The organism is Dyella silvae (assembly GCF_026421305.1).
Lineage (GTDB): Bacteria > Pseudomonadota > Gammaproteobacteria > Xanthomonadales > Rhodanobacteraceae > Dyella > Dyella silvae.
This window is the reverse complement of sequence record NZ_JAPJBQ010000012.1, coordinates 1-57,671: the sequence shown is the minus strand read 5'-3', so window position 1 is coordinate 57,671 and position 57,671 is coordinate 1. Positions and strand designations below refer to the sequence as shown.

Genomic DNA, 57,671 nt, shown 5'->3' with positions numbered 1-57,671 from the left:
TGGTGGAAGACGATCTGGAGCTTGGCGCGGCGATCCAGCGTGCGCTCGATCGTCTGTCGTACACAGTGACGTGGCTCACCGATGGCACGGATGCGGTAGCCGCCATGCGCGAAGAAAACGCGGATCTGGTGCTGCTGGATCTGGGCCTGCCCGGCAAGGACGGACTCGACGTGCTGACGGAAGCACGCCGCGACAACATTCGCACACCTGTTCTCATCCTCACCGCTCGCGACGCTGTACAGGCGCGCGTGCATGGCCTGGATGCGGGCGCCGACGACTACCTCACCAAACCCTTCCATCTCGATGAACTTGGCGCGCGCATTCGCTCGCTGACGCGTCGCATGCAAGGCCTTGCCGCCAACCGTATCGAAGCCGGCGCACTATGTCTGGATCTGGCCACGCTGGAGGTCACCTTCCACGGCAACAAGGTGGACCTCACCCGGCGCGAACTCACACTGCTGCAGACACTGATGGAACGCGCGGGCCGCCTGGTCCGTCGCGACACCCTGGAAAGCTCGCTCTACGGCAGTGAAAAAGTCGTCACCGACGGCGCGCTGGACGTACTGGTGCATTCGCTGCGCCGCAAGCTGAGCTTCGACACCATTCAAAACGTGCGCGCTTTCGGCTACATGATCCCGCGAGATCCGCGGTGAAACTCAACAGCCTGCGCGGCCGGCTGCGTTGGATGATCATCGCGCTGCTGGTGCTGTTCCTGCTTCCGCTGGCGATCTACAGCTTTATCCGCACCAGCGCCCAGATGGCGGTGGTGTCTGACGCCCGGCTGGCTGAAGCGGCGCACACTATCGCCACGCTGATCCAGCATGCAGGCATCCAGACATTCGAAGAGCACAAGGGCATGCTCGTGCCCGTGCAAAAGAAAAGTGTCCTGGAGGCCTTGGGCGAAGTCGCCACGCATGAGTCGGAAGTGGGCTTTCAGGTGTTCGATCGCCACGGCAAGCTGGTGATCGGCACGGTCAACCTGGTCACGCTTCCGGCCACGCCGGACGATCGATCGGCCTACCACGACCTGAAGAAGCAGCACCACGTGTGGCGCACCTTCAATTACGTGGACCCCAACAGCGGTTACATCATCCGCGTTGCCGATCGCTATGACAGCCGCGAGGAAATCGTCAATACACTGTGGCTCGATCACGGTCTGCCTTTCATGCTCGGTCTGCCCGTGCTCGCGTTATTGGTGGGCTGGGCCGTAGCGCGCGGACTGCGCCCGTTGGCAGACCTGACCACGGCCTTGTCGGTGCGTGAACCCGGCAGCCGCGAGCGCATCACGCTTCCCGATGCACCGAAGGAACTCCGCCCGGTGCTCTCCGCACTCAACGATCAGCTGGTTCGTCAGGAGGATGCGCTGGAGCGCGAACGCCGCTTCAGCGCTGATGTAGCGCACGAGCTGCGCACGCCACTGGCGTCGATCATGCTCAACCTCGAAAGCGCCATGGCCACCGCTGATCTCGACGAGATTCAGGACAGCCTCGCCGGCGCACAAAACAGCGTCGGCACGCTGGCCAGGCGCATCGAACAACTGCTTTCGCTGGCCAAGCTCGAGGCGGGCGCCGCATCGAGCCGGCCAGCCAGTGTCGATCTGGTGACGCTGGCCGATGGCGTCGTGCACGAACTGACGCCCGCCATCCAACGACGTGGCGTGGATCTCGCATTTACCCGAGAGCACGCCTCCGTCTTGGTAAAGGGCTACGAACCGGCGCTGGCTGCACTGCTGCGCAATCTGCTGGAAAACTCGCTGCGCTATGTACCCGCGGGCGGCGCCATTCAACTGTCGATCGCCCAGAGCACGCAGGAGGCCACGCTGGAAGTGATTGATGATGGCCCCGGTATTCCGGCGGAAAGACGCCAGGCCGTGTTTGCCCGCTTCCATCGCGAAGCGGGCACGCGCGGTGAAGGCTATGGCCTGGGTCTTTCCATCGTGGCACGCGCCGCCGGCCTGCACCGCGCATCGATCGAACTGCTCGATGCGCCGTCAGGTCGCGGCTTGCGGGTGCGCGTTTCCATACCGCTGCTTTGTCTTTAGCGGTGCCAACCGATCCCATGACCGCTTGAAAATCGCCGCATCACTTCAGCGCTTGATCTCGTTCTTGTCCACCTCGCCACCCTTCATCACAAAGGCGACGTGCTGAAGCTGAGTGATATCGCTCAGCGGATTGTCATTCACCGCGACGAGATCGGCGTAGTAGCCCGGAGCAACCGCGCCGATTTTGCCTTTCATATCGAGCAGATCAGCCGCGTTGACAGTAGCGGCCTGAATGGCCTGCATCGGGGTCATGCCCCATTGCGTCATGGTGGCAAACTGCTTGCCGTTCCAGCCATGCGGATAAACACCCGCGTCGGTGCCGAAGGCCATCTTTTCGCCGGCCTTGACTGCGCGCTGGAAGTTCTCGCGCTGCAGCCGGCCCACCAACTTCTCCTTCTCGACGGTGCTCGCCGGGAAACCCTTTTTGGCGTACTCGCTGAGAATGTAATCGTCGTTGTAAACGTCGAAGTCGAGATAGGTGCCGCGCTGCTTGGCGAGCTTGAGGCCTTCATCATCGATCAGGCTGCTGTGCTCGACCGAGTCGACACCCGCACGAATAGCCATCTTGATGGCTTCCGCACCGTGTGCGTGCGCGGCCACTTTCTTGCCCCAGCGATGCGCTTCATCGACGAGCGCGTTCATTTCTTCCTGCGAGTACTGCGGTGCGCCCACCGAGGTCTCTGCGCTGAGCACGCCCGCACTCGCCATGAACTTGATCACGTCAGCGCCGTTCTTCACGTTCTCGCGCACACGATGCCTAATGGCATCCACGCCGTCGGCGACGCCCGTGGTGCCGTGAAACTCGATCAGGGGCGAGAAGCCCGTGGTGCCGTCGGCGTGGCCGCCGGTCGCGCCCAGCGGCGGCCCCGACACGAACATGCGCGGACCGGGCACATCGCCGCGATTGATCGCGTCGCGCAATGACACGTCAACGTAATCGTCAGCGCCGAGGTTGCGCACGGTGGTAAAGCCTGCGTCCAATGTACGCTTCGCATACACGGGCGAAACGATTGCGGCATCGATGGAACCGCGCTTGAGCACGGCTTCGTAGTAATCACCCTTTACCGCACTCGGGTCACCCGTCAGATGCACGTGGCAATCGATCAGGCCAGGCAGCAGCGTGGCGCCGCCCAGGTCGATCACGTTCGCACCGGCCGGCACTTGTCCGTCGTACCGCACCTCGGTGATCCGTTCGCCATCGATGATCACCAGCGGGTTGTCGCGCACCGTGCCCGTCTGCACATCGACCAGATGGGCCGCGCGGACAGCGACGCGCGCAGGCGCGGGAGCATCGTCAGCCAAGGCAGCAGCAACGGAACCGGATGACAAAGCCATGGCGGCAAAAAGAGGCAGCAAACGCATGCAGCGGGATCTCCGTGGGCAGTAAGCGGGCGGAACGACGGGGGAGCGCCCGTCGTCGCGCCCTGCGCCACGATCCTGCGATATCCCCCGTTGTTCACCCTACAGTAAACAACGGGGTATCGCTCGTCAGGATGCCTTAGCGGCCTTGACACGCTTGCGGCGGCGAAGCATCCAGCGCACCGCCAGCACCAACATGATCAACAGAACCACGGCAGCCGCTGCCATACCCTGCAGTACGCGCGTCTGGCTGTACATGACGAACATGCCACTCTGGCCGTAGAAGCCGTTGTAGTTGGCAAGCTCCGCCGGCAAGTTCATCAGGTCGTCCTTGCTGAGCGGAAGCGGCCGCTCATCGGGATGCACGCTGGAACCCATCTCCTGCAGATCATTGTGACGATTGAGCTCCACGTGGCCGCCCAGCACGTACGTGACCGGGCGCGTACGCAGAAAGTCCGCGAGGCGCTTGGCGCTGGCGCGATCCGCATTGGCGTCATCAATGATCAGCCGGCCCGGCAGGAAGAAGTCGCCGGTGAAGGCAAGCCCGGTGTTGCGGTCGTAGTAAGACACGTGCGAAGGGTAATGGCCGGGCGTGGGAATGACGTCCACGATGCGGCCACCGAGATCCACCTCGGCTACACCATCGGGCCACTGTTGGAATCCGAAGTACGCCTTCACGTGATCCAGATCGGCTCCCACGATCTGCACGTTGGGCATCGACGCAAACTGGGCGTCGCCTTCGCGGTGATCCAGATGCCCATGCGTATGCACAATGATCAGCGGCATCTTTGCGCCCTGCACGTTCGGCAGCAGCGACATGACCGTCGAAGCCAGCGGCACCTTCTGCGCTTGCGCAACGTCACCGGTATCGATCAGCAAAGCTTTCGCCTCGCCGATCAGCAAGTACATGAAAGGCGCTTCGTAGGTGGTGCAGAGATTCTCGCGAAGCACATAGGTACTGTCGTTGTAACGATGCACCTGCAACGGGCGAGGCGCTTCGTTGCTGCAGTCCGCTTTGCCGGCATCCCATTGCACATCCATGGTGCCGGTAGCCGTCTGAGCGAAGACAGGTAGCGCAAGCATGGCGCTGAAAGCCAACAACACGCATAGAACGCGTTTCATCACTGCCCCTCAATGATTGGGATTGGCTGGCCAGAGATCGGCGCAGGACAGGCCTGTGAAAACTTGCGAAGGCACCGCAGACGGACCCGATCACGGGATGATGGAGTCCGTAGCTTACGATCAGGTTGCGGACGTATGGATGGCCGCTACGTTCTGGCCACCCATGCGTTCACGAACCCGGGTGATAGACCCGCTCGGTATGCCCCTTGAGATCGTCCGGCCAGAAGTACACGGCCCGCAGGTTGCCGGTGGTGTAGCGCTCGGCTTCGTCGTTGAAGTGTGGCGAGTCGGTGTGGCCGCTTTCGCCACCGGCGGTGATGGCGCGTGCACGCACCTTGTCGCCGAACTCCACCACAGCGACAAAGCTGTTGCCACTGGTGCCGTAGTAACGCCGGGTGCCGGGCCAGCGATGCGCGCCAAACGATGCCAGCGAACCCCAGCGCGATGAGGTGAACGGCACGGGGATACTCGGCTTGGCATCATCGAATGGCTGCACGATGGCGGCATTGATGCGCTGATAGCGATTCACTTCACCCCATGGCACGCCCCAGCTGCCGAAATCCTTCTCCAGCCGGTCGGATGCTTCGGCCAATGCTTCGAGCCGGGCTTTCGGGCCAGCCCGCTCAGCCATGATGTCGTAGACGGAAAGGCTTTCGGAGACATCCGACTTGTCCACCTTGTCCCACAGAATGTCGCCCCAGAACACGGCAAGCGACGTGGGCATGGAGGCTATGCCCCAGCGATAGTCCCAGCTGCGCAAAAGGGCAATCTGTCCCGCGAGTTTCTTCTTCAGCGGGTCATGCGCCGGCAGCGCATCGTAATCCGCAACCAGTATCGGTATCTGCCGCGCAAACGCCGGCAGGTACGAATCAAAGGCTGCCGTGATCAACGATGCAAGGGTGAAGTCGTGCTTGTCGCTGAGCACCATCGTGGCGTGGAGTCCACGTGGATTCTCGCCCACGCTATCCATGTAACGCGGATAGTTTTCACGCTTGGGGCTGGATGCACCAGCGGCGGAGTACGGCCAGTTGTTGGTGTTCATGATCCAGCCGTTGGCCGGATTCAGCAGATGGGGCGCCGCATCCAGCGGCAGCAGACCATGCCAATCGGTGGCCGGATCGCTGCCATCGACGGGCTTGGTGTAATCGAAGCGGTTGTCGCGCGCGGGGATGAATTGCGGATGCAGATAGGCGATCTCGCCCTTGTCGTCCGCGAAGATGGTGTTGTTCGAGGAGTTGGCCTTGAGCTCGGCGATCTTCATGAAGCTGGCGAAGTCCGTAGCCTTGGTGCGCAGCCAGCTTTGCTCCAGCGCTTCCATGGGCTTGTTCATCAGCGCAGTCGCAATCCACTTGCCGCTTTCCTCGCGCACGATGGGACCGTGATGGGTGGCGTAGGTGGTGAACGCGCGCTCGCCCATCGAGCCATCCGTCTTCCGATAGGCGATGGTGATCGGCCTGACGGTGACCGGACGAACGTCCTTGCCGTAGCGATAACCGAGCTTGCCGCCATCGCGCACGGTAGTTTCGGCAAACTCATCCACTACGTCGGCCGTGGTGGAGGTGTGCATGAACCCGATGTGCTTGTTGAAGCCCTGATAGACAAAGAACTGGCCCCAGGTCACCGCGCCATACACATCCAGCCCGGCATCGCTGCTCATCTGCAGTTCGGAACGGAAGAAGAACGAAGTATGTGGATTGATCAGCAACAACGCGTGGCCGTCAGCCGAGAGCTTCGGCGCAATGGCCATGCCGTTGGAACCGGTGGGTTCCACCCAGCTCGACGGCGTGTCGACGAAAGCCACCGTATCGGCGGGCTTGCCATAGAACGCCTGCAACGCCTTCAGCGATACGCGCTCGATGTCGCCACCGATGCTGCCCTCGCTGAAACTCAACGCCATCCACGGCTCGAAGTGCGTAATGACGCGCGGATGCACGTCCGGATGCATCGCGAGGTAATAGTTGAGGCCATCCGCCCACGCGTCCATCAGATCGCGCAGCCAGGACGGGCTCTTGGCGTAGATGCGCTTCAGCTCAACCGGATCGATCCACAACTGCTGGCGAAGGTCGGACCAGATCGCCTTCTCGCCTTCGGCTTTGGCCAGCCAGCCCAGCGAATTGAGGTAGTTGGTCTCGACGCGATTGAAGTCGTCTTCGGCCTGCGTATAAGCCATGCCGAACACTGCGTCGGCATCGGTCTTGCCGTGCACGTGGGCGATGCCCCAGTCGTCGCGGGTGATGGTGACGGCCTTGGCTTCGGCATGCCAGCGCGCAAGGCCCGCATGGGCGTCATCGGCGCGGGCTTGCACGCACCATGCGCCGGCCACAAGCACGGCCATGCCACAGGCCAGGACAGTTTTCCGCATGCAGGCTTTCCTTCCTCTCCCCAGATACAAGGCCAGACTATAGGAACCTGCGCGCCCAGCTGAACCGGGTCAGTGGTCATGGTTTGCCCTTCGCAGCTTCCTGCGATGGCGCAAAGCGGGGGGCGGTACAATAGAGCGATGAGTACTCCCGAACATTCCCCCCTCGGCAAGACCACGGCCTACGCCGACCGCTACGACCCCAGCTTGCTGTTTCCGATACCGCGCACGGCCAAGCGCGAAGAGATCGGCGTATCCCAGCCGCTGCCGTTCCACGGCGTGGATATCTGGAATGCCTACGAGCTTTCCTGGCTGGATGCGCGTGGCAAGCCGGTGGTAGCACTGGCGGAATTCCGCGTGCCGGCCACGTCGCCGAACATCATCGAGTCGAAGTCGTTCAAGCTTTACCTCAACGGCTTCTCGCAGGAGCGCATGGCCGACGCGGCGACGCTCATAGCCACGCTCGAGCGCGATCTCTCCGCTGCCGCCGGCGCACCGGTGGACGTGCTGCTGAGCGATGCCCGCGCCCAGGGACATGCCGTGGTGGACCTCGGAGGTCTGCTGATCGACGACCAGGCGCTGGATATCGACGATTACGGCCCGCCACGCGCGGATTACCTGCATGCGGACACCGCGCAACCCGTCATCGAACAAGCGCTGGTGTCGAACCTGCTGCGCTCCAACTGCCCGGTGACAGGGCAACCCGACTGGGGCAGCGTGCAGATCCAGTATCGCGGCGCTCCCATCGATCAGGCCGGGCTGCTGCGTTATCTGGTGTCGTTCCGCAATCACAATGAATTTCACGAGCAGTGTGTGGAACGCATTTTTGTGGATGTCATGCAGCGCTGCCGCCCCGAACATCTCAGCGTCTACGCGCGCTACACCCGGCGCGGCGGCCTGGACATCAACCCCTACCGCAGCACGGGCACCGGCGCGCCGGACAATCCGCGCGGGGCACGCCAGTAAAAACGCCCCTTTTGCCTGTGTGAAGGCGGTGTTGAAGAAAGCCGCTGGTAATCAGCGCTTCAGTCCAGAAGGACTAGCCTGTATGGGTTGGGGCACCCGGCTGCAGCGGTATCGCCGGGTGCATGTTCCGCCACCAGCCACGGGGTCAGTCATGAACATTCAGGCACGCAACACCGCTTTGTACTGCGCGACCCTCGCCGGCCTGCTGATGCTCACCGCGTGCGGCAAGCAAGAACCGGCGTCCAGCACGACGCCGGCCACGCCTGCCGCCAGTGCACCGGCTCCGGCCGCGCCAGCGCCCGCCGCGACGGCTCCTGCCAAGAGCGAGCCGGCGCCTGCCACAACGGCACCGGCGCCTGCCAGCACATCGGGCAAGTCGACCAGCCTCACGCCCGCCAGCACCATCCGCGTCGCGACAGTCACCATCGGCAGTCAGGTCGACAGCGCCAATGCCATCAGCAAGGAACAGCGCCACTTTGCACCTGAGGACAAGGCCATCTACGCCAGCGTCGCCACCACCGGCAACACTGACAACGCCACGTTGAACGCCAAGTGGACGTATGTAGACGGCAAGGAGGAGACCTTCAGCAGCACCAGCGAGTCGATCGCCACCAATGGGCCGGCCATCACAACGTTCAGCGTGCAGAACCCGAACCCGTGGCCCAAGGGCAAGTACAAGGTCGTCATTACCCTCAACGGCCAGACGGTTGCCACTGAAGGTTTCGATGTGCGTAGCTGAAGCCGCACGCTGAATCCCGTTGACGAAAAAGGCGCCTCGCGGCGCCTTTTTCGTATCGGATGATCGGCTATTCGTTTACAGCGCGCGCTTCCAGCGGTACATGCGTACACCGGCAACCAACTGCAGCACACCGTAAACCAATGCCGCCGCGCCGATCCAGATCGCCACGGTCAACAGCCCCGCTGCGGGGTACGCCGCAAACAACACGCCCAACAGAATCGCCAACACGCCACTCAGCGCAATCATCCACTCGCCCGTGATTTCCTTGCGCACGCGTATCGCAAACACGATGCGGTACACACCCGCCACCATCAGCCAGGCGGCAAGGAAGATCAGCAACACATTGAGCACCGCTACCGGATGCATGATGGCGAGCACGCCAAACACGATGGATGCGAGCGCATACAGCACCAGCCAGCCGCGGGACACCGCCACCTGACGCTGAAACAAGGCAAACAGGCTGATGACCCCTTCAGCCACGGCCATCAGCCCGAACGCCCAGGCCAAAGCCACGATCGTACTGCCCGGCCAGAACAATGCGCTGATGCCGAACAGTATCGAGATGATGCCGTAGAACATCAGCAGCCAACCCGTACGACTGACCCCGCGTTGCAGAATAGAACTCATGTCGCGCCCCTCCGTCATGTTGAGTAATGGGCCGGCATCGGCCCTTGGCCAGTAGACCGTCTCGAGAAAGACACTGCTGTCCGCCGCTTACCTCGGGCCACGTCAGCCTGTCGCTCTCCCCTTCGAGACGCCATCGACGCATCTTCCATGTCGACGAAATGCGAACGCCGTATCAGGCGCTGCCATACGGCGATGAACCGCTTCCACCACAGTCAACGTCATGGGCACACGCACTTAACTCGTGCATTGTTCGAATCGGTCCCTGCAATGCGCATTGCATACCGCCCATATGCGAGGACACATCATGAATCAAGACACTATCCAAGGTCAGTGGAAGCAGCTCAGCGGTCAGATCAAACAGCACTGGGGCAAACTCACCGACGACGATCTGAGAGTGGCTCAGGGCAACTCCGAGTACCTCTCGGGCAAACTACAAGAGCGTTATGGCATGGCGCGTGACGAGGCCGATAAGCAAGTCAAAGCCTTTGAGAAAGAGATTCGTCACCACTAATCCGCATCAACCAACGTTTGCGCCCTCCCCCTCTTTGGGGGAGGGCCTGTGTCAATCATCTGCGCAGTAGAGTTCAAACAGCTTGGCCATGAGCGCATGCACTCGCTCGTCGGCAATGCCGTAGTAGATCGACTGCCCCTCGCGGCGGCCGGCCACCAACCCATCGCGGCGTAGCAAGGACAGATGCTGGGATACCACGCTCTGCGCCAGCTCCAGCGCCTCAGCCAGCTCGTTCACCGAGCGCTCGCCGTCCAGCAACTGACACAACAGCATCAGGCGGTTGGGGCTGCCGAGGGCCTTGAGCGCAGATACCGCCTCGTCGGCATGGCGTTGCATGGCCTCCATGCTGATGGCGGGTTTGCGGCTGCGCGACGGGACGGATTTGGCGGAACGATTCATGGCGCCGGCGCCCTCAGAAAGCGTCGAGTGGAATCTTGAGATAGCGCACGCCGTTATCCTCTGCCGGCGGCAGACCGCCACGCATGTTGACCTGCACCGAGGGAAGCAGCAGGCGTGGTACCGACAACGTCGCATCGCGCGCCGTGCGCATGTTTACAAACGCATCTTCGTCGACACCGTCATGCACATGAATGTTCGCGCGGCGCTCCTCACCCACCGTGGTTTCGTGAGCGTAGGTATCGCGACCTGCCGTCTTGTAATCGTGACAGAGGAAGATGCGCGTTGACTCTGGCAAGGCAAAGATGCGGTGGATGGAGCGATAAAGCGCACGTGCATCGCCGCCAGGGAAATCGCAGCGTGCGGTGCCGTAGTCGGGCATGAACAGGGTATCGCCGACAAAAGCGGCATCACCGATGACATGGGTCATGCAGGCCGGCGTATGTCCCGGCGTGTGCATCGCCACGGCTTCGATAGAGCCCAGGACGTAGCGCTCGCCATCCTTGAACAGATGATCGAACTGGCTGCCATCGACGCTGAATCCGTCGTTGGCGTTGAACAACTTGCCAAAGGTTTCCTGCACCGCGCGAATGTGCTCGCCAATGGCGAGCTTGCCGCCCAGACGCGATTGCACATAAGGCGACGCCGAGAGGTGATCGGCATGCACGTGCGTATCGATCACCCACTCCACCGTCAGGCCTTTCGCCTCGACGAAATTGACGATGTCATCAGCCGATGCATGATTTGTGCGGCCTGACGCGGCATCGTAGTCGAGCACGCTATCGATCACCGCCGCCTTCTGCGTGACCGGATCCCACACGACATAGCTGAACGTGTTGGTCGGCTCGTCGAAAAAGGTTTGTACGTCAGGACGATTCATCGTTCACATCTCACGTCGTGGGTTTGGCGGGCGCTGGCAACCTGGCGGCAAGCCACCAACCCAGCACCATCGTGGCGACCAGCGTTGCGACCGGCACCAGCCCGCTACCGAGCGATGCCAGAGCCGGGCCCGGGCAGTAACCCGCGATACCCCAGCCGATACCGAACAAGGCTGCGCCCAGCACGAGGCGGCTGTCGATCTGCCGTGTGGCCGGTAGCCTGAACTCCGATTCGAACCAGGGGCGCGCCCGGCCCCACACCCAGCGGTACCCGATCGCCGTGGTGAGGACGGCGCCCGCCATCACGAACAGCAAGCGTGGATTCCAGTTCCCGAAGATATCGAGAAAGCCGAGGACCACCGCCGGCTGCGTCATACCGCCAAGACTCAGGCCAAGGCCGAACAACAGGCCCGCAAGACATGCCATACCGAGTTTCATACGCCCGAACCTCCCAGCAGATGACGCATCACGAATACCGTGGCGACACCCACCACCATGAACACCATCGTCGCCGTCAACGAACGCGGTGAAAGCCGCGCCATGCCGCAGACACCATGACCGCTGGTGCAACCACCGCCCAGGCGCGTGCCAAAGCCCACCAGCAAGCCCGCTGCAGCCATCCACGGCAGGGACACCTGCGGCGCCCCGATACCGCTTTCGCCGCGCAACAGCAGCAACAGCAGCGGCCCGGCAATCAACCCCACCATAAATGCCACGCGCCAGCCGCGATCGCTCGCGCCGGCTACCAGCCCGCTGGCGATACCGCTGATGCCGGCGATGCGGCCCAGCGTGCCCATCAGCAGCACGGCCGACAGGCCGATCAACACACCGCCGATGGCGGAGAGTACCCACGGGTGCATACGGTTACTCCGTTATATGCATATATTCGATATTTCTAATATATGTCGCCAACGGCTGGATTTCAAATCCGGCCATGCAGACCGGATGTCGCGCCTTCAGGGTCAAGCGCCTGGCACGGCCCCGCCTGCCGCTGCGGGCATGTTAGCCAACCGGGCGTGGAGGAAAGGCGATACGAAAGCGGCCCGGGAACGGGCTGGAAACGTCGCAGGGAGATGGCGCGCCCGGAGGGATTCGAACCCCCGACCAATGGCTTCGGAAGCCACTACTCTATCCGGCTGAGCTACGGGCGCATGGACGTTGGCGCGTGTGATGAACCGGGGTTCGGCACACGGCGGACGCGCAGTATAGCGGAGTTGGGGGCGGGAGCCCATGCGCCCCGTGAACCCCACTTCTCCCTCTCCCCTCCGGGGAGAGGGCTGGGGTGAGGGGTCAATCTTGCGATACGGCTTGATCAGGCCAGGCCCTGTAGAGGCACCTCCGCGAGCACCCGCCCCTCACCCTACCCTCTCCCCAGAGGGGAGAGGGAATGAGTCGCGCGCTACCTATCAACGCGCCTTGAGCAACTCCGACAGCCGATCCGGCTTGCCCGCCACACGCTCCAGGTGCGGATACTTCAGGCCATCGTGGTAATCGATGCGCAGCGTCTTGTACTCATCGAAGTTCTTTACCAGCAATTCAACCGGCTGGCTCTTGTCCTTCGCCGCCGCAGTCACGGCGTCCTTGATGGCATCGCTGGAGTACTCCTTGCCATTCACCGCAATCACCTTCATGCCCGGTGACAGGCCGGCCTTGAACGCCGGGCCATCCCACAGCACGTCGGCGATGTCGCCGCCCTTGCCCATCGACAGGCCCAGCGAATAGGTGAGGTTGGCGCCGCCGTAACGCGTTTCCACCGCCTTGCTGACTTCCGACGGCTTGTCGTTGTAGACCAGCTTCCAGCCGTTAGCCTCGAAGCCGCCGATGAGCGGACCATGACCATCGAGGCGCTCGCGCAGGTACGGCGCCCAGTCGAACGGCGCGATGTCGTTGAGCGCCTTCACCACATCTTCGAAGGTGTAGGGATTGACGTCCCACTTGCCGTTCTCCATACCGAAAAACGACCTGGCGAAGTCGTCGATGGAGCGCTTGTTGCCGCTGAGATCGCGCAGCTTGCTGTCCACTTCCAGCCAGATCATCTGACCGCCGGAGTAGTAGTCCTCGCTCAGCTGGTAGTTGCGATACGGCAACGGGCGGCGCATCGCGATGATTGGATCGTTGGTGGTGTCCTGGATGTTGCGCCACTGCGCCAGGCCCGGACGGCCCTTGTCGTACGTGGCCGCCACGTTGGCCAGCATGTCGAGCGCCTGATCCTGCTTCCACAGGCCCGAACGCGCCGCCATCACATAACCCCAGAACTGGGTCTGGCCCTCGTACACCCACAGCAGGCTGTTCTGCATGGGCACATTGAAGTTCGGCGTGGCCAGATCCGCGCCACGGCGATATTTGCCATCCCACGAGTGGTTGAACTCGTGCGACAACAAGTCGCGCACGATTACGTTCTTATCCCACTCGGTGAAATAGCCGGTACCCACGCCATTCTCGCTGGAACGGTGATGCTCCAGGCCGTTACCCGACATCTTTTCGCTCAGCGAGAACAGGAAGTCGTAGTGATCGTAGTGATGCGCGCCGTACAGCTTGTACATCTGCTGCACCAGGTTTTGATGCACCTTCAGCTGCTCTGGCTTGATCTCCAGGTACTTCGCATCATCCGCCACGATATTGAGGAACACGGGCGCCTTCGCACCCGGATCGAGATCCACGCGCTTGAAGTACTTGCCGGCGTAGATCGGCGAATCAACCAGATTGGCGTAGTCGATCGGCTTGAAGCGCACCGTGTCGCCGTCGCGCGAAACCATCTCAAGTGCGCTGCCGTACTGCCAGCCAGCCGGCAGGGTCACGCTGGTTTCGGCCTTGATTTGACGGGCGAAATAGCCCGCCGGGTACAGCGACACCAGATTCCACTGCAGGTTGAGCATTTCCGGCGTCATCACCACGCGGCCCTGACGCGTGTCCTGCGGCGAGAGGAACTGGAACTCTACTTCCACGCTGCTCGCGCCTTCCGGCACGTCGATGTGGAAGGCATACACGTTGAGCGGGTCGCGCGTCCACGCCAGCGCTTTGCCGTTCGCCTTCACCACCAGTCCGGCCATCTTGTCGATCGCGCCCGTCGGCGAATGATTGCCCGGCAGCCACTGGGGATACAGCAGCGTCAGCGGGCCCGGCTGCGCCGGCACCGTCTCGCGCACGCGGAACACGCGATGGGCGATATCCGTGGCGTCCACCTGAATTTTCAGCGTGCCATCAAACGGTGTGTCTTTCGGTGCGGGCACGTCTGCGAGCGCAGCAAAGCTGCACAATCCGAGGCCGGAAGCGAGAATGGCGGATGCGAGACGCGAGACTTTCAAGAGGTTCTCCTACAGGTTCCGTAGCCGTGCAAAAGCGTTGCTGCACGACAGATGAACCTTTGATGCTAGTGCGCGTTGACACATCTCACACCCTGCCATTGGTCATGGAAGTGTCTGAACCTCGCCCATCCCGCGGAACCCGCAAACGGTTTTACGCGCGTTAAAAACCCGTATCCTTTTATGACCGCGATCCCCACGCGGACCGACGCGACCTTCCCCCTTAGTCGTCGCGACGGAACACAAAAAGAGATGGAGCACTCCATGAATAAGACTTTCATTGCGGCCGCTTTGGCCGTCGCCGCTGTTGCGCCCTTCGCCGCCAAGGCCGACGAGAGCAATCAGCTCGACAACTTCTTCGTTGCCGGCAACCTCGGCCAGAGCAACTACCGCATTGGCGGCATCTCCGATAAGAGCGACCGTTTCTACAACCTGCGCTTCGGCTGGCGCTGGAACGGCATCGTCGGTGCCGAAGTTGGCTACGCCGACCTTGGCAAGGCCAAGAACGACAGCGACTTCGTCAGCGCCTGGGCCAAGCCGCGCGTTGCGCAGCTCGGCGTGACCGCCAAGTACAACTTCTACAACAACTGGTACGTCACCGGTCACGGCGGCTACCTGCGTTCGCGCACCACTGCCGGCGTCACCGTGGGCAATGCGTCCGTGTCGGAAAAGAGCTGGAACAACGGCTGGTATGCCGGTGCCGGCGTGGGCTACGACGTGACCAAGAACGTCAGCCTGGCGCTGAACTACGACAACTACCACGTCAAGTACGGCCGCGCTGGTTCCAGCGAGTCGCAGGACAACACCAACATCTCTGCGTACTCCGCTTCGGTGGAATACCGCTTCTAAGCAAAGCGTTTGGTGCAGCAACACAAAACGGCCGCGCAAGCGGCCGTTTTTTTGTCTGCATATGGGATCTCCTGTGGGAGCGCCTGCCTCGACCAAAAAAAAGGCCGCTTTCGCGGCCTTTTTTGTTACCTGGCAGATCTCAACTTACGACTGCTTCTCAAGCTTGCTGTTGCGCATGCCGTAGCTGAAGTAGATCACCAGACCCAGGCTCACCCAGATCAGGAACACCTTCCAGGTGATGGCCGGCAGCTCCGACAGAAGCCAGATGGAGAAGCCGATGCCGATCAGCGGAATCAGCGGCACCATCGGCGTGCGGAACGAGCGATGCAGATCCGGCTTGCGCTTGCGCAGAATGATCACCGAGCTGCAGATCACGATGAAGGCCGAAAGCACGCCAATGTTTACCAGCTTGGCGACTTCCTCGATGGGCAGTAGCCCAGCCACCAGCGCAGTAAACAGGCCCAGTGCGACGGTCGGGCGGTGCGGCGTACCGTAGCGCGGGTGCACGTGAGCAAACCAACCTGGCAACAGGCCATCGCGCGCGAGCGCAAACCAAATGCGCGTCGCACCCAGCATGAAGGCAAACAGCACGCTGATCAGGCCGAACACTGCCGAAATCGAAACGGTGACTGCCACCCATTTCAGGCCCAGGCCCTTGAAGGCATCGGCCACGGGTGCGTCAGTGTTGAGCGTGGCGTAGTGCGCGATGCCCGTCAGCACCAGCGACACCGCCAGATACATCACCATCGAAATCGCCAGCGACAGCAGCACTGCGCGAGGCAGATCGCGCTGGGGATTCTTCGACTCTTCGGCAGCGGTGGTCAGCGTGTCATATCCGAACACGGCGAAGAACACCACCGCAGCCGCCGTGGCCACACCCTGGAAACCAAAGTGGCCTACGCCATCCGGCCCCATCACACGTGCGGGAATAAACGGCACCCAATTCGAAGGATTCACGTAGAACACGCCCACACCGATCACCAGCGCCACCGCGGCCACCTTGATCGCCACCACCACCGTGTTGAAGCGTGCGCCCCATTCGGTGCGGAAGATCAGCAAGGCCGATACGCCCAGCGTCACCAGTGCGGCGATGACGTTGAACACGTGACCCTCGCCGGTGCCGATAGCACCCTTCGCCCACACGGGTATATCCAACCCCATGCTGGCAAGCGCGGATTGCACATAGCCAGACCAGCCGATGGCGACCACGGCGACGATCAATGCGTATTCCAGCAGAAGATCCCAGCCGATCAGCCACGCCGCCAGTTCGCCCAGCACCGCATAGCCATAGGTGTAGGCGCTGCCAGTGACCGGGATCAACCCGGCGAACTCGGCATAGCACAAGGCCGCCGCTGCGCTGGCAATGCCTGCAATCAGGAAGGAAATGGCAACCGCGGGACCGGCATTCATCGCCGCCTGCTGGCCCGCCAGCACAAACACGCCAACGCCGATAATGCCGCCGATGCCGATGGCGGTGAGCTGCCACAACCCGAGCACGCGCCGGAAATCACCCCGTTTGCCGGCCTCGGCCTGAAGCAGCTCCACAGGCTTGTGGCGCACCAACTTATTCAAGACACCCATCAGCTCATCCCCGGGAATTGAGCCGCGATCATAGCGAATGCCCCCGCCCCTGCCACGCTGCAGCTGCGCGGTAGGGCCCTGCCTTACCCGGGAATCGGCTTGCCCGTACCCGCATGGCCGGCCGTAGAAACGGCCAGCCAGCCCATCACCAGCGCGCTCAGCGCGGGGATCGCCACCAGCGCGCCAACCGCACTGGCGGGCAACTGCGGCACACCAAACCAGCCTCCGGTGAGCAGCGGAATCGCCGCCGTCGCCATCAGCCGCGCCAGCTCCAGGCCCACGCCGATGCGGCGGCCCTCGGTCAGCGCCCCCAGGGCGGTCAGGCTCAAGACCAGAAATACCGCATAACCGGTCAGCGACCACGCGGGCAGATGCTTGGCCAGATCCAGAAACTGCACCGCCATGCCGAGCAGCAGGGCGAACTGCACCAGGCTGTACAGGATGAGCCCTCGCGACAGCGGTGGCTGGTAACGATCACGCTGGATGTCGAATTCAGCCTTGGGAAAACGCGCGGCCACATCGGCCGGCCGCCAGCCCGGCGGCTTGAACCACACCAGCAGCTTGTCGCGCCAGCGGCGTGCATGCCAGGCATCCTTGAACGTCGCCCAGTACACCTCGGCGTTGGCCCACAGCGGATTCCAGCTGCGCAACGGCGAGCGCGTACCGTAGATCGGCGGATCAGTGTCGTCTTCCTCCACGAAGGTGCCGAACAGGCGGTCCCACACGATCAGGATACCGCCATAGTTGCGGTCCAGATATTTGTCGTTCACCGCGTGATGCGCGCGATGGTTCGATGGCGAACAGAACACGCGATCGAACCAGCCCAGCCGCCCCACCAGTTCGGTATGCACCCAGAACTGATAAAGCAGATCGATCAGTGCCACCACCACGAACACTTCCAGCGGGTAACCGATCACCGCCATCGGCAGATAGAACAGCCAGCCGAGCAGCACGCCGCTGCCGGTCTGGCGCAGCGCCGTCGACAGGTTGTAATCCTCGCTCTGGTGATGCACCACGTGCGCCGCCCACAGCAGATTCACTTCGTGGCCCGCGCGGTGCAGCCAGTAGTAGCAAAGGTCGTAGAACAGCAGGCCGGTGATCCACACCCACACGCTGTTTGCCGGCAGCGAGAAGATGGCGAAGTGCGTGACGCACCACGCGTAGATGCCCAGCGTCAGCAGCTTGCTGAAGACGGCGACGATCTGCGAGATCACGCCCAGACCCAGACTGTTGATGGCATCGGTGCTGTGGTACACGGTGCGCCCGCGCAGCTTTGCCACCAGTAGTTCCAGCGCGATCAGCGCAAAGAACACCGGCGTAGCCCAGGTGATGATGATTTCCTGCGTATTCATGCTGCCTGGCCACTCCGTTGAACCGACCGCGCCAGACACCACAGCGCGGCGTAATACGTCGCCAGCACCCACAGCGCCGACAACGGAAGGGCGACGCGGAACCGGTTCCAGGCCAACAGTGTATCGCTGAGCATGAACAGCAGCGCGCCCGTCATGGCCCATTGCGAGGATCGGGTCAGCGCGTCGGCCGCATGCCGCCGCGCCCGCACCACCGCCTGACCGCCCATGCCGGCCAAGACCAGCACATAGACCACCACCGGCGCGTACAGCGCCGCCGGCAACGAAGGCCACAGCGCCCAGAGGTTCAATGCGCCGTAGGCCACGCACGCCAGCATGCCCAAGGGGCGCTCGGCAAACCGGCTGTCATCCAGAAAGGCCTTGATAAAGCAGGCGTGGGCGATCAGAAACGCGACCAGCCCAGGCACGAAGGCGTCCTGCGGCAACATCAGAAACACGTCGCCCGCCAGCGAAAACAGCATGCCCACCACCATCCAGCGCCGGTAGCGCGGGGAAACCGGCGGCTCGGCACGCAAGGTCATCCCGAGGATCAGCAGCGTCGTCAGCGGCTTGCACACCCAATGCAGCCAATGCCAGCCATCCGTCGTCCCTGTGGCGCCGAGACTCGCGCCAGCGATCGCACCGACTGCCAGAACAGCTATTGCTACATCACTCCACAGCGGCGAGGGCAACCTCGCGGCAGCGTTTGAAACAGCCATGCATGGAATCCCCGCGACATCGATCCGCTCGATGGTATCGCCAACCTTTGTTTTTGCCTGTCGCAGCGCAAAAAAAACCCTCTCCCGTTCGCGGGAGAGGGTTTGCAAGAAGCGGGGGCGCCGGCGGGACAGCGCCTCCTCTTCGACCTTTCTCACTCGGGAGAAAGGCACTTCAAACCAAACATGCGCCCGATCAGAACTTCGCGTTGATGCTAAAGAACACCTGGCGCGGCGCACCGGCCATCAACGTCTGGTTCCAGCCCTGCGCATCCGAGGCCACATAGCCGTTGGTGCCCGTGGTGGCGTAGTAGTGCTTGTCGAACAGGTTGGTGACATTGAGCCCCAGGCTCAGGTCCTTCAGTACGGACACCGTGCCGAAGTCATAGTTCACACCGGCATCGAACAGCCAGTACGCCGGCACCTGAGAGTCGTTGATGTAGGTGATGTAGCGGCGGCCGGTGTATTTGCCGTCGATGCTCGCCGACCAGCCGCCATAGCTGTAGCTGAGATCGCTGGTGAACATCCAGGTGGGAATACCGACCACGTACTTGCCGTCGGTGGCCACGACGCCGTTGTTGAGGTAGTCGTCCTGGTACTTGGAGTTGTTGTACGACACCGAGTTGAGCCAGCGCAGGTGTTCGATCGGGCGCCAGATAACCGCCAGGTCCACACCCGTGCTCTTCACCGAGCCCACGTTGTTGAGAATGGCCGAGCAGGTCTGCACCGCGCTGCACGGCGATACGGCCAGCAGGCGGTTGCTGAAGCGCGTGTAATACGCATCGGCCGACGCCTCAAAGGTATCGCCATGCACGCGATAGCCGGTCTGGAACGTCTGCGACTGCTCCGGATTCAGCGAGCCCTTGCTCGCGTTGAACGCCGCCTGCGACTGGCTGAAGGGCAAGAAGCCGAACGCCGCAATGTTCTTGCTGTAGGAGGCATACACCTCCTGATTGGCGTCGATCTTGTAGTTGGCACCCACCTGCGGCAGGAAGCCGTCGCTGGCGCGAATGCGGCCCTGCGCCAGCGCACTGGTGGGCACCAGCGAGTCGGCCGAGTTGGTGACACCGAGCGCCTTGGCACCGAAGTTCACGGTGAGGCGATCGTCCATCAGATGGATGGTGTCGGAGGCGTAGGCCATGCGCGTCTGCGTGACGTAGTGCTGCAAGAAGCCGCGCAGGAACGGTGCTTCATTCTCGTAGAAGTTGCTCAGGTAGTTGTACGCGCCGGTCAGATAGAAGTAATTGCGCTCCTGATTGGTCTTGGCGTTTTCAGCCCAGAAGCCCACTTCGATATCGTTATTGCCGAGCGAGAACAGCAGCGAGCCAGTGCCACCGTAGCGATCCAGGCCATAGTCGGTGGTTCGCATCGCCAGCGGCACGGTCGGCGACGAAGCCACGTACGGCGTCGCCCACTGACCTTCACCGCGATCGTCGTGGTAATACGTGCCGAGGTTCAGCGTGGTGTGCTCGGCCAGATTGAACTGTCCGCTCAGGCCGGTCAGCGTGTCACGACGGATACCACCACCCGCGTAGTACGTGGAGTCCACCAGGTCATAACCCGCCGGCAACGGCGACAGTACGGCCGGGTAATTGCCTTTGCCGTTGTACGCATTGGCGATCTGCACGGCGGTGTTCCAGTCCGGCTGCAGATAGTCCCAGTTCCAGCCCAGCGCTTTCTGGCTGGCCAGGGACAGATCCATGTAGTCGTATTCCTTACGGCGCGACTCGTCGTAGAACAAGCTGATGCTGCCGCTATCCCACTGGTACACCGACTTCAGGTTGATCTGGTCGTTGCGCTGGTCGCCGTAGCCTTTCCACTTGTCGGTCGAGGCGTGGTCGTACGACACGTACATGGAGAAACCATGGAAGTCGCCGGAATCCAGGCGCACGAAGGTGCGCGTGGTGGAGTCCGAACCGATCACCTGATTGATGCGGGCGCCAGCCACGGCATCGGGGTCAGCCGAATAGAACTGAATGGTGCCGCCGAGATTGGTGTTGGCGGCCGTGCCCAGCGCGCCGGCGCCCTGCGCCAGCTCCACGGTGCTGATGTTGTCGCTGCTGATCGCGCGCGTCACCTGCAGGCCCGTGGTGGTGCCGTAGGTCATGTTGCCCAGCGGAATGCCATCAAGGGTGAAACCGAGGCGGCTCTGGTCAAAACCGTGCAGGGTGATCTGCGTCGACCACTCGTAATCGCCCCAGGGATCGGCTGCCTGGAAATTCACGCCCGGCAATTTGTCGAGGGCTTTCAGCGGGCTGGTTCCCGGTGCCAGCGCTTTGAGATCCTCACTGGTGATCTTTTGCACCTGGCGGGTCTCGCCCGAGGCCACGACGGAAACGGCCTCCATGTTCTTGGCTTTGTCGCGGTTGATGTTGGCCGATGCATCGGCGGCAGGCGCCGCGGCGGCGGATGCCGCATCGTCGGCGAGCAACACGCCGCTGTAGAGAGAAGCCAGGGTAGCCAGCGCGATCGCGGTCCTGCGAAGGGAATGCTTGGGCATGACAAGTCCTTGCGCGCAGATTCACCTTGAATCCGCACGTTCTTTGGTTTTTGGAAACGAAAGGGGAAATAGCCGTCCGAACCATTCGGTCGGCATTAGGAAATCGTGAAGGCTGCGTGTGTATCGGCGATGACACACATATTTAAAACACGCACGAAACACGGCGAAAAAGCGCTAACGTGTGACATCACACGTTAGCGCTGACGCTTAAGGAAGCAACGACTTGCCTTTCGCTTGCGGCAGACTGACACCAAGCACGTGCGCCACCGTAGGAGCGATATCGCGCATATCGATATCGCCAAGATTCTTGTTGGCTTGCACGCCTTTTCCTTGCATCAGAAACGTCGAGCGCATCTGCGCCAGTGAAGGGTCGTAGCCATGCATGCCGCGATAATGGCCTGGTGACTGCACCGGCGCATCGGGCTTGATGCCCATCTCAAAACCCGGCTTGAACATCACGAACCATTGAGCAAGCGGCGTACCGCCACCCTTCGCCACCTGCGACTTGTCCAGCACGCTGGCGATGCCATAGGCCGGATCCTGCTGCAGCCTTTCAAGCAACGCATCGACTTCCGCACGCACCTTTGCATCGTTGGGATCGCGCAACACGATGGCGGCACTGCCACCGTCATTCCACGGCGCCGCCTGCCAATCCGTGACGACACCGTCCTTCACCGTTATGAGGCCTTCCGCAAGAAAGGGCGCATACAGATTCACGTCGGTCTGCACAGGGAGAAAGCCGTGATCGGATACCACGACGACCACACCATCCGGGTGCACGCGGTGCGCGGCATCGACCAGTTCGCCGACGAGTTCATCGATTTGCCCCAACACCGCCTTCGCCTGCGGCGTATCCAGGCCGCTGACATGCTGCTCGTGATCCAGTGCGGTGAGGTAAGCCGTCATGAAATCGGGTTTGTGCGATTCCAGCAGAGCAACGGCGAAGTGCGCGCGCGTGCGGTCGCCCGCGATGCTCTCGTCGATACCGTCGGCATACGGACCCAGCTTTTCTTCCAGCGAGGGCAGCAAGCCCGGCGTCGCCAGCGCTGCGAGTAGCTTGCGGTCATCCGGTGTACCGGTGCGCCAGATCTGCGGCAAGTTCCAGTCCACCTGCGCACCCACGCTTACCGGCCAGTGCACATTCGCGGTATGCAAGCCTGCGGCGTGCGCTGCGTCCCACAGCGTGGGCACCTTGATATCGCTGGCGTACCAGTCCCAGCCCAGCTGATTCTTGTTGTACGGGTCGAACGTAAGGTTGCCGCCAATACCGTGCAGGTCAGGCGACACACCGGTGATCAACGTCGTATGGCTCGGATAGGTCAACGTAGGCAGTACACCCCGCACCGACGACGCATAGGTGCCATGCGCCACGATCGATTGCAGGTTGGGAAGGTGCAGCCCGCGCTGCTCAGCCTGCAGTACATCGGCGGGGCGCAAGCCGTCGATGGAGATCATCAGCACCGGTGCCGCAGTAGCCGGCAAAGCGAAGACCATGGACAGCAGTCCGGCCGCGCATAGAAAGGGGGAAAAACGCATCGTCAGATCACCACAGGGTTGGGAGCGTGCGAAGCAGAACCAGCGTACACCGTCTTTCGGCGACGCTGGCAGGCCGGTCGAAGACTGTTGGCGAAGGATCAGCGGCCGTCGACGGCCTTGCGACCGATGGCCGGATCGTCGGTAAAGAAGGCATCGATACCGGCGTCGAGATAGGCGCGAATCTCCGCGATGGAGCCCGCTTCATTGAACGTCTTCGGGTCGCCGCCCTGCCAGAAGTTCTTCGCCTGGAAATGGTTTTCCGGGCGGAACGTATAGGGATGAAGCTCCAGCTTCGCCACATGCGCGTCGTGCGCGAGCGCGGACGGTTTGCCGAGCCTGCCGTCCGCAGCGAGCGGAATGATGGCGCGGATATTCGGGCCGATGGCGTCAGCATAGGTGGCGATCTCGCGCAGACCTGCCGGCTTCATCATGTCGCCATAGGTGAGCTTGCCGCCCGCCGCCACCACGTCGTAGGGCTGCTCCTTGGCATCATCCAGCAACTGCAGCAGGCGGATATGGAGATTCGCGTGGCCCAGCTTGCTGCGCAGATAGCGCAAGTTGGCAATCTCGAACGACTGAATTTCCACCGGTGCCGTACGCGTATAGGCATGCGCGGCGAGAATCGCCAGCACGCGATCTTCCATCGGCAGGCCCGCCTTCTGGAAATACGTGCCGTGCTTGATTTCGGGAATGATGCCGATCACCCGACCCTGCGTGGCCGACTCGGTCGCCACGAAATCGATGATCTCGTCGAGCGTAGGTATCTGGAACTGGCCGTCAAACGCCGTACTACGCAACTCGGGCAGACGCTCGCGCGCACGCAGCGTCTTCAGCTCGTCCAGCGTGAAATCTTCGGTGAACCAACCGGTGACCGCATGGCCATCGATGGTCTTGGTGGTCTTGCGCGAGGCGAATTCCGGATGCTGTGCCACGTCAGTGGTACCGCTGATCTCGTTCTCGTGCCGCGCCACCGGCACGCCGTCGCGCGTCATCACCAGATCTGGCTCGATAAAATCGGCGCCGTCGGCAATGGCTTTGCCATACGACGCGAGCGTGTGCTCCGGGCGCAGCGCACTCGCGCCGCGGTGGCCAATCACCAGCACCTTCTGCGCCAGCGGCGCTTCATTCGCGCTTGCATCGGCAGCCATCAGCAGCGCACCCGCCAGGAAGACGGCCCAGCTTAAACGACCCACGGCAAAACCCTCGTGATCCATCGCGAAACGCCATTCCGGCGTAGCCATCCAGCCATGGTGACGCCGTTGCATGTCGTTTCCTTGACATGGGCGAGGCACGCCGTTTGAAACAACAGCATACGCAAGCCATGTGTAAGCAAAAGCACGAAAGCGAGAATGACGAGCTTGCGTGCCCCCATGACTGACGACACCCTGTGACTTGCGGCCAATGGCTTGATCAGGCCCCAGTGATAGCGTGACCTCCACTTCACGAACGTCGGGGAACGTTCATGCTCTCTATTTTGCTCGCCAGCCTGCTCAGCAGCGCGCAACCCGCGATCGACTGCCACGTCGGTGCGTATCGCCTGTCTGACGGCAGCACCGTCGACGTCGCACCCACCCAACCCGATGGGTTGCGCTGGCGCCGCATCGACGGCAGCACTGGCAAACTCAAGCACGGAGACGGCGACGTGTGGACCAGCACATCTGGCTGGACCGATCGTCCCGATCACAAGGATGTGACCTTCACCGATTGCGCCAGGGGCGGCATCCGCTTTGGCGGCATGGACGGTCAGCGCATCGCGTTCGACGTACACGACACCGTGTTCAAGGGCGAAGGCGGCACGCGCCTGGTGGGGCGGCTGATTCTTCCTGCCGGCAAGGCCAAGGTGCCGGTCGTGGTGCTCGTGCACGGCTCCGAAACCGATTCGGCGCGCATCTGGGATGCCATGCAGCGCGAGCTGCCGGCAGAAGGCGTGGGCGCGTTTGTGTACGACAAGCGCGGCACCGGCGACTCCGATGGCAAGTACACGCAGGATTACAGCGTGCTCGCCAACGATGCCGTGGCGGCGGTGACCGAAGCACGCAGGCTCGCGGGCGAACGTGCCGGCCGCGTCGGTTTCCGTGGCGGCAGCCAGGGTGGCTGGGTGGCCCCGCTGGCCGCTTCGCGCACCAAGGTGGATTTCGTGATGGTGGGCTACGGCCTCGCCATTTCGCCGCTGGAAGAGGATCGCGAAGCGGTCGCCTTCGGGCTCAAGCTCAAGGGTTATGACCAGTCGGTGATCGACAAGGCGTGGGAGCTGTCCGACTCACTCGGCCTGATGGTCTCCAGCAACTTCACTCAGGGTGTGGAACAGTTCGATGCCGCGCGCGCCAGGTATCGCAATGAACCCTGGTACAAGGATGTGCGCGGTGACTTCACCTACCTCGCCCTGCCCATGAGCGACGACGAGATTCGCGAGAAGACCCAGATGTTCTCCGCCACCCCATGGCATTACGACGCCATGGCCGTGCTGGAAAAGCTGCACACACCGCAGCTGTGGATGCTGGGCGGCATGGATATCGACGCACCCAGCGCTGAAACGCTGCGCCGCCTCGGTACGCTGCAAGCCCAGGGCCTGCCAGTCACCACCGCGCTGTTTCCCGGTGCCGAGCACGGCATGACGGAGTTCGAACTGGCGCCCGACGGCACACGCGTATCCACGCGCTACGCCGAAGGCTACATGCGCATGACCATCGACTATGCAAAGGGCACGCTGCACGCTCCCTATGGCGCGAGCAAGATGCAGTTTCCCAAGCATGGCGATGTAGCAAAAATGCCCTGACGCCGCGACGGTGCACCGGAGGCTCTTGCCAGAGCCTCCGGCGCGCGATACCGATCACGCAGAACTTCACTTCCAGCGTCAGATGACGCTCGCGCGTATCACCGCACCGCTGGCGCCGACGCCTTCTGCAACCACGCCTGATACGTGGGCCGGTCCACCGGTACGCCATCGGCATTGCAGCTGCCAAGCTTGCACAGTTCATCGCGGATGCGCGGTGTGTGCTGCACGATCACATGGAAGATGGTGTTCTGCTCCATTTCGCCATGGAACGCTGCCGCACCCGGACCATTGGCAAAGATCGCCACGTCCTCACCGCCATGCGTTTCCGCTTTCATCGGCAGAATCGACTCCTGCATGTAATCCGGGGCGTTGGTCCGGGCCTTGCTCAGATCCGGGCGCCCCTTGGTGACATGCGAATAATCGTGCGCCACATGGGGAAACTGCTTGCTGCCCTCCGGCTGCGTGTCGCTTGCGCCGGTATAGCCGGGGCCATTGGCGAAACCCAGGGTGGTGTACGGCTTGCCGGCGGCATCGCGCGCGATGCCCGCGCCACCTTCATCGTCGTAGCTGTCGGTGTGGCCCTGCACCAGCCCCAGAATGTCGTTGCCGCGCTTGGGATAGCCCGCAAACGTCATCGTGTGGCTGTGATCCGCGGTGACCACGATCAGCGTGTCGCGTGGATCGGTGTGCTGTAGCGCGGCCTGCACGGCATCCGCAAACGCGATCGTTTCATCCAGCGCGCGGTAAGCATTGCCGGCATGCAGGGCGTGATCGATACGGCCGCCCTCTACCATCAGGAAGAAACCGTTCGGATTCTGCCTGAGCACATCGATGGCGCTGGTGGTCATGTCGGCGAGGCTGGGTTCGTCCAGCTTGTCGGTGACGCGCTCATGCTCATAATTGAGATGCGACGCGTTGAACAGGCCGAGCAGTTGGGGCGTGTGCGAGAGATCCAGCGACTTCAACTGCTGGCCGCTCCACACATACGCACCCTGCGGATGTTTGCGCTTCCATTCGCCGATCAGGTCGCGCCCGTCCAGACGCTGCCCCACCTTGCCCTGTTCCACCGGATCGTCTTCGCCGGCGAGCATGAACTCGGTGCGGCCACCACCCATGGCGACGGTGAGTCCGGTCGCGGCTGGAAAGTCCACCAGCTGCGCGGCGAAATCCTTGCAACCCTGCGCCTTGGCCTCGGCTGGCATGTCGGCATCGACTTCCCAGTTGCGCTCGGGCAGGTGGCCGTACGTGGCCGCCGGCGTGGCATGCGTGATGCGCGTGGTAGTGATGGCGCCGGTGCTCATGCCCGCGGCGGCAGCGAGCTCCAGCGTGCTCACGAGCTCCTGGCCGTGCGAGGCCGCACAGTCCTGACGGCGCGGCACCTGCGACACGCCGATGAAACCGCCACGCGTCTTCACGCCGCTCATGATGGCGGTCATGGTGCCGGCAGAGTCGGGGGTCTGCTGATCGGTCTCGTAAGTGCGGCTCAACGCGCTGAAGGGAAACCGCTCGAAGCTCAGGCGATAGCTCTCGCCATCCACTCCCTTGAGCTGCCCCGCACGCACATGCGCGGCCGCGATGGTGGTGAGGCTCATGCCATCACCCAGAAATACAATAACGTTCTTGGCCCGCTGACCATGGCTGCCCGACTGCGCCGCCAGCTGCGACGCAGCGGCCGCGCCACTGCGGAACCACCATTGCGGCGTCTCGCCATCCGGCCGCTGGATGCCCGGCACGTCAATGGAAGACGTGGCAGAAGGTGGCTGTACCGCCTGGCTGGAACAGGCACTCAGCAGTGAGAACGAAACAAACAGCGCGGCACGGCGTGCCCGCGGCGACCAGTCGAACATCAGCAACCCCTTTCGATGAAAGCGCGCAAACGAGCCGCGGATCATACCGGCGCCGCAAGAAATTGCTGTGACACTCGCCGGACGCAGGCCGGTGCTAGCCTGCGTCCATGAACTGGCGAGTTTTGCTGCCGTTTCTCGGCTTACTCTCGTGGGTGGCGATGGCGGATGACACCACCAGCGCGCCGACGGGCCTGCAGGACAACGTAGTGTTCTCCCGCTATGCCGACCTCTCCGGCAGCGCCGAACTGCTCCGGCGGCTGGTCAGTCCGCTCAACGCCCGACGGCTGCGGCAACAAGCGTCCGGCGCCGGCCTTCGGGAACAAGCCATCGACCTCGCGCAAGAGCGGTTTGCACTTTATGTACCGGCCCAGCCACCGCCCGCTGGCTACGCCGTGCTGGTATTCGTACCGCCATGGCACAAGGCCAAAGTACCGCCGGCATGGACAGCCACGCTGGACCGCCACGGCGTCATCCTGGTCACTGCAGCCAACGCCGGCAACGACGCCAACCCGCTCGACCGAAGGGAGCCGCTCGCCTTGCTGGCCGCCATCAATGTGATGGCGCGCTATCGGGTCGATCCACAGCGCATCTACATCGGCGGCTTTTCGGGTGGTTCGCGCGTCGCGTTACGCCTGGCGATCGGCTACCCCGATCTGTTTCGCGGCGTACTCCTCAATGCAGGCAGTGACACCGTGGGCGACACCATTCCGTTGCCGCCAGAACCGCTGATGGCACGCTTTCAGGAAGGAACACGCCTGGTCTTTGTCACTGGCGAGCGGGACACACCTCGTCAAGACGCCGACAGACAAAGCCGCCAGTCACTGCGTGATGCATGCGTCACCGATATCGACACCCTGTCCATGGCATGGACAGGCCACCAGTTGGCCGATGCGTCATCGCTGGATCGTGCGTTGATCTCGCTGGACAAGCATCGCAATGATGACGCCGCTGCATTGGCGGCGTGCCGCGCTCGCATCGAACACGACCTTGCCGCGCAGCTGGACAAGGCGGAAGCGCTATTGAACGGCGGGAAGACCGATGACGCACTTCGATTGCTGCAGGCGATCGATACGCGCTATGGCGGTCTTGCTGCGCCACGCAGTGTGGCGTTGGCGGAACGTCTGTTGGCGTTGCCGGCTGGTGATGCAGGTACGCCACCGCATTAAGAGTCACTCACGCAACGCAGTAGATGCTCGAGCTTGTTATTTCGTCACAAGGCATCTTCCTGGAGATCAAAAGAAGCTTGGCTCAATGAATGATGGGGCCAGATTGACCCCTCACCCCAGCCCTCTCCCCGAAGGGGAGAGGGAGAAGTGGGGTGCCCTCGCCAAATTCGCAGCGCGAACTGAGAGGAAGCGAAGCGACGTTCCGCTTTAAGCCCTCTCCGCGATGGCGCGTTGCGAAGCGCTCTGAAGTACCCGCTGTGTAGCGGCGAAGGTTGCCAAGTGACAACGCGCCTCGAGCGTTCGGGCTTATCCCTGCGCAATGCTGCCAGCTCTTAAGGCCATTTTCTTTGGGTTACTTTTCTTTTGGGCCAGCAAAAGAAAAGTGACTCGGCCTCCGGCAGGAGGTCGAAACGCCCGCCGCGTAGGCGGCAACCTGGCGGGAACGCCAACCCAAAAGCGAAGGTCACTGGATGACCAGCCTTCGGCTGTTGTAAAGCGCTTCCTGCCTTCACAGGGATGACGTCGAGGGGTAACCCAGCCTAGTCGCGAGCACCCGCCCCTCACCCCAGCCCTCTCCCCGGAGGGGAGAGGGAACTAAAAGCGGCACGCATGCTGACGTGCGTCAGAAAAATCCAACGCCACGCAACGCTACGTCAACGACGCCACATTGATGCGCCCCGCCTTCGCCGCCTTCACCATCGCCTCGTGATCGCGCTCGTTCTGATCCGCATAGGCCACCGAGAACGACGCGATGGCATCGGCAAACGCATCACCCTTGCCGAGATAGGCCGTTAGCAACACCGCGTCACCCGAGCGGGCATGCGCGCGCGCCAATGCGTGTGCACACAGCCTGCCGTACCGACGCAGAACAGTCGCGCTCATCACCTCAATCTGAGGCGAAATCTTGGCATCGCGCAATTGCCGCAGGTAGAAGTGGCGGAGCGGCGCTTCGGTCCACCCAAGAAACATGTCGCTCGCCGACTGCATCAGGCGCTGCCCAATCACGACACGCTGGCCCTGGTGTTTGTACGGATTCTTGCCGATGAACTGATCAATCACCGATGCGCGCGCCTCCTTGAACTGCAGGAATAATGGGTCGCCGTTGCCCGACACCATCAGCAGAATGCCGCAGTAAGTACCCACGCTGCCCACGCCAACCACCTTGACGGCGGCATCTACGATTTCAAAACGATCAAGCAGCACGCGCCGCTCGGGCGACAGCGACTCCCGGTAGAGTTCAAATGCACGCGTACGTTCATCGGGACCCAACGTGTCTTGCAGTGCTGCGTCGTGATAGATCAGCGGCGGCTCGTCCTGGATGCGCGGCGGCGAGCCGCCCGCCACGGTAAATTTGATGAACTCCTTGGTATGCACCGTGTGTTGCATGGCCTTTTTCACATTCTTGATGGCGAGCTTCTTCACCTGCTCGTCCTGAATGTGATCGATCACATCCTCCAGATCGATCTGGTCATACCAGGCCTCGAGCAGCGGCATCTCGGCGAAGGAGGCCGTGTACGACTGATAGGCCGAGGCTGCTTCCCAGGCGATGTCTTTGGCCTCGCCCGCATTAAAACCATTGGCTCGCGCGGCCACCACCAGGCTCGCGCATAAGCGCTTTACATCCCATTCCCATGGGCCGACGGTGGTTTCGTCAAAATCATTGATATCGAAGACAAGCTTGCGCTCCGGCGTGGCAAAACCGCCAAAGTTCACCAGATGGCAATCGCCACAAATCTGCAGAAGAACATTGGTGCGGGCGGTGCTGGCAAGATCACTTGCCATGATCGCGGCGGCACCACGATAGAACGCAAAGGGCGAGGCCATCATGCGGGCGTTGCGAATCGGCACCAACGATTCCACACGCCCCTTCGAGGACTCAATAAGAATATCTATCGGATCCGGCCGATCGTTCGGCGCGCGCCAGCCGCCCAGCGACTTGCGTGGACAGGCTTCGCGCAAGGCCTTGGCCCTGGCCTGCCGCTCTGCTGGCCGCTCAAGCAACGTCTCCTGCGACAGGTGACCACCGCCGCGCGCGGGCGTCAGGAAATGGGGTTTGGCTTGTGCCGCGCCCTTGGTTCGACGCGGTTTGACCACCTTCGGAAGCTGCTGCTCAGCCGTCGTTTTAGACATCGGTTCCACCTCGCAATGGAAGGCATTGACGTCGCCATGAAGCCTGTCGCCAGTACTTCATTTGACGCCTGTCGCCGGCAAAGGTGAACCGCAAATTTACTTAAAACGCCCGTGGGAACACCTGACCTCCGGGTCCTTGGCGGCTGGGGGGCACTGCCCCGGCGTCCCTGTTGCGATCCGGACGCACCCTTCCAAATGAAAATGCCGCCCATCGACGGGCGGCATTCTCGTGGCTGTCTTGCGAAATGGCGGAATGATCAGCGGTAGTTGTGCACGTCGTCGATAGCCCGCTCCACCGCGGCGGATGCGTTGTCCACGTGAGCGATGGCGCGGTGCTTCAGTTCGCGCGTTTCCGGATCATCCTCTTCGCGGTCGATATCGTGGTGCACCTTCGCCAGCAGCTTCTCCGCCTGATGGAGGCGGCCCGGCTGATCCATCGACACATCGACCTGCGGGTGATCGTTGAGATCCTTGCCGTCGTCGTAGGCGGCACGCTTGATCTCGCCGATCGCGTGATCGATCTCAGAGATGGCGATGTCTTCCTGGCTACTCACGGCAGCATCGCCCGGACGATGCTCAAGCATCCAGCGCGCTGCGCGCAGGTCGGAAAGCGCATGCAGGTAAGCAGGGTGCCGGCCCGGCAAATCCGCGTGCGCCGACAGCGGCAACAACACAGCCAGACCAGCAGTCAAAATCATGCGCTTGCAAAGCAATTTCATGCGTCCCCCTCGGTTGTGAAAGTGGACGCATTATTAGCAGCGTTGCTTGCAAATGGATGGCTCGGTTCTACGTGCCGTTAAGTGCGCAGTTGGGGAATGATTCCGGTCACCAACGCGAACGGGGTGCCATTCGCGCCGGTGACCATGGATGCGCCTGCGATGGATACCTTGGTCAACGCCAATAACGGAAGGACCTTCTTAGTGGCCCTTGCCGTGGGTCTTGGTAAGACCCTTACCGTTCGATTTGTCATGCGCGACGGTACGCACCTGCGGACCCACTTTTTCATCGGCCGCCTTGGCGGACTTGGCCTGGGCCGATACAGCATCGCCATGCATGTCATGGTTCATGGGCGCGTGTGCAGACATGGACGCTGCATGACCACCGCCACCGCCGCCACCATGCGCCTGCGGGGCCGCCATAAGCGGCATGGCAAATAACGAAGCAACCAATGCCAGAGGGATGAGATAGCGCATGACCCGACTCCTGCTCGTGAATGAAATGCCGATGCGTCAGCGATGACGGCGGCGGGATAAACCATGGCACAGCGGGTGATACTTGCGATGAATAGAACGGGGACTCTTCGCATCTGAGGCATCAACGTTCAGCGTGTCGTTCGCAAACGTCAGCTCACTGAAAGACAGTCGCCCCGTTCTTGCGACACGAGACTGAACGGGCGCAACTTCGCTCGCCGCACTTGTGAGCTGTCATGACACAGCGCCATGATTCGGCATGACTTCGACCCTCAAGGGGAGGCGACAGGCGATGGCTTTCGGCAGGCTTGCTGTCCGCCCGGACGGTGTCGGCGTTTTTTTGCAACGCATGGGCGCGTCGCAATCACCACGTAACCGACCTGCATGAACAGTGAGCCTCAGGTCACTGAAGCCCTGGTGCGCGCTGCCAACGGTGACCCCACCGCACTGGATACGCTGATCCCCAAGATTTATGCCGCGCTTCGCCAGTTGGCACGGCGCCAGCGCGCCCATGAAGCAGCACACACGATTGAAACCACTGCGCTGGTCCATGAGGCCTATCTCAAACTGGTGACCCAGGGCGGCGCGACGTTTACCGACCGCGCACACCTGTATGCCTATATGAGCCAGGTGATGCGCCACATCCTGATCGACCACGCTCGTCGCAAGAAAGCGCAGAAGCGACAGGCCCCCGACGTGACGGCACCGGAAGACGCCTCGGACATCATCGACGTGCTGGCCATCGACGAGGCCCTCACGCGGCTGGCCGCCGTTGACTCGCGCCTGGCGCACGTCGCGGAGCTGCGGTTATTTGCCGACCTTTCGAGCCCGGACATTGCGGCGGCCTTGGGCGTCAACGCGCGCACGGTCGAGCGCGACTGGCTCAAGGCACGTACCTTTCTCGCGGCTTGTCTGATGCCAGCCGCGTGACTCCCTGTCGGGAATTGCCACGTGAATACGCTATAGAGGTATATCGGACTGGGGAAAAGCGCTGCCCATGATCGCCGAGTTTGCCCAACGATGGCCTGAGATCGAACCGCTGATCGACCAGCTGTTCGACGTGCCTGCCGCCGAACGAACCGACTGGCTGCACAAGCACTGCGGTGACGCCACGCTACGCGCGCTGGTAGCGCAGGCGCTGGATCATGCGGCCGGCAACGAGGCACTCGAACGCGGCATGGCGCAATGGCTTCCGGGGCTTGCCGATGATGTGCCTGAAGGGCTGCCGTCCATCGCGGGTTATCGCGTGCTTCGCTTCGTTGGGTCGGGCGGCATGGCCAGCGTCTTCGAAGCCGAGCGCGAGCTACCCGGCGGCCCGCAAACCGTGGCCCTCAAGCTATTGCGCATCGACGTTCACGATGCCGAGGAACGCGGCCGCTTTCTGCGCGAACAACGCATTCTCGCGCGGCTGCAGCATCCGCATATCGCCCAGTTGCTCGACGCTGGTTTTTCGCCGACGGGCACGCCGTTTCTCGCGCTGGAGTTTGTGGCGGGCGACGATATCGTCAGGCATTGCGAGCAACGTGGCCTTGGCATGCGCGAGCGGCTCGCGTTGTTCATCGACGTATGCGCTGCCGTGGAACACGCCCATCGCAGCCTGATCGTTCATCGCGACCTGAAACCAAGCAACGTACTGGTCGGGGCGGATGGCTGCGTCAAACTCGTCGATTTTGGTATTGCCAAATTGCTGACCGGCGATGGCGAGCGCACGCGCACCGAGGCGCGGCGCCTTACCCGTTTGTACGCGGCGCCTGAACAATTTTCCGGCGATACTGCGACCACCGCCATCGACGTGTACGCGCTTGGCGTGCTTCTGACCGAGCTTATTTGCGGTCAGAAGCCGCGACGCGACAGCCAAAACGACGCCGAGCCAACGTCTTCGCTTGATAGTCACGTGCTGCGCAAGAGGCTCGGCATTGACCTTCACGCCATCGTGCAGGAGGCAACGCGGCAGCATCCTAACCGCCGCTACGCGAGCGTTTCGGCGCTGAGTGCGGACGTTCAACGTTTCCTTGACGGCAAGCCGTTGCAGGTCCGGGCGGACACGCTGGCCTACCGCGTCTTTACGTTCGCCAGGCGACACACGTTTGCCGTTTCAACCGCTGCCGTTGCAGCGCTCATGTTGAGCGGCGCCACCATCGCCGGCCTGCACGAAGCGCATCTTGCACGTCGCGCCGCCCAGGACGCCCACATGCAGGCGATGTCTGCCAAAGGCGAGGCACGACGCGCCGATGCGCTCAAGATCTTCCTCGAAGGTCTGTTCGACAGCGCATCACCGGAAACCAAAGGCACCGAAACCATCGAACAGCTGCTTGCCGTCGGTCGCGAGCGTGCCGACCGGGATTTCGCCATGCAACCGGCGCTTCGCGTTGAGATCATCGCGCTGATCGGAGACCTCGAGCGTCGCAGCGGCCACCCCGATCGCGCACTGCGTCCCCTCGAAGAAGCGGCTGCACTGGCGAAGACACAGTTTGGCGCGGGCGACCGGCGCACCTTGCATGTCCAGTATCTGCTCGCCAAAGAGCTTGATGAACTGGGTCGCGTCCACGAAGCGACTGCTGGCCTGCAGAGTGCGGTCAGTGCGTTCCAGTCAGGGCCAAACCCTCATTCTCCGGAAGAAGTGCAGGCATTGGCGTGGATAGCTGGCCTTGATGAGCGCAGCGGTGACTCCGCCAAGGCGATTGAGATCGGCCAGCAAGCGCTCACGCTTGCACGCCGCGTACTGCCAGACGACAGTGACGCATTGACGGAAGCGGTGTTGAATTTCGGCTGGCTCTTGATGGATGCCGGCCATCCTGAGCCCGCCGTCCCGCTGTTGCGCGAAGCGCTCGCGCGCAAACGCAGCCATCTGGGCGCGCGGCACGGTGACGTGGCCGACACCATGGATCTTCTGGCCCAGGCGCTGATGCAGTCAGGCCGGTATAGCGAAAGCGAGCAGTTGCTGCGCGATGCGGTCAGTATGGATACCAGCGTTTACGGACGACCCAACGCCCATACCGCCTGGCATCTCAACGACCTGGCCAACGTGCTCGCTTTTGAAGACAGGTTCAACGAGGCCGAAGCGTTGTATGACCAATCCATGGCGATCGACCTGGCCGTGGCGCCCGCGGCGGATCTTACCCAGGCGGTAAGCATCGGCAATCTGGCCAGGCTCCGTTTCGCGCAGGGCGATTATGTCGGTGCCGAGGCCGGCTACCGCGATGCCATCGCCCGCAAGCAGCGCCTGCTCGGCGCTGACTATGGCGACAATAACCTTGGATACGACAAAGCCCGCCTGGCCGAGATTCTGATTGCCCGCGGGCGCCTTGACGAATCAGCACCACTCGTCAACGCCGCGGTGGCGGAGGAACGGCGGCGCTATCGTGATGCTCATCCTGATACGGCATTCGCTCTCATGATCGACGCAGAGCTCATGGCAGCCAGCGGCGACCACCACCGCGCGGCCGATCTATGCGAAGAAGCCGTGGCCATGTACACCGCGCTGGATGATCAGCGCACCGACAAGGCGATCAGAGCACGCCTTTTGCTCGGCGACCTGTGGCTGTCGCTTGGCCGAAACGTCGAGGCGAAGTCTCAACTCGAGGCCGTGCTTTCGACCCTCAGCACCATCACACCCGCGCCGAGCGCACTCATGGCCTACGCCAAAGCGGATCTCGCGCGCATCGATGCGTCGCTCGGCGATGTCGATGCGGCGACGCGGCTCCACACCGAGGCCAGAGCTTTGCTCAGCGATGTGAAGCCTGGCCCAAATGCCGATCGCGATGCAGCGACGCACCTGCTTGCGAGCGCTGGAACCGAACGTCACGAACCGGCGGGGGCGATGGCGATTCGCCGACAACCCCATCCTCAGCCGCCCCGCTGAAGCGGCTCGGGCGCAGCACCCTTCGTCACGGCCGCCGCTGCTGAGCTTCTTCACACGACCGTAAATGCGGCGGGGGCACCATGGCGGCCCCGATGGCGCATCGACGGAGTTGACCACCATGTCGAAAGAACGTGAAACCCAGTCCCGCCGCCGTTTTCTGAAAACGGTCAGCACCACCGTGGCCGCGGCTGCCGTGATGGGTAACCTGCCCCGCTTCGCCTTCGCCGCCGACCTGCCGCACCTGGCCGAATCGGATCCCACCGCCAAGGCACTTGGCTACGTCGAAGACGCCAGCAAGACCGCCGATGCCAAACACAAAGCAGGCGACACCTGTACCAACTGCCAGTTCTACTCCGGCGGCGCCACCGGTTACGGCCCGTGCCAATTGTTCCCGGGGAAGGCAGTCAACGCCAAAGGATGGTGCGTATCTCACGCGCCCAAGAAGACCTGAGCAGGAAAGGCCTTCGTCCTTGGCCTGGTCGACGATGAAGCACCGCCATCGCACCTGACCATGATGGCGTGTCCCACCCAACACCAACCAGGACGACGTCAGCGTAAGCGCTAGACGCGGCACAGGAAGTACGACAACACGTTATTGGGAGATGGCTGCTCTCGCGCGAATCTCGCTCTTTGCGGCGGGACCCTACCCCTATGTCTTAACGCGGAGCGAGTCATGAGCAAGAAAGTCGCAGAAGTCCTGGTGGAAGTTCTCGAACAAGCCGGCGTCCAACGTTGTTACGGCATTGTGGGCGACACACTCAATCTGTTCGCGGAGCATCTGGAACGCAGCTCCATCGGCTGGGTCCATGTTCGCCATGAAGAAGCCGGCGCCTTCGCCGCCGCTGCCGAAGCACAACTCACCGGCCACCTGACCGCATGCGCCGGTAGCTGCGGACCGGGCAGCCTGCATTTCATCAACGGGATGTATGAGGCCAATCGCAATCGCGCCCCTGTCATTCTCATCGCCAGCCAGATCATGATGAATGACCTTGGCTTCGAATCGATACAGGAGGTCGATTTCAAGTCGGTCTACAAAGATTGCAGCGTCTTCTGCGACATGGTGCTGACCCCTGACCAGGCGCGAAAGAAGGCCGTGATGGCCTGCCAGGCGGCGCTCGCAAAGCGCGGCGTAGCCGTGTTGATCGTGCCCGTCGATGTTTCGCATAGCGAGGTGCATGAGGATTACCCTTATCGGGTTCACCACAGCCGGCCTGTCGTTACGCCGAACGACGAGGAACTCGACCACATCGCCGGCATCCTCAACGCCGGCAACAAGATCACCATCTATGCGGGCAGCGGCTGCAAAGACGCGCTGGAAGAGATCAAGGCCGCCGCTGAAACGCTCAAGGCACCGGTCGCACACACGTCTCGTGCAAAGAGTTTTCTGGAGCACGACAACCCGTACAACGTGGGCATGACCGGCATCCTTGGTAGCGAAGCAGGCTACCGGGCGATTCTTGATTGCGACACCCTGCTGCTGCTCGGTGCCGACTTCGCGTGGCGCCAGTTCTATCCGGACAAGGCCAAGATCGTACAGATCGATATCGACCCCACCCATATTGGCAGGCGCCATCACGTCACGTTTGGCGCGGTGGGAGACGCCAAACCAACCTTGCGAGCTTTACTTCCGCGCCTGAAACAACGCAGCGATGCGTCGTTCCAACAGGACTATGTGGATCGGTTCGCAAAGGCGATGGCGTCATGGAAAAGCCATCTGGTGCCTGGACACGACGACACCATTCCCGGCTCGTATCTCACCTCCGTCATTGACCGGTACGCCGACGACGATGCGCTTTTCTCCGGTGACGATGGAACGCCGATCGTATGGGCGGTGAGGCACACCACGGCCAACGGAAAGCGCCGTATTTTCGGCAGCTTTCTGCACGGAACCATGGCGACAGCCCTGCCGAATGCGGTGGGGTTGAAGAAGGCAGCTCCCGACCGTCAAGTCATCGCCCTGTGCGGCGATGGCGGCCTGAGCATGCTGCTGGGCGAGCTATTGACCGTGATTCAGGAGAACGTGCCCATCAAGATTGCCGTCTTCGATAACCGCAAGCTTGGCTTCGTTGAAATCGAACAGAAAGCGGAAGGCATGCTCGACACCTTCACCCGGCTCAAGAATCCTGACTTTGGCAAAGTGGCCGAAGCCATCGGTCTGTGGGGCAAGACAGTGAGCAAAGCCACCGACATCGAAGCTGCCGTACAGGAGTGGCTTGCGCAGCCCGGCCCTGCGTTGCTCAACGTGCCGGTGAGCCCGCTGGAGCTGGTGAAACCACCCTTCATCGAGTTCAAACCGGCGATGGGCATGGCGCTGTATTCAACGCGGGCCATCCTGCACGGGCGCGGCGCCGAGGTGCTGGAGTTGGTGCGCGAAAACCTCTGATGCGCGCGCGGTCCTTTGGAAGAGGGCTGGCCATCGCCAACCCTCTTCAGGGCTCAGCGCTTCGCTTTGGCCGGGCGCAGGTAGCCGTCGTAGTTCACGGTCCAGGTCTGGCCACCGTCGTATGAGTAGTCCCATACCTGATGCACGCCATCCGGCATAGGCGTCCAGACATTGCGATGCAGCGCCACGCGGCCATCATCTTCCACGTGCGTGCCGATCATCACCATCTGCTTGCCCTGCATGCTCCCTTCCATCGTGAGCAACATGCCGTGACTGCTCACCCAGGTTTCGTTCCAGACTTTGCGATTGGCGTCGTAGGTGTTGAGGCTGGTGCCCGTGCCGCCCTCCACGCCGCTCCAGTGCTCGATCAAGGTGCAGCCGTCGTGCGCTATTTCCACGCGGTTGTGCCCTACCAGCTTGCCCTTCTCAAAGGCTTCCCAGTCGCCGGCGAAGAAATCGAACTGACGGTGCGCCGCATCGGCGCAACGAGGGGCGCCTGCAGCGGCGGCCGCGGGTGAGGCCAGGGCGCAGGCCAACAAGGCGATGCAGACGTAACCCATAGTTTTCATAACGCGTTCCCTCAGTTGGCAAAGACGAAAGAGACTGCCGGCACACACGACCCTGCTCACTTGTGGTGCCCGCGGTACGCCCGCATGCTAGGCAGCCATTAGGACAGTTTGTGTCCTAAATCATCCCCAGGGCCTCCGCATGTACCACCCCACCAGCCGCGCATTGGCCGTTCTGGAGTTGCTGCAGGCCCATCGCCGCATCAGCGGCAGCGAGCTCGCCCGCCGCCTCGATATTCACCCGCGCACTCTGCGCCGCTACATCGCCATTCTTGAAGAGATCGGCATCCCCATCACCACGGAACGTGGCCGTCACGGCGCCTACATGCTGGTGCCCGGCTTCAAACTGCCACCCATCATGTTCACTAACGATGAAGCCCTGGCGCTCTCGGTAGGACTGCTGGCCGCCCAACGACTGGGCATGACCGAAGCCAGCACAGCGGCTGCCAGCGCCCAGGCCAAACTGGAACGCGTGCTGCCCGAGCCACTGCAACAACAGGTGCGTGCACTCACCGAAACCGTCAGCCTGGATCGTGGCCGCATAGCCCCCAATGTCGACAGCGCCCTGCTCATGCAGTTGAGCAAGGCTGCCCACGCGCGCTATCGCGTTCGTCTGAACTATCGCTCGCCACACGACGAGCACACCGAACGCGATGTCGACCCCTTCGGTCTTGGGCACCGTGAGGGTCATTGGTACCTCGTGGGCCGCTGCCACCTGCGTCAGGAGCTACGCTCGTTCCGGTTGGATCGCATCACGGGCGCGCAAGCGCTTGCCATTGGCTTTGAGCGTCCCGAACGTTTCGACACGCTCACTCACCTCACCGCCAGCCTCGCCACCCAGCCGCGCACCTATCTCGCTGAAGTGGAGCTGCGCACGGACCTGGCCAATGCCATGAACAACCTCGGCAGCGCCATCGGCGTGTTTGAACCGGTGGAAGGCGGTGTGTTGATGCGCAGTCAGGTCGACGACCTGGATTGGCTGGCCCGCGAACTGGCGCGCTTGCCGTTCGGGTTTCGGATAAACAGCCCTTCGCTTTTGCGGGAGGCTCTGCAACATCTGGCGAATCGCCTGACGATGGCCTGAGTGGCCTCATGCCCTACGTGGGCGAGCCATCCCGCTCACTGGCAGACGAACTCTCGCAGCACGTTGCCCCGGAGTGTTCGCTGCCCCTTGCACTCCGCATCGAGAGAGCGGAGGTAGTGAAGTGATCAGCTACCTTCGTTCTCTCTTCTCGCGGCGCCATGCAGGTCGATCAGCTTTCAAAGGTGGCGGTAGCAGCGCTGGTCTGGCTGGCAACGGCATTGGAAACGGGCGACGGCTTGGCCGTGATCATGGCGCCGATGGTCAGCACGCAAACCAGGAAGCAAGCGGCGAACAGGCTATGCAGAATGATATTTTCGAATTTCATGATGGCTCTCCTTAAGTGGGTGGGTTCTGCTTTCACTGGAGATAGAGCAATCGCCGTGCCAACCGCGAATATGCTTGGAAAACCGCGCCACTAAGCCATTTCAGCAAGAGACGCCTTTTCGCGTGCACTGTCCGCGGACGGTGTCCGGACAAACGGACTTCGGTCTTGCGGACAATCGATATACCCAACTCCCAGGGCATCTGATGCACCGGCCCATGAAAGGGTTGCCATGACTCATGGCCCAGTGAAGGCATCACTTATTCCCGCTAAAAATGGCGATGCATCCGATACCGTTCGTGCGAGAAAAAGGGTTTCATGGCGGATGCAGTACGCGCCTTCTACGGCAGACGCTCTACAAACACTCGTTTGGTCGGTTCCATGTTGTGCAAGCGTGCTGGTGGCGCGTTGCACGCGGATGATGTGGCGTCAGCCCATCGTCGACTTCTTTCACAACGCATCGGAGAAACAACGTGCGTCTTCTAGTGTTAGGCCTGCTGGTCTGCGTCAATCTGTGGCCAGCCGCCGCTCAGGCATCCGCGCCCACCACAACCGCATTCGTGCACGTGAATGTCGTACCGATGGATCGCGAGCGCGTGCTGAACGATCAAACCGTGATTGTGGAGGGCGGCAAAATCGTGGCGATGGGGCCGCACCTTGCCGTGCCCGCCAACGCGCGGACGATCGATGGCCACCAAACGGCGTATCTGTCGCCAGGCCTGGCCGACATGCACACCCATTCGGAAACACGCAATGATCTGGCCGTTTACGTCGCGAACGGCGTCACGACCGTGTTGCAGATGGGTGGCGCCCATTCCGGCTTTGTCGACAGCTTGGTGCCCGCGGCGAATACGGGTGCCCGTCCTGGCCCCCATGTCTATACGAGCTTTCTGGTCGATGGCTCGACGGACTACAACGGTTTCGTCATCAAAACCCCCGCTGAGGCGCGCGCCATCGTCGGGTTGGCCAAGACCAACGGATACGACTTCATCAAGGTCTACGTCGGCTTGTCGCCGGAGGTCTTCGCCGCGCTCGCGGATGAGGGGCACCGCCTCGGTATGCCGCTGGTCGGCCACGGCGTAACCGCGGTTCGCCTTGAAAACCAGCTCGCCGCCGGTCAAGTCCTGGTCGCGCATTCCGAAGAGTTCTTCTATACGTTCTTTACGCCCGCCGGCGCGCAGGAATCGGATGTGCCGCCCGACACCAAACGCATACCTGACGCCGTAGCGCTGGCCAAAAAGTACAACGCGACCGTCACGACCGACCTGGCCACGTATGCAGCGATCGACCACCAGATGCAGCGCCCTGATGTGGTGGCCGCTTTCCTCGCCAGACCCGAGAGCGCCTATCTGTCACCCAACGATCGCCTCGCCTGGCAACGCAACGACTACGTCAGCAAGACCGCGAAACTGGACGCGAAGCTCACGTTCCTGCGATCGCTCGTCAAGGCCATGGCGGACGCCCACGTCGAACTGGTGACAGGTACCGATGCCCCGGCCATCCCGGGCATGCTTCCGGGCTTTTCGTTGCACGACGATCTCGACGAACTGGTGGTATCCGGGCTGACGCGCTTTCAGGCACTTTCCGCTGCCACCCGAAATCCGGGAACGTTCATTGCGCGGACGAAAGGAGGCGATCCCTTCGGCATCATCGCTCCCGGCTATCGCGCCGACCTGATTCTCTCGGCAGCGAATCCGCTCGAAACGCTTTCCACGCTTCGCACACCGGTCGGTGTGATGGCGCATGGCCAATGGTGGGACACCGGCGCGCTCAAAGACCTTACCGATAGCGTGCGCGACAGTTACCAGCGCGCCTCCTGGATACCGTAGACCCACTCTGACTTAGGGATGCTCTGATTAATTCCACGTACCCGGCATGACGTCCAGAAGGCCCGCCGGCAGTGTCGCGTGGCGCAGGGCAGACTGGCCGTCTGTTCAAGCCGCGCGACACTGTCAGCGGGCCTTCTGGACGTCACCCCAGCATTTAAATTCAATACGTTGGGGCCGCACGGTATGCGCGCAACGCTTCGCCCCGCCGTCTCGACAGGCAGCCAGCCTGCCTTCGCCGACGGCGCTGTGCGTTGCGCGCATACCGTGAGGTGACGGGCACGTGGAATTAATCAGAACATCCCTAGGGACCGGAGGCGCCTGGCCTCCGTCCCATGGGCAACTCAATCGCTGAGCCGCCGGTAAATCCGCACGATGCCCTCTTCCGCAAGCAGCATCACCACGATCACGATGATGAGCGGAACGATGCCGTGATAGATGCCGTAGAACCGGACGTCTTCGCCAAAGAGTCGTGCGATCACTTCCAGGATGACAAACTTGGAACCGAACAGTACGAGCCATGCGAAGAAAATTCGCAAGAATTTATTGAATCCGCCGCCTTTCCCTTTGAAGTAGGAACCCACCTTGTGTTCAACCGCGATCGTCGCCCGGAGCAATATTTGAAGGACGATGGCAGCAAGGAGTGAGGTGGTGAACGTGTCGATGTATACCTTTTTGCTCCAGTACTCCGCAAAAAGATTCAACACGACCAGATCCATCAGGATTCCCATGAAGTAACGAGCGAACAAGCGTTGCTTGCTCGACGGTGCTTCAGCGGAGATCGGCAAAAGCGCATCGCTGCTCACGGCTACGTTCCTCCCGGCATCACGACAGGGCGCGTGGCAGCACAACTCTCGAGACAACACGTTCCCGCGCCGACGCATCAAGATAGCGCATAGTCCGGTCGTTAGTCAGCGCACACGTCTTATGTATCGTTGCTTAGGTAGAATTACCTAATTCCTCTGCGACACGAAACATGTCGCGTGCCGTTTACAAGGTCCTCTGAACGGCGCCGACCGCTGTCAGCAGGGCCACGACCTCAAGCATCGAAAATGAAACATTCCGTGACACGCGCGTTTCTGCTGGCCGTTTTGGCTTTGGGTGAAGCGCTACAGACGGCCGGTTGCGCCTCGGCGGCTGCACCAGCGACTGGGGTGTCGTCACCATCGGCGTTCGTGATTGGCCCGGAAGCCGGCGACCCTCACTCGCATGCGTCGTTTCCTCACCTGCCCAATGACATCATCAAGGTGTCATCGCACGTGCGTGTCACCGATGCCGTCGACCACGGGCTCAACTTCTTCGCGATCCAGGTCAACTTCTCCAACAAAACCTGGGCACACGGCGGGCCGCAGCTGGTGGACGGCAAGTATCAGATGAATTGGGGTGGCCTGGTCGCTCGCGGAGGCGGCTCTGCCGACTATCGCGAGGAGAATCCGGCGTCGGATCTTCAGCTCATGCAGAACGGGCCAGACTCACAGCGTAGTGCACCGTATGTTTGGAAGGTGGGCACTGAGTACGTGCTCACGATTGAGCGGGGAAAGCTCGTCACCCTCCCCGCCGGACCCTATGTGTTTATCGGCTCGGGCCCGGTGGTTGCCGTGCCCAACACACGCACCATGTGGGAATGGACATTCACATTGAAGCCCGCGGACGGTCATGGGCCGGCGCAGGTGTCCACGCTGTACGATGCTGCAGACCACATCGCCAGCGTCTACATCTGGAACGAATGTGGCTACGGCTCGTGCGGCAAAGGGCAAAGTGCCACCTGGTCGATGCCGATGTATGCCACGCTCAGCGCACCCCGCAAGGACGTGCAGGCTCAAACGCTGAAACGCTTTTGACCTGTCCACACGCGAAAACACGCAAGCGCACCGCACCGCCCCTCACCCATTTACCGGACCGCCATGAGCCACGTGACGTCAAACCCCTGCCCGCAGATCTGGCTGATTCGCCACGGCGAAACCGAATGGAGCAAGTCTGGCCAGCACACCGGAACGACTGACATCGCGCTGACCGAGCAAGGCCGCATGCAAGCGGCAACGCTGGCACCGCTGCTCGCGACGCAAACGTTTGACATCGTGCTGACCAGCCCGATGCAACGCGCCATCGACACCTGCCGGCTTGCCGGCCTTGGCGATCAGGCCGAGATCGAGCCCGAGCTGCACGAGTGGAATTACGGCATCTATGAGGGGCGCAAGACGGCGGATATCCGCGCGGAGGCGCCCGACTGGTCCGTTTGGACGTCGCCTATTCCCGGTGGCGAGAATGCCGCGCAAGTCGGCGCACGCGCGCAGGCGCTTATCGACCGCTTGCTGAGCCGCAAGGTGAACAACATCGCGCTCTTCTCGCATGCGCACTTTTTGCGCGCACTCGCTGCCGTATGGGCGACTGGCGCGCCATCACTGGGCGCGCATCTTGCGCTCGATACGGCAGCCATCAGCGTGCTTGGCTTCGAGCGCGAAGTGCGTGCCATTGTCAGATGGAATCTTCAGCACTAAGACGTTTTGTGAAAATGGATCAGGTGCCTTTCCACGATAGAAAAGGCACTTTTCCTTTTTCCATGGCGGCGACTAAAGCGTAGGAAACGGCGCGACATTAAGCAGCATCACTCGCCGCTCAGTCGCATTGACCGTGCTGCCGCTCTTGCTGATCAGTACATCGTCACGCGTCACGACAAGTTCATCGCTGAACACCACGCCTTTCACAAAGGTGGTATAGCCCTTCCAATGCGCCGTGCCCGGTTTGACCTCGAGCATTTCCGTATGACCGTCATGGCTGAGCTGAAGGGTATGAGGGTCGCTCTCCGCGAAAAACCCTTGTGACGTCCCCTCTCGCAACAGGACCGCCGTATCGGTCGCCGGATCCATGCTGATGACGGTGACCTTCTCGGTGCCATTGGAGCCACCGAGCTCCCACGCCTGCTTCAGGTCAACCGTCCAGCTCATCCCTGGCGCCAACGGCTTTGGCGGAACACCCCAGATCGCTGTGTTGTAGGCCAGGCCGCTTCCTTCAAGGTACGCATTGCAGGTCGTCTTGCCTTCGGCATTCGCCATGCAATAGGTGCTGCCGTTGTCCCGAAACTCTATCGAGTCATCACCACTCGCCTGACCATCGTAGCGACTTCTCGCCCTGGCGCCCCAGCTATCGGCGTTTGCTGAAAGGATGGTGTAGTCGGCCGATCCGCCATTGCGCGAAGCGCGTTCGTCATAACCCTCTGCCCTGACGGATCGCAAGATGGAAAAGACGTTGCTGTAGGTCTGGCCTGCACTGAATTGCGGCGTCAGATACCGGTCGCCTGACGCGCCATCGGCGTCGACGCTTCTTGCAAGAAACATAAGAAAAGCTATGAGAAGAGATGACTTCATGATGCGCTCGCTAAGGTGGGTAACTGCCAGTGAGGCTGCATGCGGCACGCTAGCAAGCGTGTGGCGAGGCATCGCCACAAACGGGATGAAAGGTCGTTTTGCAGTGACCAGCGTCACCTTGAGCGTGAGTTACGGTACGGCGGCGGCGATGGAATCCATCCCCTGGGAGCCTTTCCTTTGCTCACCTTGGCGCATCTGAGCGCGAGGGAGTCGGCTGCCCGACTATCCAAGGCGCCGTGACAACTGTCAGACAACATCGGTGACGGTACCTACGTACTGGCTGCGCCAATCTCGCGGGATCATGCCGGCGCCTGGCAGTTCGCATTCCTGGCATCCGTCCACGACGAACAGCTCATATTTCTGGCCACGATGCGCGTCGGATCACTGATCGCGGACGACACCACGCGGCACCCAGGAGAACCTCAGCCATGAGACATGGCTGACACCAGCCCGACACTTCCAACTTGAGGTAGAAACGATCATGCAAGGATCCGCGCTGTTTCGCCGATTGATGTATCCGCTACTCGCCGCGTCGCTCGCGCTGTCCGTCAGCCAAGGCGTTCTGGCTGCAGACACACCGGCAACTGACATTCATGTCGGCACGCTCAAGGCCGAGCGGCATGGCGATCATGGTCGCCCCGTGATTCTGATTCCGGGCCTGGAAGGTGGGCCATGGGTCTGGGAGAAAACCATCGCGCAGTTGCAGAAAGACCACGTGGTGTATGCGGTCACGCTGGCAGGCTTCGACGGTATGCCGGCGCCGAAGGATGCCAGTCAATTGCTGGACCGCGCAGATGCTTCGCTGCTGGATCTGATCAACCAACAAAAGCTCGACAAGCCCGTGCTGATCGGCCACAGCCTGGGCGGCACGCTGGCATTGCGCTTTGCCAGTGAGCATCCGGAGCGCATCGCCGGTGTGTTGGCAGCCGATGGCCTGCCGATCATTCCCGGCATGGATCAGGTGAGTGCGGACGAGCGCAAGGCCATCGCCTCGCAGACGCGTGACCAGATGGCGTCGGCGACTCCGGAACAGTTCAAGGGTCAGGTACTGGAGTACATGAAGAGCACCGGCGTCATCGACCCGCGCCAGGCGGAGCGCTATGCGCCGTTGAACGCGCGAAGCGATGCCGCCGCCACTGCCGAATACATGGCCGAGGACATGGCCGCCGACTACCGGCCTGGCCTGAAGAACGCCAATGTGCCCATCGTCGAGATCTCGCCTTACTACGCACCGGACTTCAGCAACCCGCCGATGAAATTCACGGAAGCGGAGAAGGCCGGCTACTACGAAAGTCTTCTGGCCGGCGCGCCCAATGCAAAAGTCGTGTCGATCTCGCCGTCGCGTCACTTCGTCATGATCGACCAGCCCGTGAAGTTTCAGCAGGCAGTCCATGACTTCATCGCGACGCTCTGATCTTCCTGAAGTGCTGCGGCGATTGGTAAGTTCTTCGCCATAGCGGCACACATGAAGGCCCATAGCCATAGGGAGCGGAGGTAGTCAGTGAACCTGACTGCCTCCGTTTCCGTTAGCGCGTGCCCACTTGCTATCGAGGTCGTCATCGCACCGCTAATATTGGATGGAGGTGACTGAGTTCTTTAACTGCCTCGGTCCCACATGTCGTGCTTCCACGACATCCATCCTGTCCGAGGACACATGCTGCATGTCGCCAAAGCGCTTCACCCAAGTCGACGTCTTTTCCGCTGAGCCCTTCAGAGGCAACCCCGTTGCGGTGGTGCATGGCGCGGATGATTTTTCCGACGCAGACATGGCGGCACTTGCGCGATGGACCAACCTTAGCGAAACCTGCTTCCTTCTGGAGCCGCGCGACCCGCGAGCCGACTATCGCGTGCGGTTCTTTTCCTCGCTTCGCGAAATGCCATTCGCTGGACACCCCACGCTCGGCACGTGTCATGCCTGGTTGTCTGCGGGCGGTGTGCGCCGCGGTGCGACGGTGACGCAAGAATGCGCTATCGGTCTGGTGCCAGTGCGCGTCGGGGACGACAAACTGGCCTTCGAGGCGCCTCCGCTCGTGCAGACAGGCGCTGTTGACGAGGCGTTGATCGAACGCATTCTTACCGCCTTTGGTCTGCGCAGGAACGAGGTGCATCACGCCGAATGGGTCGACAACGGAGCGGGATGGCTCGTGCTTATGTTGAATGACGACGCACGCCTTCTTGCACTGACGCCGGACCTGGCTTCGTTGCATGGACTTCCCATCGGCCTGATCGCGCCATCGCAGGGCGATGCGGCTTACGAAGTGCGCGCCTTCGTGGGAGGCGATGCGATGCCCGAGGATCCTGCCACAGGTAGCCTCAACGCGGGGATAGCCCGCTGGCTCATCGACACAGGCATGGCGCCATCATCGTTCACTATCGCTCAAGGCACTGCCATCAGCAGAAAGTGCCGGATCCACGTGCAAGCATTGGATGGACAGATTTGGATCGGCGGCGCTTGCGTGACGCGAGTGGATGGCGTTTTGCATACCTGACAAGCAAACAGGGAGCAAAAGATCCACCCGTCAGCGCGATCTGCCTGATGGCTCTACGGGTTCTTGTAGCCGAGTCGCTCCCGCAACCGTGGCGTAGCGAAGTCCAGGAAGGCGCGAAGCTTGAGCGGCACCTGGCGCTGACGTGGATACACCAGGCTGACGGGCGTCGGCGATGGCTCGAACGATTCCAGCAACCGCACCAGTGCCTTTGAGTTGAACAGGGCGTCGACCTGGTGCGACAGAATGCGGGCGATGCCCCCGCCGGTGATCGCCGCGGCTACTGCGGCCTCTGAGGAATTGACGGTGAGACGCGAGGACACCTGAACGATCTGCGAGGCTTGGCCTGAGCGAAATTCCCATCGGTCCGCGGCGGAGTATCCCTCGTAGGTAATGCAATCGTGAGATGTCAGGTCCTCGGGCTTCTTCGGGATGCCATGTGACTTGATGTAAGCGGGGCTCGCACACACCACGCGGCTGAAGAGTCCGACTCGCGTGGCGACCAGATCGCTGTCAGGCAATGCACCAAGACGCACGGCGAGGTCTATGTGTTCCTCCAGCAGGTTCGAGACGCGATCGGACACCTGAAGGCGCGCGCTGATGTCCGGATACATCTGCAGAAATTCCACAAGGATGGGAACGACATGGTTGGGCCCGATCACCCGGGGGGCACTGATCATCAGTTCCCCCTGCGGTGCGCGATACTCGCCCGCCGCCGTTCGCTCCGCTTCCTGGATGTCCTCGATGATTCGCCGGCATGAGGCAACGTAGTCGCGCCCGGCATCCGTCAGCGTCAGTTTGCGTGTGCCACGCAGCAGCAGTCGGATATGGAGGTGTTCTTCCAGTTCCGAGACCCGTCGGCTCACGGTGGCCAGCGGTATGCGCAACTGGCGACTGGCTGCGGAAAGACTGCCGGTGTCCACCGCGGCCAGCAGGATGGTCATGCCTTCGAGTCGGTCCATAACCTCTCACCAGTGAAAGGCTGCCTCTCGAATCTACTATCTAGTAGGCGAATCTGGAAGGGTCTAGCTTTGCGCACATCCGGCCAGCCCGCGAAAGCGTAAAGCCACGTAGCAGTGACTGGCATTTTCTTCCCTTTGGAGACACGCCATGTCCACCACCGCATATCCCGCCGATCGCACCGCCTACCTGTTGGTGGATCCGTACAACGATTTTCTTTCGGAAGGCGGCAAGGTCTATCCCTTCATCGAGCCCGTGGCTAAAGACGTAGGTCTGCTCGACAACCTGCGCAAACTGGACCGCGAGGTCCGCAAGCAACACATTCCGGTGTTTTTCGTGCCGCACCGCCGCTGGGAGCCTGGCGATTACGAAGACTGGGATCACCCCAATCCCAACCAGATGAAGGTGTTCAAGATGCACCACTTTGCGCGTGGCGAATGGGGCGGCGAGTGGCATCCGGACTTCACGCCCAAGGCGGGCGACACCATCGTTCAGGAGCACTGGGGATCCAGTGGATTTGCCAATACCGACCTTGATTTCCGCCTCAAGCAAAAGGGCATCACGCACGTGATCGTGGCGGGCCTTCTGGCAAATACCTGCATTGAGTGCACGGCTCGCTATGCGAGCGAAATGGGATATCACGTGACACTGGTACGCGACGCGACGGCCGCAATGAAGCCGGAAATGATGCATGCCGCCCATGAGCTGAATGGCCCCACGTTCGCCCACGCCATTGTGACGACGGACGAGTTGGTCGCCAGCCTCGGCGCATAAACGTCCGGCGACGGTTGAAACGTCTCCTCTCCTTCGAACTCAAGCGACTTAAAGACCTGCGGCGGCGTCGCACTTCGCGACTCGGCCACGACTATGTGTGGGTGACTCATCATGAAATTGACCGGAAACCTCTTGATCGGTGCCAGCGAAGTTGCGGCCACCGAGGGCACCATGAAGGCGCTCAATCCCGCGACCAACCAACCCATCGAACCGGATTTTGCGTTCGGCGGCTTAGCGGAAGTGCATCGGGCCGCCACCCTGGCCGATGACGCTTTTGATAGTTACAGCCACACATCGTTGACGGCACGCGCGCAGTTCCTTGAGCGCATTGCCGACCATCTGGATGCCGCACGAAAGGAACTCGCTGCGCGGGCATCGTTGGAGGTTGGGCTTCCCGAGGCGCAGCTCGAAGCCGAAGCCGCGAAGGCGGGCGTGCAGTTCCGGCAGTTCGCAGACGTCGTGCGAAAGGGGCGCTTTCTCCAGCTCTCCATCGACCCTGCACTGCCAGAACGTCAGCCTCGGCCGCGTATGGACCATCGGCTCCAAAAGATGGCTATTGGCCCCGTAGCCATCTTCGGCGCAAGCAACTTCCCCATTTCGTACTCTGTGGCCGGTGGCGACACCGCTTCGGCGCTGGCAGCCGGAGCCACCGTTATCGTCAAGGCGCACAACGCTCATCCTGGAGCATCAGAGATTCAGGCACGCGTTATTCGCGATGCTGTTCGCGATAGCGGGTTTCACGAGGGTGTTTTCTCGATGCTACGCGGTAGCGGCAATGCCATCGGTGAGGCGTTGGTCGAACATCCCCTGATCAGGGCGGTGACATTCACCGGCTCGGAGGCAGGCGGCATGGCGCTCTATCGACGCGCGCAGCTACGCCCCGACCCTATTCCGGTTTTCACAGAGATGACCAGCGTCAACCCCGCCTTCGTTCTGCCTTCTGCGCAGCAATCACGGGGCGCAGCCATTGGCGACGGCTTCGGCGAGCGCATGCTGGTCAACGTGGGGCAGGCATGTCTCAAGCCCGCCATTCTCGTTGGCGTGCAAGGCGAAGGTTTTGATGTTTTGCGGCGAGCCTTGATCAAGCGCATCGGCGAGGCACCTGCACGCACCATGCTCACGCCCGGCATTCACGCCTCTTACGTGCGCGGCTTGGACAAACTGGAGAGTGCCGGCGCCCACCGCATCGCGGAAGGTGGCGAACCGAACGCATCGCTTGATGGACAGTCCATGCTTTGGGAAGTGGACGGTGCCGAGTTCCTGGCGAACCCCGTGTTGGCGGACGAAGTGTTTGGTCCATCCGCCTTGCTCGTAAAAGCAGACAATGCGGAAGAACTGCTTGCCATAGCACGCGCCCTACGCGGACAGCTCTCCGCCACGATGCACCTGGAGCCGGAGGACATGCCGCTTGCGCGCCGCCTTCTTCCCCAGCTGGAACGCCGTACCGGGCGCGTGGTTGTCAATGCGTTCTCTCATCCGCAGGAGGTCTCCTTTGCCTCGATCCACGGTGGCCCGTTCCCGGCTACATCCGACAGTCGGTTCACATCGGTCGGAATGACATCGATTGAACGCTTCCTGCGGCCCGTGAGTTATCAGGGCTTTCCCGACGCACTCTTGCCCGAGCCGCTCCGCGAAGCGAATCCGTTGGGCATTCCACGACTAGTGGATGGCCAGTAGAAAAGGCGCATCCGGGAAGTAACCTCATGGCGATCAAACGTCCGGGCTGGATGCCAAGCGCCCCCGTGTTTGCGGCCTCGGTCCTTCTTCTTTCGGCATACGACTACATGGCATGGAGCATCTGCGTCGATGATGTCAGTGTGATCGATGAAGTGATGAACCTGATGCCATTCGACAATGATCATCCACCGTCGCACACCGACGACTCTCTCTCTTCCACTTTCGGTGGCGACTAGGCGCTCCCTGAGGAAGCCAATCGGGAAGGAAATAACACGTCCGGGCGCGTCGTCGAACTCTATCAATCCGCCATGTGAAAGGATCAACCCAAAGCATTGCCGAAATCGCCTGGCCACTTTTACGGCAACGCGACAGGCAGTGTGACAACGTCAACGCGCCTGTCCCGCGCGGCGAACATCTGCTGTACATCCATCTTCGCTGCACCATGCCCAACTGGCCCAAAAAAAAGGCCGGAGCGCCTTGCGGTGCTCCGGCAAATTACAGCTGGGAGGGTGCAACTACTTCGTTAAAACTGCTGGTTGTACTGCAGGTAGATGTAACGATCGAAGTCCAGCGTCGGATCAAGCGAGCCCGACGAGTTGTAGCCGAGGGTGTACGCGTTGATGGTGTTCGGCGGCTTCTTGTCGAAGATGTTGCGAATGCCGAATGCGATCTGCGCCTTCCACGGCAGCTTGTAGCGAGCCTGGGCGTCGTTGAACACCACGGCGCCCATGCGGTTGGCACCGGTGCCGTAACCCCAGTTCACGCTGGTGTAGTTGGGCATGTTGCAGTGCGCGCCGGACGGCTGATCAAAGCATTGGTCGAGGAACGAGCCGTAATAGCGGATGCCCCAGTTGGCGCCCCAGTTGCCCAGCGTCCAGTCCAGGCCGAAGTTTGCGCGCCAGTGCGCGTAGCCGTACTGGCCGGCGTAGTTGATGACCGGGGCATCGTTGGTGCTCGCCTGCTTCCAGTCGTCGAGGTAGTTCACGTTCATGTTGAACACGAACTTGCCGAACGAGAAGGCAGGCAGGCGATAGTTCACGCCTAGGTTGTAACCGGTGGTTTCGATCCAGCCCAGGTTGGCGTTGCCGCGGTGCAGGCTCACCACCTGACCATTGGCATCACGCTGGAACGCCTGGCAGAAATCCTGCACCGAGTATTGGTAGCACTGGTCCAGCACGTAGTTGGCGTCGATCCCCTGAATCTGATTGGTGATCTTGATGTCGTAGTAGTCCAGCGTCATGTCCAGACCATCGACATAGTGCGGGCTGTACACCAGGCCGAGCGTGCGGGTGGTGCTGTGCTCCGGCTGCAAGTACTGGTTGCCCGCGCCCTGCACGAATGGCGTGGATCCCTGCTGGTTCGGACCCTTCACTGCATTGCCGGCCTGATCGGTCTGGCGGAAGCTCGCCGGCAGGCCGGCGGCGGCGCAGTTCTTCGCCACGGTCGGGTTGCTGGTGCTGCCGTACACGGCGTCGCACGGGTCGGTGTAATTGTCGAACGTCTGCGAGCCGCCGCCAAACAGGTCACCCAGCGTCGGCGCACGGAAGCCCTTGGCGAAGGTGCCACGCAGCATCACGTCTTCGATCGGCGCGTACGTGAAGCTGTACTTGCTGTTGGTGGTGCTGCCGAAATTGCTGTAGTGCGAGTAGCGGGTGGCTACGTCCACCGTCAGCGACTTGGCGCCCGGCAGATCCTTCAGCAGCGGCGCGCTGAGCTCCACGTAAGCTTCGTTGGTGGTGTACGAACCCAGGGTGGGGCCGGCGGCGAGGTCGGTGGTGTAACCGGCGCTGGCCATTTCATCGGGCGTGTCATAGCCATTGTTGTTGCGATGCTCGACACCCGCCGCAAAGCTGAACGTGCCGGCCGGCAGTTCGAACAGGCCGCCGGTCACGTTGGCGGTGAAATCCTTGGTGACGCTCTGCGCCGTGGCGTTCTCGCGCGCCATGATGTAGTCGAGCACTTGCTTGTTCGAAGCGCTCGGGCCGCCGAGGATGTTGAACGGCACGCACTGGCCCGGCGCGATCGGATTCGCCGCGGTACCGCACTGCACGACGCCCTGGCTGTTGAGGAACGACGGACCCAGCGCCTGCTGCAGGTTCAGCAGATTGATGTTGCCCGTGAGGCTCGTGTCGACGTCGTACTTGTTGTAGTTGAAGCCCGCATCCCAGTTCCACGGATGGTCGAGAAACTCGAAGTTGCCTTCAAAGCCGGCATCCAAGTGCAGCGACTTCGCGCTTTCGCTCGTCACGCGCGGCAGCTCGGTGATACGGCGCGCGAACGTCAGATCCTGGCCCGGCACCGGGTTGTAGTAGCTCTCGCCGCTGATGAAGACGGGGAAGCCCGGCTGGCTGTTGCTGTTGAGCGGGTAGCCGGCCACCTGGGTTGACGAATTGCGCTCGGCATACATGCCGGTGGCCTTGAACGTCACGTTGTCGGTGAGGTTGTAGCTGGCTTCGGTGAAGATGGACTTCAGCTCAGTCGGCAGCTGCTCCATCATCTGATTGGTGGCGTTGAAGTAATCGTTGTCCTGCACGCCGACGTGATAGTTGCTCAACTGGGTCGCATCGGCGCCCGTGCCGATCTGATTCGGATTGCCTGTGTGGTTGAGCACATAGCTGTGGCCGTTGTAGCTGAAGCGGCCCCAGGGCCCCGTGGCACTGTAGCCCGCGTCCGGGAAGGACGGACCATAGGTGTACTTGGTGATGTCACGATCCTTCGCCCACACCGTGCCGGTTTTGTTGTACGTCGCGGCGAACACGATCGAAGACTTGTCCGTGCTGTTGCCTACGGTGAACGAATACGCCTGCTGCGTACCATCGCCACCCTCGTTCTCGCCGATCTGGCCGCTTACCGCAGCGCCGTTGAAGTGATCCTTGAGGATGATGTTGACGACGCCGGCGACAGCATCGGAACCGTAAATCGAAGAAGCACCGTCCTTGAGGATTTCGATGCGGTCGATCAGCGCAGCCGGAACGGTGGAAACGTCGGTGTAGCCATTGAGGCTGGTCATCCAGCGCTTGCCGTTCACCAGCACCAGGGTGCGGTTTTCGCCGAGGTTGTACAGGTTGACGTACTGGCCGCCTTCCTCGGTGTTGCTGGTCAGCACCGCTGCCTTGCTGAAGGTGGGCTGCCCGGTGATGGTGAGGTTCTGCAGGATGTCGCCGACATTGGTAAGGCCGGTCTTCTGGATGTCGGCCTGCGACAGAGTGATGACCGGCTGGGCGGTTTCCACGTCCACGCTGCGGATGCGCGATCCGGTGACCGTGATGGTTTCAAGCTTCTTGGCTGAATCCGGATTGGCCTGGGTGCCACCGGCATCCTGCGCAAAGGCGGAACCTGCGACGGCGAGTGCGCCCATCGCGAGGCCGAGTCGAACGGCTACCGACAGCTTGCTGTTTTCGAAGTGCTTCACGCTTTTTGCTCCCCTAACGACGTGATCAATGGATGAAGTGAGGGCCAGGCGTCCTCCTGGCCTTTTCTTGGGCACACGGATCCCCGCGGCGCCGCCTGTGAAGGCGGTTCCGTAAAGCGATGAATCAGCAGGAAATTGCGGACTCCCCCTGCAACCCTTCACGAACCTAGAGGTCGCCGCCGCTGAAAGTCAACGATTTTTGTAAGCTTTGTGTAAGTTTCAACAGAAACAGCTGCTTAGGCTATGGCTGTTCCGGCATGAAACGGCAGCCTGAACGAAGGTTTCGCTTAAGCTTAGCGAATGACTGGCGCAAGTTAGACGCAAGAATGTGCGAACCGGGCGGTGGCCTGCGGGACGAGGCCGCCCTGGCGAGCCCGCGGTGCCCTGGCACCACGAGCCCGGAGCTGGCGCTGTTACATCACGCCGAAGGGAAAAGCAGAAAAGGGGATCGCGCTAATTCTTGCGCGCGCCTGGAGTACCCGTTTATGCCCGGTCATGCTCCATCCCCTTGGAGGCTGACCATGCACACGTTGCCCGCCTTAAGCCGAAGGGAGGCGTGTCTGGCGTCAGCCAGACAATCAGAGGTGTTCGCGCTGCGCCTGCCCAAACAGCCACGCCCGAAACAGTTCCACCGTGGCGCTGTTCTGCATCGTCATCGAGCGCACCAGGTAGTAGCTACCTTCCCCTTTCAGCGACGTTGATCCCGCACGTGCAAGCCTTCCGCTGGCAAGTGCGGTCTCCACGAGCACGCTACGGCCAAGGGCAATGCCATGGCCCTCTTCGGCCGCCTGCAACAGCAGGGAGGAATCGCTGTAGACAGGGCCCGTGGGCCTGGCGACTCCCGTCACACCCATTTGGCCGAACCAGGCATCCCAACCAAAGAAATCATCGCGAAGAAGGACACCCTTGCCCAGGTCCTCCGTATCGCGAATGCCCCATTTGTCGAGATAGGCAGGCGACGCCACGGGAAACAATGTCTCCTCAAGCAGCTTCTCTCCATGCAACCCCGGCCAGTTTCCTTCGCCGTAGCGGATGGCCAGATCCACCTCGTCGTTCTCCAGATCGACAAGGTCCGTCGTCGCTTGCAACGTGAAATCAATCTCCGGGTGCGCATCGAGAAACCCGCCCAGCCTTGGCATCAGCCAGCGGCTGACGAACGACGGCGGCGCACTGAGCGAAAGACGGTTGGTCGGCTGGGTGCGCAGCACCCGCCCGACAGAGGTGAGTTTATCGAGCAACTCTTCCACCACCTGCCAGAGCAACTCGCCACTTTTGGTCAAAGTCACGTCGCGATGCCCGCGCTGGAGCAGCCGCATGCCATAGAACGTTTCCAGTGCGCGGATCTGATGGCTGACCGCACTCACCGTGAGGTGAAGCTCTTCCGCCGCACCGGTGAAGCTGCGTAACCGGCCAACGCTCTCGAAGGTTCTCAGCGTATGCATGGGCGGAAGACTTTGGGCCATGGGGGTTCCTTGCGTTGAATCCTGCTCAACCGCGATTGAAGAAATAGCGATGTACGACCTTTCGCGCCGCGCCAATACTAACTGCAGCCTCCGGGCAACCTTCCTTGCTCTCCCGCCGCGGCCCGCCGGGCGGTGGTGCGTGCTTGCCCGGCTAACCTTTGTAACGCATGGAGCCTATATGCGACCTCTCGGCCTGATCTCTCTGTTGCTGTTTTGTCTGGTGTCCTTCCCTGCGCGTTCCGAGGCGTTGCGCGAAGGGTGGCAGCCGGTCGACGGCATGCAGATTTTCTACCGGGAAGGCGGGGACCCGCACGCGCCGACGGTCGTGTTCCTCCATGGCAATCCGCTCTCGTCGATCATGTATGTGCAGGTCATGGAGACATTGGCGAACACGCAGCACCTGCACGTTATCGCCATGGACTACCCCTCATTCGGTTACTCCGACGCGCCCGATCACCACGCCTATGCCTATACCTTCGATCACGTCGCACAAACCGTCGATGACTTTCTGAAAGCGCGCGGGATAACGCGATTCAGCCTTTACATGCAGGACTACGGCGTGCCCGTCGGCTTCCGCCTGATGGCACTTCATCCCACGGCCATCACCGCCGTGATGGTGCAGAACGGCGTCATCCATCTGGACGGATTCCCCAGTGCCCAGGATCCCGAAGGCGAACTGAGACAACACTGGGACCATCGCAATCCGGCCGTGGATAAGCGCCGCGCCGACTACGTCCGGTCACTCGGCTATCCAACGTTCGAACATGGGAGCGACGAAGACCATGCCGGCCCAGATGCGCTGATGCAAATGGTGGCGGCCGTACAACGCCCGGGAGTCATCGATGCCCGCAACGACCTCTGGTACGACTATGGAACCAACGTGAAGCACTATCCGGAATGGCAGTCGTTGCTTAGCCGCCTGAACGTGCCGGTGCTCGTGCTATGGGGCAACCAGGACAAGTTCTTCACCACGCCTGGCGCTTATGCGTACAAGCGAACCGTGCCAAATGCAGAAGTTCACATCCTCAATTCAACGCATTTCGCGACGCTGGACGCACCTGACACCGTTGCCAGTCTTGTTGGCCATTTCCTGGAAGCAAAAATAGGGGCAGAGCGCATTCCTGATTGACCAGGCAAAAGCTATCGAGCAGAAAAGCACTCTGACCCCTTATTTCTGCGTTGTCCGGCGTGAACTCATTGGACCTGGCCTGCCCCGAAACGACCAGGTAAGAGCGGATGATCTCCATGAGCACGAGCAGGAAAAGTGCCCATGCAATGAAGAGCGTCAGTACCAAAGCAGATGTACTCATCGATCAGCTTTCCTTTCCTGGGTGCTGTAGCGAGAAAAATGGAGTCAGGCTGCTTTCCAGGTTGCCACAGCGAGATTCATCGGACCAAAAAGCACTCTGACCCATTAATTCTTAGGGACGTTCTGATTTTGCTCGTCATTCCCGCGAAGGCGGGAAGCGCTTCACAACAGCCGAATGGCTGGTCATCCAGTGTCTTTGCTTTCAGGCACTGGATGACCAGCCATTCGGCTGTTGTGAAGCG

48 protein-coding genes and 1 tRNA gene (1 of these 49 running past the window's edge) are annotated in these 57,671 nt (G+C 61.6%); 22 read left to right on the top strand and 27 right to left on the bottom strand.

The window, feature by feature from the left end; all coding sequences use genetic code 11:
• Positions 1-653, top strand: partial view of a response regulator gene (locus OQE56_RS19245; RefSeq protein WP_267226575.1) — the 3' portion only. The gene continues 13 nt to the left of window position 1, outside the view; 653 of the gene's 666 nt are visible here — the last part of the coding sequence; its start codon lies beyond the left edge, outside the window; its stop codon occupies positions 651-653.
• A complete protein-coding gene (locus OQE56_RS19240) occupies positions 650-2,041 on the top strand; it encodes a sensor histidine kinase (protein ID WP_267226574.1) in 1,392 nt (463 codons plus the stop codon). The genes OQE56_RS19245 and OQE56_RS19240 overlap by 4 nt, the downstream gene beginning before the upstream one ends.
• Before the next feature lie 45 nt (positions 2,042-2,086).
• On the opposite strand, the gene OQE56_RS19235 is transcribed toward OQE56_RS19240, so the two are convergent.
• The 3 genes from OQE56_RS19235 to OQE56_RS19225 all read right to left on the bottom strand — a co-directional run bounded on the left by OQE56_RS19235 (position 2,087) and on the right by OQE56_RS19225 (position 6,884).
• A complete protein-coding gene (locus tag OQE56_RS19235) occupies positions 2,087-3,403 on the bottom strand; it encodes a Xaa-Pro dipeptidase (RefSeq protein WP_267226572.1) in 1,317 nt (438 codons plus the stop codon).
• 126 nt (positions 3,404-3,529) lie between these two features.
• Positions 3,530-4,522, bottom strand: a complete 993-nt coding sequence (locus OQE56_RS19230) for an MBL fold metallo-hydrolase (protein ID WP_267226570.1) — start codon at positions 4,520-4,522, stop codon at positions 3,530-3,532.
• Positions 4,523-4,691: 169 nt separating this feature from the next.
• On the bottom strand, positions 4,692-6,884 hold the full coding sequence (locus OQE56_RS19225; RefSeq protein ID WP_267226568.1) for a penicillin acylase family protein: 2,193 nt from the start codon (positions 6,882-6,884) through the stop codon (positions 4,692-4,694).
• A gap of 138 nt (positions 6,885-7,022) precedes the next feature.
• On the opposite strand from OQE56_RS19225, the gene queF reads away from it, so the two are divergent.
• The gene (gene queF, locus OQE56_RS19220; protein ID WP_267226567.1) at positions 7,023-7,847 is read left to right on the top strand and encodes an NADPH-dependent 7-cyano-7-deazaguanine reductase QueF; all 825 of its coding nucleotides are present in this window, start codon (positions 7,023-7,025) and stop codon (positions 7,845-7,847) included.
• 151 nt (positions 7,848-7,998) lie between these two features.
• Entirely contained in the window at positions 7,999-8,586 is a 588-nt protein-coding gene (locus OQE56_RS19215) for a hypothetical protein (RefSeq protein ID WP_267226565.1), read from the top strand.
• Between the two features lie 75 nt (positions 8,587-8,661).
• Here the strand turns inward: OQE56_RS19215 and OQE56_RS19210 are convergent, their stop codons facing one another.
• On the bottom strand, positions 8,662-9,213 hold the full coding sequence (locus tag OQE56_RS19210) for an HdeD family acid-resistance protein (RefSeq protein WP_267226563.1): 552 nt from the start codon (positions 9,211-9,213) through the stop codon (positions 8,662-8,664).
• A gap of 304 nt (positions 9,214-9,517) precedes the next feature.
• On the opposite strand from OQE56_RS19210, the gene OQE56_RS19205 reads away from it, so the two are divergent.
• Positions 9,518-9,724, top strand: a complete 207-nt coding sequence (locus tag OQE56_RS19205) for a CsbD family protein (RefSeq protein ID WP_267226561.1) — start codon at positions 9,518-9,520, stop codon at positions 9,722-9,724.
• Between the two features lie 51 nt (positions 9,725-9,775).
• Here OQE56_RS19205 and OQE56_RS19200 read toward each other — a convergent pair whose 3' ends face one another.
• The 6 genes from OQE56_RS19200 to OQE56_RS19175 all read right to left on the bottom strand — a co-directional run bounded on the left by OQE56_RS19200 (position 9,776) and on the right by OQE56_RS19175 (position 14,303).
• A complete protein-coding gene (locus tag OQE56_RS19200; protein WP_267226559.1) occupies positions 9,776-10,123 on the bottom strand; it encodes an ArsR/SmtB family transcription factor in 348 nt (115 codons plus the stop codon).
• Positions 10,124-10,136: 13 nt separating this feature from the next.
• Positions 10,137-11,000 (bottom strand): MBL fold metallo-hydrolase, encoded by an 864-nt coding sequence (locus OQE56_RS19195; protein WP_267226557.1) that lies wholly within the window; start codon positions 10,998-11,000, stop codon positions 10,137-10,139.
• Positions 11,001-11,010: 10 nt separating this feature from the next.
• On the bottom strand, positions 11,011-11,424 hold the full coding sequence (locus OQE56_RS19190) for a DUF6691 family protein (RefSeq protein ID WP_267226556.1): 414 nt from the start codon (positions 11,422-11,424) through the stop codon (positions 11,011-11,013).
• Positions 11,425-11,432: 8 nt separating this feature from the next.
• Positions 11,433-11,858: a YeeE/YedE family protein gene (locus OQE56_RS19185; RefSeq protein WP_267226554.1), complete on the bottom strand. Its 426-nt coding sequence runs from the start codon at positions 11,856-11,858 to the stop codon at positions 11,433-11,435.
• 214 nt (positions 11,859-12,072) lie between these two features.
• Positions 12,073-12,149 (bottom strand) — tRNA-Arg (locus OQE56_RS19180).
• A gap of 255 nt (positions 12,150-12,404) precedes the next feature.
• Entirely contained in the window at positions 12,405-14,303 is a 1,899-nt protein-coding gene (locus tag OQE56_RS19175) for a M61 family metallopeptidase (RefSeq protein ID WP_425601648.1), read from the bottom strand.
• 261 nt (positions 14,304-14,564) lie between these two features.
• On the opposite strand from OQE56_RS19175, the gene OQE56_RS19170 reads away from it, so the two are divergent.
• Positions 14,565-15,149 carry an outer membrane protein gene (locus OQE56_RS19170; protein ID WP_267226552.1) on the top strand — a complete coding sequence of 195 codons (585 nt, stop codon included), beginning with the start codon at positions 14,565-14,567 and terminating at the stop codon, positions 15,147-15,149.
• Between the two features lie 144 nt (positions 15,150-15,293).
• Here OQE56_RS19170 and OQE56_RS19165 read toward each other — a convergent pair whose 3' ends face one another.
• The 6 genes from OQE56_RS19165 to OQE56_RS19140 all read right to left on the bottom strand — a co-directional run bounded on the left by OQE56_RS19165 (position 15,294) and on the right by OQE56_RS19140 (position 23,979).
• A complete protein-coding gene (locus OQE56_RS19165) occupies positions 15,294-16,730 on the bottom strand; it encodes an amino acid permease (protein ID WP_267226550.1) in 1,437 nt (478 codons plus the stop codon).
• Positions 16,731-16,813: 83 nt separating this feature from the next.
• Positions 16,814-18,082: a sterol desaturase family protein gene (locus OQE56_RS19160; RefSeq protein WP_267226549.1), complete on the bottom strand. Its 1,269-nt coding sequence runs from the start codon at positions 18,080-18,082 to the stop codon at positions 16,814-16,816.
• Entirely contained in the window at positions 18,079-18,954 is an 876-nt protein-coding gene (locus OQE56_RS19155) for a lysoplasmalogenase (RefSeq protein WP_323748599.1), read from the bottom strand. Before OQE56_RS19155 ends, OQE56_RS19160 begins: the two co-directional genes overlap by 4 nt.
• 37 nt (positions 18,955-18,991) lie before the next feature.
• Positions 18,992-21,295 (bottom strand): TonB-dependent receptor, encoded by a 2,304-nt coding sequence (locus OQE56_RS19150; protein WP_267226548.1) that lies wholly within the window; start codon positions 21,293-21,295, stop codon positions 18,992-18,994.
• A gap of 207 nt (positions 21,296-21,502) precedes the next feature.
• Positions 21,503-22,789, bottom strand: a complete 1,287-nt coding sequence (locus OQE56_RS19145; protein ID WP_267226547.1) for an alkaline phosphatase family protein — start codon at positions 22,787-22,789, stop codon at positions 21,503-21,505.
• A gap of 140 nt (positions 22,790-22,929) precedes the next feature.
• Positions 22,930-23,979: a glycerophosphodiester phosphodiesterase gene (locus tag OQE56_RS19140; protein ID WP_267226599.1), complete on the bottom strand. Its 1,050-nt coding sequence runs from the start codon at positions 23,977-23,979 to the stop codon at positions 22,930-22,932.
• A gap of 314 nt (positions 23,980-24,293) precedes the next feature.
• Here OQE56_RS19140 and OQE56_RS19135 point away from each other — a divergent pair, with 314 nt between their 5' ends.
• Positions 24,294-25,607, top strand: a complete 1,314-nt coding sequence (locus tag OQE56_RS19135) for an alpha/beta hydrolase family protein (RefSeq protein WP_267226545.1) — start codon at positions 24,294-24,296, stop codon at positions 25,605-25,607.
• A 98-nt stretch (positions 25,608-25,705) separates the two neighbouring features.
• On the opposite strand, the gene OQE56_RS19130 is transcribed toward OQE56_RS19135, so the two are convergent.
• Positions 25,706-27,454, bottom strand: a complete 1,749-nt coding sequence (locus OQE56_RS19130; RefSeq protein ID WP_267226543.1) for an alkaline phosphatase — start codon at positions 27,452-27,454, stop codon at positions 25,706-25,708.
• A gap of 107 nt (positions 27,455-27,561) precedes the next feature.
• Between OQE56_RS19130 and OQE56_RS19125 the strand changes: the two genes are divergently transcribed.
• Positions 27,562-28,620 carry an alpha/beta hydrolase family protein gene (locus OQE56_RS19125; RefSeq protein ID WP_267226541.1) on the top strand — a complete coding sequence of 353 codons (1,059 nt, stop codon included), beginning with the start codon at positions 27,562-27,564 and terminating at the stop codon, positions 28,618-28,620.
• 648 nt (positions 28,621-29,268) lie between these two features.
• Here the strand turns inward: OQE56_RS19125 and OQE56_RS19120 are convergent.
• From OQE56_RS19120 to OQE56_RS19110, 3 genes are all read right to left on the bottom strand, one after another.
• Positions 29,269-30,750, bottom strand: a complete 1,482-nt coding sequence (locus OQE56_RS19120) for a DUF2252 domain-containing protein (protein WP_267226540.1) — start codon at positions 30,748-30,750, stop codon at positions 29,269-29,271.
• A 257-nt stretch (positions 30,751-31,007) separates the two neighbouring features.
• Complete coding sequence (locus tag OQE56_RS19115) at positions 31,008-31,469, bottom strand: conotoxin (protein WP_267226538.1); 462 nt, start codon at positions 31,467-31,469, stop codon at positions 31,008-31,010.
• 198 nt (positions 31,470-31,667) lie between these two features.
• Positions 31,668-31,943: a hypothetical protein gene (locus tag OQE56_RS19110; protein ID WP_267226536.1), complete on the bottom strand. Its 276-nt coding sequence runs from the start codon at positions 31,941-31,943 to the stop codon at positions 31,668-31,670.
• Between the two features lie 381 nt (positions 31,944-32,324).
• Between OQE56_RS19110 and OQE56_RS19105 the strand changes: the two genes are divergently transcribed.
• The 4 genes from OQE56_RS19105 to OQE56_RS19090 all read left to right on the top strand — a co-directional run bounded on the left by OQE56_RS19105 (position 32,325) and on the right by OQE56_RS19090 (position 38,185).
• Positions 32,325-32,870, top strand: a complete 546-nt coding sequence (locus OQE56_RS19105) for an ECF-type sigma factor (protein ID WP_267226534.1) — start codon at positions 32,325-32,327, stop codon at positions 32,868-32,870.
• A 67-nt stretch (positions 32,871-32,937) separates the two neighbouring features.
• Positions 32,938-35,802, top strand: a complete 2,865-nt coding sequence (locus tag OQE56_RS19100) for a serine/threonine-protein kinase (RefSeq protein ID WP_267226532.1) — start codon at positions 32,938-32,940, stop codon at positions 35,800-35,802.
• A 118-nt stretch (positions 35,803-35,920) separates the two neighbouring features.
• Positions 35,921-36,253 carry a high-potential iron-sulfur protein gene (locus OQE56_RS19095; protein ID WP_267226531.1) on the top strand — a complete coding sequence of 111 codons (333 nt, stop codon included), beginning with the start codon at positions 35,921-35,923 and terminating at the stop codon, positions 36,251-36,253.
• A 222-nt stretch (positions 36,254-36,475) separates the two neighbouring features.
• A complete protein-coding gene (locus OQE56_RS19090) occupies positions 36,476-38,185 on the top strand; it encodes a thiamine pyrophosphate-dependent enzyme (protein ID WP_267226529.1) in 1,710 nt (569 codons plus the stop codon).
• Between the two features lie 53 nt (positions 38,186-38,238).
• Here the strand turns inward: OQE56_RS19090 and OQE56_RS19085 are convergent, their stop codons facing one another.
• Positions 38,239-38,754: a hypothetical protein gene (locus tag OQE56_RS19085; protein WP_267226527.1), complete on the bottom strand. Its 516-nt coding sequence runs from the start codon at positions 38,752-38,754 to the stop codon at positions 38,239-38,241.
• A gap of 139 nt (positions 38,755-38,893) precedes the next feature.
• Here OQE56_RS19085 and OQE56_RS19080 point away from each other — a divergent pair, with 139 nt between their 5' ends.
• On the top strand, positions 38,894-39,835 hold the full coding sequence (locus OQE56_RS19080; protein ID WP_267226526.1) for a helix-turn-helix transcriptional regulator: 942 nt from the start codon (positions 38,894-38,896) through the stop codon (positions 39,833-39,835).
• A 169-nt stretch (positions 39,836-40,004) separates the two neighbouring features.
• Here the strand turns inward: OQE56_RS19080 and OQE56_RS19075 are convergent, their stop codons facing one another.
• On the bottom strand, positions 40,005-40,160 hold the full coding sequence (locus OQE56_RS19075; RefSeq protein ID WP_267226525.1) for a hypothetical protein: 156 nt from the start codon (positions 40,158-40,160) through the stop codon (positions 40,005-40,007).
• Between the two features lie 470 nt (positions 40,161-40,630).
• On the opposite strand from OQE56_RS19075, the gene OQE56_RS19070 reads away from it, so the two are divergent.
• Entirely contained in the window at positions 40,631-41,986 is a 1,356-nt protein-coding gene (locus OQE56_RS19070) for an amidohydrolase family protein (RefSeq protein WP_267226524.1), read from the top strand.
• A gap of 341 nt (positions 41,987-42,327) precedes the next feature.
• On the opposite strand, the gene OQE56_RS19065 is transcribed toward OQE56_RS19070, so the two are convergent.
• Positions 42,328-42,789, bottom strand: coding sequence for a hypothetical protein (locus tag OQE56_RS19065; protein ID WP_267226522.1), 462 nt, complete (start codon positions 42,787-42,789; stop codon positions 42,328-42,330).
• 258 nt (positions 42,790-43,047) lie between these two features.
• On the opposite strand from OQE56_RS19065, the gene OQE56_RS19060 reads away from it, so the two are divergent.
• Together OQE56_RS19060 and OQE56_RS19055 are read left to right on the top strand one after the other, a co-directional pair.
• On the top strand, positions 43,048-43,824 hold the full coding sequence (locus OQE56_RS19060; RefSeq protein ID WP_267226520.1) for a hypothetical protein: 777 nt from the start codon (positions 43,048-43,050) through the stop codon (positions 43,822-43,824).
• A gap of 63 nt (positions 43,825-43,887) precedes the next feature.
• Positions 43,888-44,481: a histidine phosphatase family protein gene (locus tag OQE56_RS19055; protein ID WP_267226518.1), complete on the top strand. Its 594-nt coding sequence runs from the start codon at positions 43,888-43,890 to the stop codon at positions 44,479-44,481.
• A 72-nt stretch (positions 44,482-44,553) separates the two neighbouring features.
• Here OQE56_RS19055 and OQE56_RS19050 read toward each other — a convergent pair whose 3' ends face one another.
• Complete coding sequence (locus tag OQE56_RS19050; protein WP_267226516.1) at positions 44,554-45,465, bottom strand: hypothetical protein; 912 nt, start codon at positions 45,463-45,465, stop codon at positions 44,554-44,556.
• 364 nt (positions 45,466-45,829) lie between these two features.
• Between OQE56_RS19050 and OQE56_RS19045 the strand changes: the two genes are divergently transcribed.
• Both OQE56_RS19045 and OQE56_RS19040 read left to right on the top strand, forming a co-directional pair.
• Positions 45,830-46,762, top strand: a complete 933-nt coding sequence (locus OQE56_RS19045; protein WP_267226514.1) for an alpha/beta fold hydrolase — start codon at positions 45,830-45,832, stop codon at positions 46,760-46,762.
• A gap of 247 nt (positions 46,763-47,009) precedes the next feature.
• Entirely contained in the window at positions 47,010-47,837 is an 828-nt protein-coding gene (locus OQE56_RS19040; protein ID WP_267226512.1) for a PhzF family phenazine biosynthesis protein, read from the top strand.
• A gap of 53 nt (positions 47,838-47,890) precedes the next feature.
• On the opposite strand, the gene OQE56_RS19035 is transcribed toward OQE56_RS19040, so the two are convergent.
• Positions 47,891-48,796, bottom strand: a complete 906-nt coding sequence (locus OQE56_RS19035; RefSeq protein WP_267226510.1) for a LysR family transcriptional regulator — start codon at positions 48,794-48,796, stop codon at positions 47,891-47,893.
• A gap of 148 nt (positions 48,797-48,944) precedes the next feature.
• On the opposite strand from OQE56_RS19035, the gene OQE56_RS19030 reads away from it, so the two are divergent.
• The 3 genes from OQE56_RS19030 (at position 48,945) to OQE56_RS19020 (ending at position 51,481) form a co-directional block, all read left to right on the top strand.
• Positions 48,945-49,568: a cysteine hydrolase family protein gene (locus tag OQE56_RS19030; RefSeq protein WP_267226508.1), complete on the top strand. Its 624-nt coding sequence runs from the start codon at positions 48,945-48,947 to the stop codon at positions 49,566-49,568.
• A gap of 111 nt (positions 49,569-49,679) precedes the next feature.
• The gene (locus OQE56_RS19025) at positions 49,680-51,245 is read left to right on the top strand and encodes an aldehyde dehydrogenase (NADP(+)) (protein WP_267226507.1); all 1,566 of its coding nucleotides are present in this window, start codon (positions 49,680-49,682) and stop codon (positions 51,243-51,245) included.
• Positions 51,246-51,271: 26 nt separating this feature from the next.
• Complete coding sequence (locus OQE56_RS19020; RefSeq protein ID WP_267226506.1) at positions 51,272-51,481, top strand: hypothetical protein; 210 nt, start codon at positions 51,272-51,274, stop codon at positions 51,479-51,481.
• A 287-nt stretch (positions 51,482-51,768) separates the two neighbouring features.
• On the opposite strand, the gene OQE56_RS19015 is transcribed toward OQE56_RS19020, so the two are convergent.
• Both OQE56_RS19015 and gcvA read right to left on the bottom strand, forming a co-directional pair.
• Entirely contained in the window at positions 51,769-54,603 is a 2,835-nt protein-coding gene (locus tag OQE56_RS19015) for a TonB-dependent receptor plug domain-containing protein (protein ID WP_267226598.1), read from the bottom strand.
• Between the two features lie 632 nt (positions 54,604-55,235).
• Complete coding sequence (gcvA, locus tag OQE56_RS19010; RefSeq protein WP_267226505.1) at positions 55,236-56,120, bottom strand: transcriptional regulator GcvA; 885 nt, start codon at positions 56,118-56,120, stop codon at positions 55,236-55,238.
• A 49-nt stretch (positions 56,121-56,169) separates the two neighbouring features.
• On the opposite strand from gcvA, the gene OQE56_RS19005 reads away from it, so the two are divergent.
• Positions 56,170-57,249: an alpha/beta fold hydrolase gene (locus tag OQE56_RS19005; protein ID WP_267226503.1), complete on the top strand. Its 1,080-nt coding sequence runs from the start codon at positions 56,170-56,172 to the stop codon at positions 57,247-57,249.
• Positions 57,250-57,671: the final 422 nt, after the last annotated feature.

Bases quoted from the DNA above. Each gene is read 5' to 3' on its own strand.
- OQE56_RS19075 (WP_267226525.1), bottom strand. From the start codon at position 40,160: ATGAAATTCGAAAATATCATTCTGCATAGCCTGTTCGCCGCTTGCTTC.
- OQE56_RS19005 (WP_267226503.1), top strand. From the start codon at position 56,170: ATGTACGACCTTTCGCGCCGCGCCAATACTAACTGCAGCCTCCGGGCA.
- OQE56_RS19105 (WP_267226534.1), top strand. From the start codon at position 32,325: ATGAACAGTGAGCCTCAGGTCACTGAAGCCCTGGTGCGCGCTGCCAAC.
- OQE56_RS19130 (WP_267226543.1), bottom strand. From the start codon at position 27,454: ATGTTCGACTGGTCGCCGCGGGCACGCCGTGCCGCGCTGTTTGTTTCG.
- gcvA (WP_267226505.1), bottom strand. From the start codon at position 56,120: ATGGCCCAAAGTCTTCCGCCCATGCATACGCTGAGAACCTTCGAGAGC.
- OQE56_RS19045 (WP_267226514.1), top strand. From the start codon at position 45,830: ATGCAAGGATCCGCGCTGTTTCGCCGATTGATGTATCCGCTACTCGCC.
- OQE56_RS19090 (WP_267226529.1), top strand. From the start codon at position 36,476: ATGAGCAAGAAAGTCGCAGAAGTCCTGGTGGAAGTTCTCGAACAAGCC.
- OQE56_RS19170 (WP_267226552.1), top strand. From the start codon at position 14,565: ATGAATAAGACTTTCATTGCGGCCGCTTTGGCCGTCGCCGCTGTTGCG.
- OQE56_RS19055 (WP_267226518.1), top strand. From the start codon at position 43,888: ATGAGCCACGTGACGTCAAACCCCTGCCCGCAGATCTGGCTGATTCGC.
- OQE56_RS19135 (WP_267226545.1), top strand. From the start codon at position 24,294: ATGCTCTCTATTTTGCTCGCCAGCCTGCTCAGCAGCGCGCAACCCGCG.
- OQE56_RS19110 (WP_267226536.1), bottom strand. From the start codon at position 31,943: ATGCGCTATCTCATCCCTCTGGCATTGGTTGCTTCGTTATTTGCCATG.
- OQE56_RS19085 (WP_267226527.1), bottom strand. From the start codon at position 38,754: ATGAAAACTATGGGTTACGTCTGCATCGCCTTGTTGGCCTGCGCCCTG.
- OQE56_RS19120 (WP_267226540.1), bottom strand. From the start codon at position 30,750: ATGTCTAAAACGACGGCTGAGCAGCAGCTTCCGAAGGTGGTCAAACCG.
- OQE56_RS19125 (WP_267226541.1), top strand. From the start codon at position 27,562: ATGAACTGGCGAGTTTTGCTGCCGTTTCTCGGCTTACTCTCGTGGGTG.
- OQE56_RS19225 (WP_267226568.1), bottom strand. From the start codon at position 6,884: ATGCGGAAAACTGTCCTGGCCTGTGGCATGGCCGTGCTTGTGGCCGGC.
- OQE56_RS19230 (WP_267226570.1), bottom strand. From the start codon at position 4,522: ATGAAACGCGTTCTATGCGTGTTGTTGGCTTTCAGCGCCATGCTTGCG.
- OQE56_RS19210 (WP_267226563.1), bottom strand. From the start codon at position 9,213: ATGAGTTCTATTCTGCAACGCGGGGTCAGTCGTACGGGTTGGCTGCTG.
- OQE56_RS19145 (WP_267226547.1), bottom strand. From the start codon at position 22,789: ATGGTCTTCGCTTTGCCGGCTACTGCGGCACCGGTGCTGATGATCTCC.
- OQE56_RS19035 (WP_267226510.1), bottom strand. From the start codon at position 48,796: ATGGACCGACTCGAAGGCATGACCATCCTGCTGGCCGCGGTGGACACC.
- OQE56_RS19205 (WP_267226561.1), top strand. From the start codon at position 9,518: ATGAATCAAGACACTATCCAAGGTCAGTGGAAGCAGCTCAGCGGTCAG.
- OQE56_RS19190 (WP_267226556.1), bottom strand. From the start codon at position 11,424: ATGGCATGTCTTGCGGGCCTGTTGTTCGGCCTTGGCCTGAGTCTTGGC.
- OQE56_RS19185 (WP_267226554.1), bottom strand. From the start codon at position 11,858: ATGCACCCGTGGGTACTCTCCGCCATCGGCGGTGTGTTGATCGGCCTG.
- OQE56_RS19165 (WP_267226550.1), bottom strand. From the start codon at position 16,730: ATGGGTGTCTTGAATAAGTTGGTGCGCCACAAGCCTGTGGAGCTGCTT.
- OQE56_RS19200 (WP_267226559.1), bottom strand. From the start codon at position 10,123: ATGAATCGTTCCGCCAAATCCGTCCCGTCGCGCAGCCGCAAACCCGCC.
- OQE56_RS19020 (WP_267226506.1), top strand. From the start codon at position 51,272: ATGGCGATCAAACGTCCGGGCTGGATGCCAAGCGCCCCCGTGTTTGCG.
- OQE56_RS19100 (WP_267226532.1), top strand. From the start codon at position 32,938: ATGATCGCCGAGTTTGCCCAACGATGGCCTGAGATCGAACCGCTGATC.
- OQE56_RS19025 (WP_267226507.1), top strand. From the start codon at position 49,680: ATGAAATTGACCGGAAACCTCTTGATCGGTGCCAGCGAAGTTGCGGCC.
- OQE56_RS19030 (WP_267226508.1), top strand. From the start codon at position 48,945: ATGTCCACCACCGCATATCCCGCCGATCGCACCGCCTACCTGTTGGTG.
- OQE56_RS19235 (WP_267226572.1), bottom strand. From the start codon at position 3,403: ATGCGTTTGCTGCCTCTTTTTGCCGCCATGGCTTTGTCATCCGGTTCC.
- OQE56_RS19195 (WP_267226557.1), bottom strand. From the start codon at position 11,000: ATGAATCGTCCTGACGTACAAACCTTTTTCGACGAGCCGACCAACACG.
- OQE56_RS19140 (WP_267226599.1), bottom strand. From the start codon at position 23,979: ATGGCTGCCGATGCAAGCGCGAATGAAGCGCCGCTGGCGCAGAAGGTG.
- OQE56_RS19115 (WP_267226538.1), bottom strand. From the start codon at position 31,469: ATGAAATTGCTTTGCAAGCGCATGATTTTGACTGCTGGTCTGGCTGTG.
- OQE56_RS19215 (WP_267226565.1), top strand. From the start codon at position 7,999: ATGAACATTCAGGCACGCAACACCGCTTTGTACTGCGCGACCCTCGCC.
- OQE56_RS19150 (WP_267226548.1), bottom strand. From the start codon at position 21,295: ATGCCCAAGCATTCCCTTCGCAGGACCGCGATCGCGCTGGCTACCCTG.
- OQE56_RS19160 (WP_267226549.1), bottom strand. From the start codon at position 18,082: ATGAATACGCAGGAAATCATCATCACCTGGGCTACGCCGGTGTTCTTT.
- queF (WP_267226567.1), top strand. From the start codon at position 7,023: ATGAGTACTCCCGAACATTCCCCCCTCGGCAAGACCACGGCCTACGCC.
- OQE56_RS19015 (WP_267226598.1), bottom strand. From the start codon at position 54,603: ATGGGCGCACTCGCCGTCGCAGGTTCCGCCTTTGCGCAGGATGCCGGT.
- OQE56_RS19095 (WP_267226531.1), top strand. From the start codon at position 35,921: ATGTCGAAAGAACGTGAAACCCAGTCCCGCCGCCGTTTTCTGAAAACG.
- OQE56_RS19040 (WP_267226512.1), top strand. From the start codon at position 47,010: ATGTCGCCAAAGCGCTTCACCCAAGTCGACGTCTTTTCCGCTGAGCCC.
- OQE56_RS19080 (WP_267226526.1), top strand. From the start codon at position 38,894: ATGTACCACCCCACCAGCCGCGCATTGGCCGTTCTGGAGTTGCTGCAG.